Origin of the sequence: Rhizobium sp. 57MFTsu3.2 (assembly GCF_012932765.1) — a bacterium.
GTDB classification, from domain to species: domain Bacteria; phylum Pseudomonadota; class Alphaproteobacteria; order Rhizobiales; family Rhizobiaceae; genus Rhizobium; species Rhizobium altiplani.
The window spans coordinates 1-55894 of the sequence record NZ_JDWI01000017.1 but is presented as its reverse complement, the minus strand read 5'-3'; the positions used below and the strand labels follow the sequence as shown (position 1 = coordinate 55894).

Annotated in this window: 54 protein-coding genes, 1 tRNA gene and 8 pseudogenes; 26 read left to right on the top strand and 37 right to left on the bottom strand. The window is 57.6% G+C overall.

Going from position 1 to position 55894, the window contains the following annotated elements; genetic code table 11:
- Positions 1–272: 272 nt before the first annotated feature.
- From AF71_RS18310 to speB, 8 genes are all read right to left on the bottom strand, one after another.
- Positions 273–1022 (bottom strand): isoprenylcysteine carboxylmethyltransferase family protein, encoded by a 750-nt coding sequence (locus AF71_RS18310; RefSeq protein ID WP_169682445.1) that lies wholly within the window; start codon positions 1020–1022, stop codon positions 273–275.
- Positions 1023–1033: 11 nt separating this feature from the next.
- Complete coding sequence (cmoA, locus tag AF71_RS18305) at positions 1034–1795, bottom strand: carboxy-S-adenosyl-L-methionine synthase CmoA (protein ID WP_062370145.1); 762 nt, start codon at positions 1793–1795, stop codon at positions 1034–1036.
- A 707-nt stretch (positions 1796–2502) separates the two neighbouring features.
- Entirely contained in the window at positions 2503–2856 is a 354-nt protein-coding gene (locus AF71_RS18300; protein WP_169682443.1) for a response regulator, read from the bottom strand.
- Positions 2857–2903: 47 nt separating this feature from the next.
- Positions 2904–4541 (bottom strand): phosphoethanolamine--lipid A transferase, encoded by a 1638-nt coding sequence (locus tag AF71_RS18295; protein WP_169682440.1) that lies wholly within the window; start codon positions 4539–4541, stop codon positions 2904–2906.
- Between the two features lie 402 nt (positions 4542–4943).
- Positions 4944–5591: an amino acid ABC transporter permease gene (locus AF71_RS18290; RefSeq protein WP_169682438.1), complete on the bottom strand. Its 648-nt coding sequence runs from the start codon at positions 5589–5591 to the stop codon at positions 4944–4946.
- The gene (locus AF71_RS18285; RefSeq protein ID WP_169682437.1) at positions 5588–6256 is read right to left on the bottom strand and encodes an amino acid ABC transporter permease; all 669 of its coding nucleotides are present in this window, start codon (positions 6254–6256) and stop codon (positions 5588–5590) included. Before AF71_RS18285 ends, AF71_RS18290 begins: the two co-directional genes overlap by 4 nt.
- Positions 6257–6292: 36 nt before the next feature.
- Positions 6293–7078 carry a transporter substrate-binding domain-containing protein gene (locus AF71_RS18280; RefSeq protein WP_192303132.1) on the bottom strand — a complete coding sequence of 262 codons (786 nt, stop codon included), beginning with the start codon at positions 7076–7078 and terminating at the stop codon, positions 6293–6295.
- Positions 7079–7135: 57 nt separating this feature from the next.
- A complete protein-coding gene (gene speB / locus AF71_RS18275) occupies positions 7136–8197 on the bottom strand; it encodes an agmatinase (protein ID WP_113161497.1) in 1062 nt (353 codons plus the stop codon).
- Between the two features lie 300 nt (positions 8198–8497).
- On the opposite strand from speB, the gene AF71_RS18270 reads away from it, so the two are divergent.
- From AF71_RS18270 to AF71_RS18260, 3 genes are all read left to right on the top strand, one after another.
- Entirely contained in the window at positions 8498–9358 is an 861-nt protein-coding gene (locus AF71_RS18270) for a LysR substrate-binding domain-containing protein (RefSeq protein WP_169682431.1), read from the top strand.
- A gap of 109 nt (positions 9359–9467) precedes the next feature.
- Complete coding sequence (locus AF71_RS18265; protein ID WP_169682429.1) at positions 9468–9827, top strand: Rid family hydrolase; 360 nt, start codon at positions 9468–9470, stop codon at positions 9825–9827.
- Positions 9828–10489: 662 nt separating this feature from the next.
- Positions 10490–10963, top strand: coding sequence for a nucleoside deaminase (locus AF71_RS18260; RefSeq protein WP_169682428.1), 474 nt, complete (start codon positions 10490–10492; stop codon positions 10961–10963).
- A gap of 1 nt (position 10964) precedes the next feature.
- Here AF71_RS18260 and AF71_RS31790 read toward each other — a convergent pair.
- Positions 10965–11073, bottom strand: a pseudogene (locus AF71_RS31790) (DUF4440 domain-containing protein); the annotation flags it as partial.
- A gap of 247 nt (positions 11074–11320) precedes the next feature.
- Positions 11321–11977, bottom strand: a complete 657-nt coding sequence (locus AF71_RS18250) for an HAD-IA family hydrolase (RefSeq protein ID WP_169682425.1) — start codon at positions 11975–11977, stop codon at positions 11321–11323.
- Positions 11978–12329: 352 nt separating this feature from the next.
- On the opposite strand from AF71_RS18250, the gene AF71_RS18245 reads away from it, so the two are divergent.
- The 6 genes and pseudogenes from AF71_RS18245 (at position 12330) to arsH (ending at position 15850) form a co-directional block, all read left to right on the top strand.
- Complete coding sequence (locus tag AF71_RS18245; protein ID WP_169682423.1) at positions 12330–12689, top strand: metalloregulator ArsR/SmtB family transcription factor; 360 nt, start codon at positions 12330–12332, stop codon at positions 12687–12689.
- The gene (gene arsN2 / locus AF71_RS18240) at positions 12677–13120 is read left to right on the top strand and encodes an arsenic resistance N-acetyltransferase ArsN2 (RefSeq protein WP_169682421.1); all 444 of its coding nucleotides are present in this window, start codon (positions 12677–12679) and stop codon (positions 13118–13120) included. Before AF71_RS18245 ends, arsN2 begins: the two co-directional genes overlap by 13 nt.
- 15 nt (positions 13121–13135) lie before the next feature.
- Positions 13136–13663: an arsenate reductase ArsC gene (locus AF71_RS18235; RefSeq protein WP_169682419.1), complete on the top strand. Its 528-nt coding sequence runs from the start codon at positions 13136–13138 to the stop codon at positions 13661–13663.
- Between the two features lies 1 nt (position 13664).
- Positions 13665–14723, top strand: coding sequence for an ACR3 family arsenite efflux transporter (arsB, locus tag AF71_RS18230; RefSeq protein ID WP_169682416.1), 1059 nt, complete (start codon positions 13665–13667; stop codon positions 14721–14723).
- Positions 14720–15148: an arsenate reductase (glutaredoxin) gene (gene arsC, locus AF71_RS18225; protein ID WP_192303020.1), complete on the top strand. Its 429-nt coding sequence runs from the start codon at positions 14720–14722 to the stop codon at positions 15146–15148. The genes arsB and arsC overlap by 4 nt, the downstream gene beginning before the upstream one ends.
- A pseudogene (gene arsH, locus AF71_RS18220) lies at positions 15141–15850 on the top strand (arsenical resistance protein ArsH). Before arsC ends, arsH begins: the two are co-directional and overlap by 8 nt.
- Positions 15851–15853: 3 nt before the next feature.
- On the opposite strand, the gene AF71_RS18215 reads toward arsH, so the two are convergent.
- Positions 15854–16744, bottom strand: a complete 891-nt coding sequence (locus AF71_RS18215) for a sulfite exporter TauE/SafE family protein (protein WP_169682569.1) — start codon at positions 16742–16744, stop codon at positions 15854–15856.
- 274 nt (positions 16745–17018) lie between these two features.
- On the opposite strand from AF71_RS18215, the gene AF71_RS18210 reads away from it, so the two are divergent.
- Positions 17019–18038, top strand: a complete 1020-nt coding sequence (locus AF71_RS18210; RefSeq protein WP_169682412.1) for an alcohol dehydrogenase — start codon at positions 17019–17021, stop codon at positions 18036–18038.
- Between the two features lie 131 nt (positions 18039–18169).
- Here the strand turns inward: AF71_RS18210 and AF71_RS18205 are convergent, their stop codons facing one another.
- Both AF71_RS18205 and AF71_RS18200 read right to left on the bottom strand, forming a co-directional pair.
- The gene (locus AF71_RS18205; protein WP_169682410.1) at positions 18170–18646 is read right to left on the bottom strand and encodes a DUF995 domain-containing protein; all 477 of its coding nucleotides are present in this window, start codon (positions 18644–18646) and stop codon (positions 18170–18172) included.
- A gap of 243 nt (positions 18647–18889) precedes the next feature.
- Positions 18890–19978: a helix-turn-helix transcriptional regulator gene (locus tag AF71_RS18200; protein ID WP_169682407.1), complete on the bottom strand. Its 1089-nt coding sequence runs from the start codon at positions 19976–19978 to the stop codon at positions 18890–18892.
- A 441-nt stretch (positions 19979–20419) separates the two neighbouring features.
- Between AF71_RS18200 and AF71_RS18195 the strand changes: the two genes are divergently transcribed.
- Both AF71_RS18195 and AF71_RS18190 read left to right on the top strand, forming a co-directional pair.
- The gene (locus AF71_RS18195) at positions 20420–21361 is read left to right on the top strand and encodes an aldo/keto reductase (protein WP_169682405.1); all 942 of its coding nucleotides are present in this window, start codon (positions 20420–20422) and stop codon (positions 21359–21361) included.
- A 508-nt stretch (positions 21362–21869) separates the two neighbouring features.
- The gene (locus AF71_RS18190) at positions 21870–22073 is read left to right on the top strand and encodes a hypothetical protein (RefSeq protein WP_169682403.1); all 204 of its coding nucleotides are present in this window, start codon (positions 21870–21872) and stop codon (positions 22071–22073) included.
- A 197-nt stretch (positions 22074–22270) separates the two neighbouring features.
- On the opposite strand, the gene AF71_RS18185 is transcribed toward AF71_RS18190, so the two are convergent.
- The 4 genes and pseudogenes from AF71_RS18185 to msrB form a co-directional block, all read right to left on the bottom strand.
- On the bottom strand, positions 22271–23308 hold the full coding sequence (locus tag AF71_RS18185; RefSeq protein ID WP_169682400.1) for a hypothetical protein: 1038 nt from the start codon (positions 23306–23308) through the stop codon (positions 22271–22273).
- A 527-nt stretch (positions 23309–23835) separates the two neighbouring features.
- Positions 23836–24561: a peptide-methionine (S)-S-oxide reductase MsrA gene (gene msrA / locus AF71_RS18180; RefSeq protein ID WP_169682398.1), complete on the bottom strand. Its 726-nt coding sequence runs from the start codon at positions 24559–24561 to the stop codon at positions 23836–23838.
- Between the two features lie 14 nt (positions 24562–24575).
- Positions 24576–24918: pseudogene (locus AF71_RS18175) on the bottom strand (cytochrome c biogenesis protein DipZ); the annotation flags it as partial.
- A 239-nt stretch (positions 24919–25157) separates the two neighbouring features.
- Entirely contained in the window at positions 25158–25640 is a 483-nt protein-coding gene (msrB, locus tag AF71_RS18170) for a peptide-methionine (R)-S-oxide reductase MsrB (RefSeq protein ID WP_169682396.1), read from the bottom strand.
- 419 nt (positions 25641–26059) lie between these two features.
- Here msrB and AF71_RS18165 point away from each other — a divergent pair, with 419 nt between their 5' ends.
- Positions 26060–26728 (top strand): exonuclease domain-containing protein, encoded by a 669-nt coding sequence (locus AF71_RS18165; RefSeq protein ID WP_169682394.1) that lies wholly within the window; start codon positions 26060–26062, stop codon positions 26726–26728.
- On the opposite strand, the gene AF71_RS18160 is transcribed toward AF71_RS18165, so the two are convergent.
- Complete coding sequence (locus tag AF71_RS18160) at positions 26725–26961, bottom strand: hypothetical protein (RefSeq protein WP_025659606.1); 237 nt, start codon at positions 26959–26961, stop codon at positions 26725–26727. The two genes, AF71_RS18165 and AF71_RS18160, sit on opposite strands and share 4 nt — an antisense overlap.
- A 326-nt stretch (positions 26962–27287) precedes the next feature.
- Positions 27288–27653 (bottom strand): annotated as a pseudogene (locus AF71_RS32135) (LysR family transcriptional regulator); the annotation flags it as partial.
- Positions 27654–27769: 116 nt separating this feature from the next.
- On the opposite strand from AF71_RS32135, the gene AF71_RS18150 reads away from it, so the two are divergent.
- From AF71_RS18150 to AF71_RS18130, 5 genes are all read left to right on the top strand, one after another.
- The gene (locus AF71_RS18150) at positions 27770–28165 is read left to right on the top strand and encodes a hypothetical protein (protein WP_246733729.1); all 396 of its coding nucleotides are present in this window, start codon (positions 27770–27772) and stop codon (positions 28163–28165) included.
- Entirely contained in the window at positions 28166–28453 is a 288-nt protein-coding gene (locus tag AF71_RS18145) for a helix-turn-helix transcriptional regulator (RefSeq protein WP_169682391.1), read from the top strand.
- A 20-nt stretch (positions 28454–28473) separates the two neighbouring features.
- On the top strand, positions 28474–28632 hold the full coding sequence (locus AF71_RS18140; RefSeq protein WP_169682362.1) for a hypothetical protein: 159 nt from the start codon (positions 28474–28476) through the stop codon (positions 28630–28632).
- 156 nt (positions 28633–28788) lie between these two features.
- Positions 28789–29217 (top strand): VOC family protein, encoded by a 429-nt coding sequence (locus AF71_RS18135; RefSeq protein ID WP_169682389.1) that lies wholly within the window; start codon positions 28789–28791, stop codon positions 29215–29217.
- A gap of 309 nt (positions 29218–29526) precedes the next feature.
- Positions 29527–29736, top strand: a complete 210-nt coding sequence (locus AF71_RS18130; RefSeq protein WP_062368753.1) for a cold-shock protein — start codon at positions 29527–29529, stop codon at positions 29734–29736.
- Here AF71_RS18130 and AF71_RS18125 read toward each other — a convergent pair.
- On the bottom strand, positions 29669–29986 hold the full coding sequence (locus AF71_RS18125) for a hypothetical protein (RefSeq protein WP_169682359.1): 318 nt from the start codon (positions 29984–29986) through the stop codon (positions 29669–29671). The two genes, AF71_RS18130 and AF71_RS18125, sit on opposite strands and share 68 nt — an antisense overlap.
- Positions 29987–30177: 191 nt before the next feature.
- Between AF71_RS18125 and AF71_RS18120 the strand changes: the two genes are divergently transcribed.
- Together AF71_RS18120 and AF71_RS18115 are read left to right on the top strand one after the other, a co-directional pair.
- A complete protein-coding gene (locus tag AF71_RS18120) occupies positions 30178–30480 on the top strand; it encodes a UBP-type zinc finger domain-containing protein (RefSeq protein ID WP_169682387.1) in 303 nt (100 codons plus the stop codon).
- Between the two features lie 17 nt (positions 30481–30497).
- On the top strand, positions 30498–32219 hold the full coding sequence (locus tag AF71_RS18115; RefSeq protein WP_169682385.1) for an NAD(P)/FAD-dependent oxidoreductase: 1722 nt from the start codon (positions 30498–30500) through the stop codon (positions 32217–32219).
- Between the two features lie 527 nt (positions 32220–32746).
- Here the strand turns inward: AF71_RS18115 and AF71_RS18110 are convergent.
- The 6 genes and pseudogenes from AF71_RS18110 to AF71_RS18085 form a co-directional block, all read right to left on the bottom strand.
- Complete coding sequence (locus AF71_RS18110) at positions 32747–33889, bottom strand: TDT family transporter (RefSeq protein WP_246733727.1); 1143 nt, start codon at positions 33887–33889, stop codon at positions 32747–32749.
- A 71-nt stretch (positions 33890–33960) separates the two neighbouring features.
- Positions 33961–34409: pseudogene (locus AF71_RS18105) on the bottom strand (LysR family substrate-binding domain-containing protein); the annotation flags it as partial.
- A gap of 127 nt (positions 34410–34536) precedes the next feature.
- The gene (locus AF71_RS18100; protein ID WP_169682383.1) at positions 34537–35796 is read right to left on the bottom strand and encodes an adenylate/guanylate cyclase domain-containing protein; all 1260 of its coding nucleotides are present in this window, start codon (positions 35794–35796) and stop codon (positions 34537–34539) included.
- The gene (locus tag AF71_RS18095) at positions 35793–36182 is read right to left on the bottom strand and encodes a response regulator (protein ID WP_169682380.1); all 390 of its coding nucleotides are present in this window, start codon (positions 36180–36182) and stop codon (positions 35793–35795) included. The genes AF71_RS18100 and AF71_RS18095 overlap by 4 nt, the downstream gene beginning before the upstream one ends.
- A 22-nt stretch (positions 36183–36204) precedes the next feature.
- Positions 36205–38706, bottom strand: a complete 2502-nt coding sequence (locus AF71_RS18090; protein ID WP_246733726.1) for a GAF domain-containing protein — start codon at positions 38704–38706, stop codon at positions 36205–36207.
- Between the two features lie 236 nt (positions 38707–38942).
- The gene (locus tag AF71_RS18085; protein ID WP_210258306.1) at positions 38943–40325 is read right to left on the bottom strand and encodes a phenylacetate--CoA ligase family protein; all 1383 of its coding nucleotides are present in this window, start codon (positions 40323–40325) and stop codon (positions 38943–38945) included.
- Between the two features lie 351 nt (positions 40326–40676).
- On the opposite strand from AF71_RS18085, the gene AF71_RS18080 reads away from it, so the two are divergent.
- Positions 40677–40970, top strand: coding sequence for a hypothetical protein (locus AF71_RS18080; protein WP_169682376.1), 294 nt, complete (start codon positions 40677–40679; stop codon positions 40968–40970).
- 76 nt (positions 40971–41046) lie between these two features.
- Here AF71_RS18080 and AF71_RS18075 read toward each other — a convergent pair whose 3' ends face one another.
- Positions 41047–41721 (bottom strand): hypothetical protein, encoded by a 675-nt coding sequence (locus AF71_RS18075; protein ID WP_169682563.1) that lies wholly within the window; start codon positions 41719–41721, stop codon positions 41047–41049.
- A gap of 215 nt (positions 41722–41936) precedes the next feature.
- On the opposite strand from AF71_RS18075, the gene AF71_RS18070 reads away from it, so the two are divergent.
- Both AF71_RS18070 and AF71_RS18065 read left to right on the top strand, forming a co-directional pair.
- On the top strand, positions 41937–42143 hold the full coding sequence (locus AF71_RS18070) for a hypothetical protein (protein ID WP_169682374.1): 207 nt from the start codon (positions 41937–41939) through the stop codon (positions 42141–42143).
- 170 nt (positions 42144–42313) lie between these two features.
- Positions 42314–42735, top strand: a pseudogene (locus tag AF71_RS18065) (aldehyde dehydrogenase (NADP(+))); the annotation flags it as partial.
- A gap of 367 nt (positions 42736–43102) precedes the next feature.
- On the opposite strand, the gene AF71_RS18060 reads toward AF71_RS18065, so the two are convergent.
- From AF71_RS18060 to AF71_RS18045, 4 genes are all read right to left on the bottom strand, one after another.
- Complete coding sequence (locus tag AF71_RS18060; RefSeq protein WP_169682372.1) at positions 43103–43795, bottom strand: DUF599 family protein; 693 nt, start codon at positions 43793–43795, stop codon at positions 43103–43105.
- Between the two features lie 364 nt (positions 43796–44159).
- Positions 44160–45422: a type II toxin-antitoxin system HipA family toxin gene (locus tag AF71_RS18055; RefSeq protein WP_169682370.1), complete on the bottom strand. Its 1263-nt coding sequence runs from the start codon at positions 45420–45422 to the stop codon at positions 44160–44162.
- Complete coding sequence (locus AF71_RS18050) at positions 45419–45649, bottom strand: helix-turn-helix transcriptional regulator (protein ID WP_018859659.1); 231 nt, start codon at positions 45647–45649, stop codon at positions 45419–45421. Before AF71_RS18050 ends, AF71_RS18055 begins: the two co-directional genes overlap by 4 nt.
- 550 nt (positions 45650–46199) lie before the next feature.
- Complete coding sequence (locus AF71_RS18045; RefSeq protein ID WP_169682368.1) at positions 46200–46967, bottom strand: hypothetical protein; 768 nt, start codon at positions 46965–46967, stop codon at positions 46200–46202.
- Between the two features lie 845 nt (positions 46968–47812).
- Between AF71_RS18045 and AF71_RS18040 the strand changes: the two genes are divergently transcribed.
- A tRNA-Ile gene (locus AF71_RS18040) sits at positions 47813–47885 on the top strand.
- A gap of 568 nt (positions 47886–48453) precedes the next feature.
- On the opposite strand, the gene AF71_RS18035 is transcribed toward AF71_RS18040, so the two are convergent.
- The 5 genes from AF71_RS18035 to AF71_RS18015 form a co-directional block, all read right to left on the bottom strand.
- A complete protein-coding gene (locus AF71_RS18035; RefSeq protein WP_169682366.1) occupies positions 48454–49236 on the bottom strand; it encodes an ABC transporter permease in 783 nt (260 codons plus the stop codon).
- Complete coding sequence (locus AF71_RS18030) at positions 49233–50411, bottom strand: ABC transporter permease (protein WP_192303024.1); 1179 nt, start codon at positions 50409–50411, stop codon at positions 49233–49235. Before AF71_RS18030 ends, AF71_RS18035 begins: the two co-directional genes overlap by 4 nt.
- Positions 50408–51472 (bottom strand): ABC transporter ATP-binding protein, encoded by a 1065-nt coding sequence (locus AF71_RS18025; RefSeq protein WP_169682365.1) that lies wholly within the window; start codon positions 51470–51472, stop codon positions 50408–50410. The genes AF71_RS18030 and AF71_RS18025 overlap by 4 nt, the downstream gene beginning before the upstream one ends.
- Before the next feature lie 79 nt (positions 51473–51551).
- A complete protein-coding gene (locus AF71_RS18020; RefSeq protein WP_192303026.1) occupies positions 51552–52592 on the bottom strand; it encodes an ABC transporter substrate-binding protein in 1041 nt (346 codons plus the stop codon).
- 117 nt (positions 52593–52709) lie between these two features.
- A complete protein-coding gene (locus tag AF71_RS18015) occupies positions 52710–53258 on the bottom strand; it encodes a cupin domain-containing protein (RefSeq protein WP_018859639.1) in 549 nt (182 codons plus the stop codon).
- Positions 53259–53437: 179 nt separating this feature from the next.
- On the opposite strand from AF71_RS18015, the gene hisD reads away from it, so the two are divergent.
- The gene (gene hisD, locus AF71_RS18010; RefSeq protein WP_169682364.1) at positions 53438–54742 is read left to right on the top strand and encodes a histidinol dehydrogenase; all 1305 of its coding nucleotides are present in this window, start codon (positions 53438–53440) and stop codon (positions 54740–54742) included.
- Between the two features lie 165 nt (positions 54743–54907).
- On the opposite strand, the pseudogene AF71_RS31780 reads toward hisD, so the two are convergent.
- Positions 54908–55056 (bottom strand): annotated as a pseudogene (locus AF71_RS31780) (ATP-dependent DNA ligase); the annotation flags it as partial.
- Positions 55057–55126: 70 nt separating this feature from the next.
- Between AF71_RS31780 and AF71_RS18005 the strand changes: the two are divergent.
- A pseudogene (locus AF71_RS18005) lies at positions 55127–55273 on the top strand (DUF982 domain-containing protein); the annotation flags it as partial.
- Between the last annotated feature and the right edge of the window lie 621 nt (positions 55274–55894).

Here is a 55894-nt window from a genome sequence, read left to right as displayed (position 1 = left end):
CGTTCCTTCGCATTCCGGCTGCCCCTAAGCGCTCAGTTACCGTCACCCGGGGGGTACCATATGTGGAAGCCGTTCACGACAGAACGCCTGGCAGGCAGACAATGCTCGGCGTCGTCGGCTCGTCGGTGAAAACCGGCAGCCGGCCAGTCGATACGGTCTTCAAGATCGCCCAGTGCGAGGACACTCTCGCGCGCCTCCAAAACTCAAAACCGAACTCCAGAACCTTAGCCAGCCCTGCAGTTCGGCCCGAGGAAACTCACACGAAGAAGATTTCAGCGTGCGGCTTTCAGTTCGTCAAAGACACCCATTTTCTTCATCGAGCTCACCAGACCAGTAAGCACAATCACCGCAACGAAAAGCCCGACAAGTACCATCGCATAAGAGAGCTCCTGATCCGATATGGAATCTGCCGCCACCCTGTAGAACTCGGTAGCCAACAGCGCGATCAGCGTTGACGACATCGTCGAGTAGTCCTTGGCAATAACGCGCCTGATATTGAATGCCATTCCTTCCGTGGATGCCGAGAATGCACTCAGCTTGAGCCCCCACCTGGGGACGTCCCGGCAGTACGCGCTGTAGGCCTCCCCGAACTTGTCGGCCAAGAACTCCTCTTCCGCGTAAATGATGCACTGGTAGATAAACCCGAACAACAAGCATCCGACGGCAACGACCACTGGATTGCCGTGGAACAGGAAGAGCCCGGAGTAGATGAGCATGTTCCCAACGTACAACGGGTTGCGGCAAACACCGAACATGCCTTCCGTGACCAGGTCCTTGGCATAGACCCGCTTATTCAGGCCGCCACGCTTGATATAGGCATAACCGATCACGGTTGCGCGCAGTATCAAACCGGCGGATATGATGAGCAGTGCGGCGGCGTCTTTCCACTGTTCGAGCGTCGCGCTGCCCAGAACCGTTGCGGCCGGCGGCACAGCGACAAACAATGCGACGATGATGAGTGGAAACGCCTGGTTTCGATACTTGAAAAAGAAATTCCCGATCGACAGCATGAGATCCTTCATGGCTTCTTGTCTCACTTAACCGCGACGATGCCGCAGAAATTATACCAACGGAAGAACACTTCCGTGCTCTTGAAGCCCACCTCCTTGAGCAATTGGGTGTTCTCCTCGAGGCGGTAAGGGATGAGAACGTTTTCCAACGCCTCCCGCTTCTTTGATATTTCGATCGAGGAATACCCGTTACGCCGCTTGAAGTCGTAATAGTGGTCGATGAAGAGCCTGTTGAAGGTCGTGTCCTCGCTGGTCAACTTCTCGATCAGCAGCAAGCATCCGTGTTCGTTAAGACCGTCGTAGATCGTTTTCATGACCCGCTCGCGGAAGAGCGGACGTACAAATTGCAAAGTTAACAACATCGTCACGACGCTGGCGTTTTCCACGGAGAAGCCGCGGTGAAGGTCGCCTGTGACGAGCTCGATAGATCGGTTTGTTCCCGACTCCTCGATCTTCTCGGCAGCTTTTTTGAGCATCTCCGGGGCATTGTCGATACCGACGAAGTCCACGTGGTTGTCGACGACATGGTCGAGTGCGAGGAGCGTCGTGGCCGTCGAGCAACCAATGTCGTAGAGGTTGGACTGAGGCTGAGCAAAGTCCCGGGCCAACTCGCAAACCATCCGCTGCATCTCTCCGTAGAACGGGACCGAGCGGCTCACCATGTCATCGAAGACATTCGCGACGGTGGAGTTGAATGAGAAATCCTCAACAGCATTGCGTTCGTCGGCAAACACCTCGTCACGCGAATTTGTATGCAGCACAAGACGGCTAGACTTATCGGTCATGTCCGCTCCAAATGTATAGCAATGTCAAAAGGGCGTGCTTTTCCCCTGCACACCCGGCGCGCCGCGAATTTGTCACGGTATTCTGACGGCTACCTGAAAGCGACGCCATTGACACCGCTGGCGGAATGCAACGCCTGAAGGCGAGCAAGCACGCGAACGCCCAAAGAGCCGCGAGCACCACACGTACTAAGCTGGCACACCTAGGAATCGGGAGGCGACAATTGCCTGTGCCAGATAGGTTGCCCCCGAAACCATGGCGTGACCGCTCGCAAAACTTGCATTGCCGACCGCCAAAGACCGGTCACAACGTCGCCACGGGCCTATAACGTCAGGCTGTTGCTGGATAGCCAGTCGCCTGCAAGCAAAACAGGAAGGGACAGGGCTTCGACCGGTCGGCGTGAAACCACAGAAAGACCGACCGTGCCCATGGTAATGCACTGAACAACCGCCACTCCACAGAGGCGTCCCCATCGCCGTCGTGATCCAGGAAGGTCCGAGAGGCAGGCCAACATCCTCCGCGCGTTTCGACGAAAGGAGGAAAGTCTGATCCCAAGCCCGCTGTCGTCCTCACCGACTTCAAGCAAGAAATGGAAGAGACCTGCGGTAGCCAACAGCGGCAAAGCAAAGGACATTGACCGATCGGCAACTGCCGAGTTCACTCGCGCGCGCTTTGCCAAACGGCCATTTCATTGCGTGATACGCCCGCCTCATCGCCTGATCTTCTTCATTCGTGCGGAGAGTTCGTCTAGGTCGAAAGGTTTGACGAGGAAATCGTCCGCCCCACCCTCAATTCCCGCCAGTCGATCGCTGTATTGGTCCTGCGCCGTCATGATGATAACCGGGGTCTTGTCACCTTCCCTTCGGATAGCTCGCAGGAGGGATAGGCCATTGCCGTCCGGCAGCCACAGGTCCAGAAGCACCAGGTCATACTTCTTCGATGTCAGTCGACAGGCAGCGTCCTTCAGGTTCACACACCAGTCAACGCAATGCCCATCAGCCACGATATGAGACGATACCGCGTCCCCGATGTCGATGTTGTCCTCGACGACAAGCACATTCACCCGATCGCGCTCCTATCTGTTGTGTTGCTGTCGCGTGGAAACGATGTTCACGAATTTCGACTTCTGCACTTTGCGAATACGTCGAGCCGCTTGTCGTAAACCGACGTCTCCACGTTCATCATACCGAGCACGCTGTGGAACAGGTTGTCGTGAGACGTCGTGCCAAGTGCCTCTCTTCGGAGGCAATCCGTGTCCAGATCCATCGACTTACTGAAGTCGTTGTCAAACCACGTTAGGAACGGCACGTGCGTCTGCTGCGAGGGAGCAAACATGTACGGTGTTCCATGAAGGTAGAGCCCCTTCTCGCCGAGGGACTCCCCATGATCGGACATGTAGATCAGGCCCGTCGCCATCTTGCCCGAACGGGACTTGAGGCGGTCGATGACGGTCGCGATGAAGTCGTCCGTATAGAGGATCGAATTGTCATAGGCATTGACGATCTTCCCGGTCGAACACTTGCCAAGCTCAGGGGTACGGCAGTCGGGAACGAACCTACCTTGATGTTCGGGATATCGTAGATAGTAAGCGGGTCCGTGGCTGCCCAGCTGATGGAGTACCAGAACGCTATCGCCTTTGACATGGTCCAACCAGCCATCAAGCTTGTCCAGGAAGATGCCGTCCAGGCACTCGCCTCCCTGGCAGAATCGCGGATCTTTCGAATTCGCCAAGTCGAGGTATTGGACACGATCAGCAACGCCCTTACTGCCCGTATTGTTGTCGAACCAGGCAACGCCAATTCCTGCATGAGCCAGCACGTCTAGAAGTGATTCATTCGCCATAGCCTTTGCGTGGGTGAAATCCGCACGAGTGAACCGCGAAAACATGCAGGGAATAGAGGTCGCGGTAGCCGTGCCGCAGCTGGTTGTATTTGGAAAATAGATGACATTTGCGGCCTTGAGGCGCGGATTGGTTTCGCGGGGATATCCACCAAGCGAAAAATTCTCCGCGCGCGCAGTCTCGCCGGCGACAATTATCGTAACCCGCGGCTTGTTGATCGGCGGTTCTGACGGTTTGACTGTGGCGTCTGCTCCGACGGTCTGAACAACGAGTGCTGCCTCTTTCCCGGCGCTCATGAAGTAGCGGGCGGTGCTGACAATCGGCGCGACGGGATTGACGCTCTTTGCGATGTCTCGCCGTTGTCTGACGGCAGCGGTATACTCCCGCGAGTAGGTCACGCCACAGATTCCGAAGATCGCGAGTGAGGCGAGGATTGCTGTCAGGTTCCAGAAAACCTTTCTCATGAACGGGCGGTGATCAACCTTCGCCCAGACGATCACAAGAGATGGCAGGATCCCGAAGATGGCAACGTGAACAATGAATTCGGACGTGATCAGGTGTTGCGCTTCCGCAGGCGTTGTCTCCATCGCGTTGCGGATCATGTCACTGTCGAAAAGCGCCCCAAACGTGTCAGTGAAATGGGACGCCAAGGCGGCGACGAGGATCAGGAAGATCAAAACCGGCTTGACGAGGTACTTGGTCGAAAATGGAGTAATTACGGCGACGAACAGGGCCAGCATCGCGAGGTACAACGCCCATAGCGAACCGCTTCCGCTTCCGAGATAGTCGGTTGCCTTCCGCCAGAACGTGTTGTTGCAGAATAGGAGGATGTAGCCGCTTGCCAGTATGCAGAGCGGGACGCTTCCGATCCTCGGCCGCAGCGAGCTCATATGTCCGGGCATTTTCATCAGCTTCACCACTCCACTGCAAGCGCGCGTTTTGGAGAGGGTTGCTGACAGTAACCTGAAGCGGAGAAGATGACGGAGATCCGATTGTCGCGGCTGCCATCACGGGAGCCCTTTGCGTCGCTCAACGGCAATGTCGCCAAGGGGATGAAACGGACGCAGATGGCGTGTACCAGAAATTGGCTGACGGCGACGCCTCCGCCCATGTTGGACGCCGTCATAAATGTCTTGCGATGCGTTCGATTAGGCGAGGAGCCGCGATCGCCAAAATGCTGCCTGAGTTGAGCGCGGAGGCAAAGTCAAGGCCGGCAAAATAGAGGCCGGCAGGAAGCCCAGCTAACGGATGGTCCCAATCTATGGCTGGTGCGATACAGGAAATCCGTAAGGTCTCTCCCTAAGCCGTTATCAACGAATTGGGGCGTCTCTCTCGAGCTTTCGCGCGTACTCGGTCAACGGATAGCACAGGGCAAAGAAGATTGCAGCAACGAGGCCGTAAACCTTGAAGGGCTCGAACGTGGCGTTGTTGATCGCATTTGCTGTCCTCATCAGTTCCTCAAAGCCGAGAATGGACGTCAAGGCGGTGCTCTTGATCAGCTGCACCAGAAACCCGACGGTCGGCGCGCGAGTTATCCGGAAAGCCTGTGGCAGGATGATAAGCCGAAGTTCCTGCAGGCGGTGCAGACCAAGGCTTGCGCCCGCGTCCCACTGGCCACGCGGAAGTGCCTCAACACCGCTGCGCCATATCTCGGCCAGATAGGCACTGGCATAAAGCGTCAGCCCGCACACGGCAGCCGTCCAAGGCTCAATCCGGAATCCCAACATGGGCAATCCAAAGAACATCAGGAAAAGCTGCATGAGCAGAGGTGTTCCCTGGAAAAGCGCTATGTAGCCTGACGCGAACCGCCGTGGCCAAAAGGATTGCGATATCCGAGCAAAGAGGATTGCCATGCCGACCGTTGCCCCGCCGACAAAGGCGGCGATCGACAAGAGAACCGTCCAACGAGTCGCGAAGGCAAGATTGCGCAAAATATCCCAGAACGTGAACTCGATCATGATATTCCCGCCCCAAGAAACCGACGACCGCCAGCGATCAGCAACCGCCTGAGGCTTGCCGACATGGCAAGATAGATCATCGTTACGACCAGATAAGTCTCAAATGAACGAAACGTGCGGGCCTGCAAAAGATCGGCCTCCTGCGCCAGTTCCCGAACGGAAATCTGTGAGACCACGGCTGATTCCAGCATCATGATGACGATCTGGCTTGTCAGGGCCGGGAAGATTACCTTTAGCGCCTGGGGCAGGACGACTTTGAAAAACACGTGTCTCGGCTTCAGCCCCAGCGCCAGGGCCGCTTCGCTTTGCCCTTTCGGGATCGCATCGAGGCCCGCGCCTATGACCTCGGTCGTATAGGCCGCCATGTTGAGGGTCATGGCGAGTATTGCCGCTGTTACAGGATCGAGATGGATTCCAATGCTTGGAAGGCCAAAGAAGATGAAGAACAGCTGGACAAGAAACGGCGTGTTTCGGATCACTTCAACATAGATGCCAACTGCCCGTCGCAACCAGCCGAACCGACCTCTTCGCGCAGCAGCACCGAAGACACTGAGCACCGTCCCGAAGACGGTGGTGCAGGCAATCAGGAAAAGCGTCATGCCCGCACCATATGCGAGCGCTCCCGCACCGCCCCAGAGCCAGTCGAACCCAAGGCTATAGGACATCGCCAATCCTTTCACGGCGGAGAGCACTCATTTCGATCAATCCTTGAGATTTTCAGGGTTGAGTGGCGTCTTCAACCAGGCCTTCGAGCTTGCGTCGAGTTTCCCCTCGGAGATCATCTTGGCAACGACGTCATTGACGGAGCTCTTGAGACCCTCCTCGCCCTTGCGGAGGGCGATGTGCGAAGGCGACGTCAAGAGCTGGAACTTTTGCTCGGGTTTCAACGCGTCCTGGCGTGCCAGGACCTGCGCTCCAACATCGTTTCCGACCACCATCAACTCGGTCTGACCAGAAATGAAGGCCTGTATGACGGAATTGTAGTTTTCGAAGCGCTGGATCGTTGCCGATGCCGGTGCTGCAGCCGTCAACGAGGTGTCTTCGAGCGTGCCGCGGTTAACCGCAATTGTCTTGTCGGCGAGGTCATCCTTGCCTTTGATCGAGACAGCTGCCGGGCCTATGACCGCGATGTAGTACGGGGCGTAGGCAGCAGCAAAATCGATGACCTCGGCACGCTCCTTGGAAAAGCCGACGCTCATCAGAATATCGACGCGCTTGTCGTTCAGATAGGCAATTCGGTTTTGTCCGGTGACGCTTACGAGGTTGAGCTTCACACCAAGATTGTCGGCAATGCTCTGGGCGACATCGACATCATATCCCTTGAGGCTCATGTCGGCGCTGGCCGACGAGAATGGAGGGAAATCAGAGAAAATGCCGACACTGATTTGGCCGGCGGCCTTGATGTCGGCGAGGTCGTCGGCATGTGCCGACAGTCCGACCAGAGTGAATGCGGCAGCAGCAGCGATGGCTCTTCCTAGTTTGCTCATATTCATTTTATGTTCCCTTTTTCTTGGTTCTGGATTTTGAAGACAGGTCCGACTGTTTCAGGCGGCCCGCTTGCGTGCGGACGGACTGAACATGGCAAGGCAAAGCAGTTCGAACAGCACCTGTGCGGCTATCTGGGCAGTATTGGTAGTCGCGTCATACTGCGGTGCGACCTCCACCACGTCGCCGCCGACGAGATTAACGCCTCGGAACCCGCGCAGCATGGCGAGAACTTCTCTCGGAAGCAGTCCACCAACCTCCGGTGTTCCAGTTCCCGGCGCAAAGGCGGGATCCAGGCTGTCGACATCAAAACTGATATATGTCGGGCCGGAACCGACAACCTCGAGGGCGCGCGCGATGACGGCCTTGATGCCCATCTCCGCGACTTCCTCGGCGTGTATAACCGTCATGCCCGAAGCGAAAGAGAATTCCCAGAGGTATTCGGCTCCTCCTCGAATGCCGATCTGGATCGTTCTCTTGGGATCGAGGACACCGGCGAGGACAGCCTCCCGGAACGGGGCGCCGTGATGGAACTTCGAGCCCTCATATGGCCCGGCCGTATCACAATGGGCATCGATGTGGATCATTCCAACGGGAGTACGGCTTGCAAATCCCTTGAGGATCGCGCCGGAAATGGAATGGTCACCCCCCACGGACAAGGGGATCACTCCGGTATTGGCGACCATGCGGTAGCAGGCCTCGATGTCCGCGTGGCAACCGGCGAGATCAAAGCGGCTTCTCATCGGAACGTCACCGACATCAGCGACCTTGAGCTTGCCCATCGGCGCGACCCGAAGAACATGCTCGTAGGGTCCGACACGTTCGATCGCCCGGACAGCCCTCGGGCCCAACCGTGATCCGGCTCGATTGGTTACGCCAAGGTCCATTGGCACGCCGATAAGAGCTACATCGAGGGCCTCCAAAACCTCCGGCCTGATGCCGTTCTCGATGAAGGACGCGCCAAGGAAGGTCGCCGGATCGGCAAACGGCCATTTGCGGCTGTCGCCATCCTTGAAGACGCTTGCAGCAACTTCGCGAAAATGTGGATCCTGCATTTCACCGCCGGCGGCATTGCCGAAGCGACGGCGTAGGTCCTCCAGAAAATCCTGGTCAATCGTCAAGATAAGCTCCCCCGTTTGATCCGAGATGCCATCATTCGCCGAGCCAAAAGGCTTTACAACCTTGATATTTCGTGAGGGCCTATAACGATTTCTGATACTCAAGTCGCTCCCATTGCAGCATTCAGCAGCGTGTCCGTTCAGAAAACCTTATAAGCTGGACGTGGGGGGCGATTATGACATTACAGACGACGGCAAAGCTTCTGGCCGTTGCGCATGAACTTCAGATCGTACAATGTCCACGCTTAGCCGAAGACGGAGACCGTCGCACGGCTGGTTTAACGCAGACGAAGAACCCGCCTAATGCTTGATCTCGATTCATATTTGTTGCGGGCGTTCCTGACGGTCGCCGAAATCGGCACGGTCAACGGCGCTGCTGCCAAATTGCACCGAACTCAAGCGGCAGTGAGCATGCAGATCCGCAAGCTCGAGGAGCTCGTCGGAGTAACGCTCTTTTCCCGGTCGTCCAAGGGACTTGAGCTCACCGCTCACGGCCAGATCATGGTGGCCTACGCCCGAGAGATCGTGGTCCTTTCCGACGAGGTCGGCCGTCGGCTCACCGGAAAGATACTTCAAGGGCGCATCCGTCTCGGAGTCGTCGAGGACTTCGCCGCCAGTCGACTGATAAATATCCTTCGTGACTTCAGGGCTCAGAACCCCAAGGTCGACATCGACATAATCGTCGAGCCCAACCGGCGTCTGGCAGAGATGTTTGAAGAAGGGAAACTCGATATCGTTGTTTGCGATATCACCGTCCTCAATCGGAAACCCATCCTGATCTGGACCGAGTATCTCACCTGGGTCGTCAGATCGGATTTCGTGGTCGACGCAAGCAGGCCGCTCCCGGTGATCATGTTTGATGAGAGCTGCCCCTGGAATGTCCGCACCATCGCGACGTTGTCGCAGCGGAACATAAAATGGAAGACGGCATGCGTTGCTTCAACGTTGGTCGCGATGGCAACGGCGGTAAGGGTCGGCATTGGTGTCGGTCCTATGCTTGAAGCCACTATCCCCGAGGGATGCCGTGCGCTGGACAAGGCCGCCGACCTACCTGGCGCAGTGCGGATCGAGATTGGATTCTATGCCCAGTCCGAGGCATCCGAGGGCGTCCGTTATCTTGTCGAGTTCGTGTCACGGCACACCGCCATGGCGGACCGCCCATAACGACCCGTTATAGCCGCGAAAAATAAAACAGCCTGTTCAACTGGCGCGATGGCTGCAATCTGACCTTCGGCAGCAACCGGCATGCCAAGTGAAACAAGGATACCGGCCGATGGCTATCGAGCACTCGTCCGTGGACGAGGAGTCGCCACTCCAAACAGTCCATATTATCGGCCAGATCGCCAGCTCCGCCGCGGGGGACAGCGTAAGTGCGCAGACGACCGAAATTCTTCATCGCATTGATGCCCTTCTCAAAGAGGCGGGCACCGATAGGGACGAACTGATTCAAGCAAATATCTGGCTTCGGGATCTCATGGGTTTTGACGAAATGAATGCCGTTTGGGAAGGATGGGTAGCTGCCGGCACGACACCTCGGAGAACCACTTTTGAAGATAGGACACTGCCGCGCTTGTGCGATATCCGGGTAGACGTGATCGCTTGGCGGAAAACCGATGAGTTTGCCTCGCCGTGAGGCGGAGCCTGGGGTCCCTGGATTGCTCTGGCCGCCATCATTTTGGTAGCTGCATTTGCATGGATCCAGAGGGGTGGCACTGCAACCGACCCAACTTCAACAGCATCCACAACGCCCCCGATTTCTCGATCTTTTCCGAAGCCAGTGATTCCCGTAACCCCGCCGGCCGCCGCTCCGGCAAATCCGTCAACCGGTACTCAGCCGTAACGGCGCGACGATGGGATGGCCGCTTGGAACCATCGTGGCAGTATGCTCGAGACCTTGATTTCACCTAAACCGTCGTCATTTTCCTCTGCAAGGTGTGCCTTGGATGGCGGTGACTTTGCCATCAGGCGATTAAAGTGAAAGCTCAAGAAAACAATTCAACCCGATATGACAATGGGCAAAGGAATACGCGGTTGAAGAGAGCTTGACGTGATGGGGCATCACGTCGGCATGTCTTTGACTATCGGGGCGGGAGCGGAAACCAAAATCATCGACAACATGCGGCCTAGGCAACCTCTCAAGGAGAGCATGGTGGCTATCGGCACTCGTTACCCGCCCACGGTGTCGCCCATCCAAGCGCGGAACGCCAAATTATCCGCCAGGATCATTAGCAGCATCTTGGAAATCCCTTCGATTCAAGTCAAATTCAAGCCGCTCTAGTGTTTGGGGAGGTTTCGATGGAAAACCACGAGCCATTTTTGCACGAGGCAATTGCACTTTCGAAATCCGCGGTGGAACACGGCGACGAACCGTTTGGGTCGCTGCTGGTCAAGGACGGCGACATAATCCTGCGCGCTGAAAACAGTGTCTATACCGGCCACGACATGACCAACCACGCCGAGATGAATTTGGTTAAGCTGGCGGCGAAGCACTACGATACTGCTTTTCTCGATCACTGCACGATTTACACCAGCACGGAGCCTTGCGCGATGTGCTCGGGGGCAATTTATTGGTCGGGTATCGGGCGCATGGTGTTTGCGTGCTCGGAAACGCGGCTTGGCGAGATCGCTGGGATCGGGTTGAACGTGCCGAGCCGGTCGATTTTGCAAACCGGCGCGCGCGTCGTCACCGTGGTTGGTCCGACGAACCTTCAAGACGAAGCCGCAAAAGTACATCAGGAATTCTGGCCGAAGCATCTTGGCAGGGCATAGCCAGATCAACGTTTGTCCCCTCCGTCTTCGTACCCGTCATATGTACCAGCCCGCTCCAAGGCTACGTCGACGCCGATTGTCAGCTTTGCATCCTGGACCTCGCCGCCGATCGCTGGACACGCACCGCACGCCAGTCGTCTCACAGCATATGCTGCCGTTCGAAATCTTCACCGGAGCCAATATTTGACAGCTAAAGAATCTGCGATCAACGCGTTTCGGCGTCCAATGGCCTGAAGGTCGCTCCCGGGGAGCGAAACGCCTTAAGATCGACCCAGATCCCGAGCCAACGTTTGTCTAAGTGATCGCTGGCCGAACCCGGTAACAGCCTATGGTCCGCGCTCCCCGCGGTCATTGCACTCAGCGCTGGGTCCGCGCAACTGCCAGTGACGCTCCCACCACCAGGGCACGCAGACCCAAGTAGTCAGGCACGGCCGGCCGGTTCTGGAGGGTCGCACTGTTGGTGTGGGTAATAACAACAACAGAGGCACCAGCAGCCTCCGCGGCATGTATCCCCGCGTCAGCATCCTCGAAGACCAGGCATCGCGTGGGAGAAACGGAAAGAAGTTCGGCGCCGGCAAGAAACGGGTCGGGCTTCGGTTTTCCTCGAATTACATTCTCCGCGGCAATGATGGCCATCGGTTGCGGCAAGCCGGCGGCTGCAATACGCCTCAATGCGAGCTCCTTCGGAGCAGAGGTCACTACCGCCCATTTCCCACTTGGAAGCGATGTCAGGAACTCGAGCGCTCCGGGGATTGGAACAACGCCGTCGAGATCCGCGAGCTCGCGTTCTGTGATTTCGGCGGCGGCCCTTTTCGGATCAATTCCCGAAGCCCTCAGGTCAACCATCGTGTCCTCCACCCGCCGACCATGATAGGGCGGTGTCGGAATTCCGTTGTCCCTTGCCCAGCCTCCCCAGACGCGCTCTGACGCAGCACTGGAATCGAGGATCGTTCCGTCCATGTCGAACAGGAACGCGTCAAAGGATTGGGTTTCGAGCGGATTGTACGATAACATTCTTTCTCTTCTGCCTGATGAACGAGTAATTGAAAGGAATGTGCCGTCCAGGCGCGGTTCCCATTGACGTGCGGACTGGAGTGTTGGGCGTTGCCGTTGCCGGCGCCGCGCTATTCACCGGACGGTGACGCCTGCTCGGATCCTTTTCTCAGACGCCTGGACCGCATAGTGCTGATCGTCTAACCCGTCAATGACCAAGGCGCTTTAAGGCCCTCAAACTCGGTGGCAGAGCTCGGCAGATCACGCTTGGCGAGACACTAGTTGCGACGCCATTTCGTCGATGAACGTATCGGTACGCCGCGTGTCCGCAGGTAGCAGTTGACACTAAAAATACATCCGTTATTCTGGATATATGGAATCGAAATTGGCAATTGCGGCGCTTGCCGCCCTGGCGCAGACGACAAGACTAGAAACCTTCCGCTTGCTTGTGAAGTCCGAGCCGGACGGCATTCCGGCCGGGGAATTGGCGCGAATGGTGGATGTCCCCCAGAACACCATGTCTGCCCATCTTGCGACCCTTTCGAGGGCGGGCATCGTCAAGAGCGAGCGACGCAGCAGGTCCATCATCTACCGGGCGGATCTGGAAGGTTTCCGCGAACTCACGCTCTTTCTGCTCAAGGACTGCTGCGGCGGAAATGCAGAGCTGTGCGCTCCGCTGATCGCCGACCTCACACCCTGCTGTTTGCCGGAGACCGGGCCGTGCGTGAACTGAAACTCGATCCGATCAGTGTTTCTGACGAGCTGACGACCGGTCTTGCGGCAGCTGGGCTACCGATCGACGACATCGGCGAACCGGGGCGATCATTCTTCCGGCTCGCTGACACCGAGAACCAGATCATTGGCTACTCCGGGATCGAAGCGGCCTCGCACGATGCTGTTCTCCTGCGGTCTATGGTGATCCTACCGGCGTTCAGGTCACAGGGATATGGCCGCCGCCTCGCGGCAATGACGATCACGCGAACGCCAAACGGATCCGCCGTCTATCTCGCGACCACCAACGCTGCACGGTTTTTCGAGCACCTCGGCTTTACGGCTATTGGCCGCGATCAAGTTCCCCAAGCGATCCTTTCCACCCGCCAGCTCTCGGGGCTCTGTCCCGCGTCGGCGACGATCATGAAACTGACCAGGCGGCCTGCGACCTAACCACGGAACACGACCATGACCGACAAGACTTACAACGTGCTCTTCCTGTGCACGGGCAATTCCGCACGCTCGATCCTCGCTGAGTCCATACTCAACAAGGAAGGCGCTGGTCGCTTCAGGGCATTCTCCGCCGGCAGCCAGCCCAAGGGCGAAGTCAACCCGCATGCGCTCAAGGAGCTGGACGCCCTCGGCTATCCCTCGACGGGTTTCTCATCGAAAAGCTGGGACGTCTTCGCTAAACCCGGAGCACCCGAGATGGATTTCATCTTCACGGTCTGCGACAGCGCCGCTGGAGAAGCCTGCCCGGTCTGGATCGGTCACCCGATGACCGCGCACTGGGGCGTCGCGGACCCTGCCGCCGTGGTCGGAAGCGAGGTCGACATCCAACGCGCCTTCGCGCAGGCCGCGCGCTTCCTCAAGAACCGCATTACCGCCTTCATCAACCTGCCGCTGGCTTCCATCGACCGCATGGCGCTCGAACAGCATGTCCGGCAGATCGGTTCGCTCGAAGGCGCGTCCGTCAAACCCGCAAAGGCCGAGTGATATGTCCACGTTCGAACGATATCTGACCGTCTGGGTCTTCCTCTGCATCGTGGTTGGAATCGCGCTCGGCCATGTCATGCCTGGCGTGTTCCATGGCATCGGTGCGGCCGAAGTCGCCAAGGTAAACATCCCGGTCGCGATATTAATCTGGCTGATGGTCATCCCGATGCTGCTGAAGATCGATTTCGGTTCTCTGGCGAAGGTCGGCAGCTATTGGCGCGGGATCGGGGTCACCCTCTTCGTCAACTGGGCCGTCAAGCCATTCTCGATGGCACTTCTCGGTTGGCTGTTCGTCGGATGGCTTTTCCGCCCACTGCTCCCGGCCGACCAGATTGACTCATACATTGCTGGTCTGATCATTCTGGCGGCTGCGCCGTGCACCGCCATGGTGTTCGTGTGGTCGAACCTCACGAAGGGCGAACCCCACTTCACCCTGTCACAGGTAGCCCTCAATGACGCCATCATGATCGTCGCTTTCGCACCGATCGTCGGACTGCTATTGGGCCTTTCGGCGATCACGGTCCCCTGGGATACTCTGGCGATATCGGTGGTCCTCTATATCCTCATCCCGGTCGCCATCTCCCAGATCGTTCGTAAGCGCCTGACTGCTGATGGCACGACGCGATCCCTGGACAGTTTGCTGGCAAGGCTGCAACCCCTTTCGCTTCTCTCCCTCCTTGCCACCTTGATCCTGCTCTTCGGGTTCCAGGGCGAGCAAATCATAGCGCAGCCCGCCGTCATCGGCTTGCTCGCGGTGCCGATCCTGATCCAGGTCTACTTCAACTCGGGACTGGCCTACCTGCTGAACCGGATATCGGGCGAACAGCATTGCGTCGCCGGTCCGTCTGCGCTCATCGGAGCCAGCAATTTCTTCGAGCTTGCGGTCGCGGCCGCCATCAGCCTGTTCGGCTTCCAGTCCGGAGCCGCGCTCGCGACTGTTGTCGGGGTCCTCATCGAGGTCCCCGTGATGTTGTCGGTGGTCTGGATCGTGAACCGCACCAAGGGCTGGTACGAGGCCGCACCCGCCGTATCCCGAAACACCATCACAGAAAGGACATGACCATGGACGTCACGATCTACCACAATCCCGCATGCGGGACGTCGCGGAACACGCTTGAGATGATCCGCAATGCGGGCATCGAGCCGCGTGTAGTCGAATACCTCAAGACGCCGCCGTCACGAGCCGAACTGGTGAAAATGATCGCAGACGCGGGCCTCACCGTGCGTCAGGCGATCCGCGAGAAAGGAACGCCCTACGAAGAACTTGGTCTCGACAATCCTTCGTTGACCAACGACCAATTGCTCGACGCCATGCTCAAGGACCCGATCTTGATCAACCGTCCGTTCGTCGTCACGCCGCTCGGCACGAGGTTGAGCCGGCCGTCTGAAGCTGTGCTCGATATCCTGCCGGACACTCACAAAGGTGCCTTCACCAAGGAAGACGGCGAGAAGGTTCTCGACGAGAAGGGAAAGCGCGTTGTCTGAGGAATTCCCCGCTCTCGAGGAGCGGCATCTCCCCCAGCCTGACCTCGAAGCGCTCCGCCCGCGGTTCTCGACACACAAGCCGCGCATCCTGATCCTCTATGGATCGCTCCGTGAGGTTTCCTACAGCAGGTTTCTCGCTCACGAGGCGCGCCGTCTGCTGGAGCGACTGGGTTGCGAGGTTCGGGTGTTCGATCCCAAGGGCCTCCCCCTGCCAGATGAAGCTCCCGTCAGCCATCCCAAGGTGCAGGAACTTCGTGAACTTTCCGAATGGTCCGAAGGCCAGGTATGGGTCAGCCCCGAGCGCCATGGCGCGATGACTGGCGTCATGAAGTCCCAGATCGACTTGATTCCCCTTGCCGTCGGGTCGGTGCGGCCAACGCAGGGAAAGACGCTCGCGGTAATGCAGGTATCTGGCGGCTCGCAGTCATTCAATGCCGTCGGCCAGCTTCGCATCCTCGGCCGCTGGATGCGGATGATCACGATCCCCAACCAGTCCTCGGTCGCCAAGGCCTATCAGGAGTTCGACGCCGACGGACGGATGAAGCCGTCGTCCTACTACGACCGTGTTGTCGACGTCTGCGAGGAACTCGTAAAGTTCACCTTGCTCACCCGCGACGCCTCGTCCTACCTCACGGATCGCTACAGCGAGCGAAGGAAGACGCTGCCAAGCTCGAACAGAGAGTGCAGTTGAAGTCGATCTGACGGCTACCTGTGCCGCCAGACCTTGACGGCGGAGAGAAGCAGGATGACAGCGAGCGCGGGCAGAAGAACCGCGTTCGGAACGATCCCCAGCAGCAAGCCGCCGATGAACGTGCCGACGATCGATCCCGCCGCCATGACCATCACGAACATTTTGTTGCGTCCCAGTACCGAAAAGCTCTGATCACGGCTGTATCGCGTGAAGCCAACGAGCATTGTCGGCAGGCTGACGGAGAGCGACAGCGATCCGGCCAGCTTGATGTCCGCACCGAACAAAAGCACGAGCGTCGGGATCAGCAGTTCGCCGCCCGCTACTCCGAGAAGGGACGCCACGAGACCAATCACGAAGCCTGCAACGACGCCCGCGACTAGCTGGGCACCACCCGTTAGAAGCGGCTCGCCTGCAGTGGCATTGTGACCGACGATCAGGACCAGAGCGATGGCGACCAGAAGCGCGGCGATGATCTTGTAGAGGGTCTCGGACTTGAGGCGCGTCGCCCATCCGGCCCCGAACCATGCGCCCGCCAAGCTTCCGGCCAGCAGATTTACCACGATCGGCCAGTGGGAACCGATTTCGCTGAACGGTACCGTCGCCGCGCGGAACGGAAGCGCCGACGCCACGACAACCAGGCTCATCGCCTTGTTGAGGATGACGGCCTCCAGGGCCGCAAAGTTGAAAGCTCCGATCAGAAGAGGAAGCCTGAACTCCGCGCCTCCGAGTCCAATTAGACCGCCAAGTGCGCCGATTGCCGCCCCACCAGTGAAGGCAGCCGGTTTGCTACGGGATGATGGCACATCGGCAGGAGCGTCCATCTTCATTATGTCTCGAGAACAATTACGATGAAAACCCTTATGCTTACAGGCAAGATACCCTGCAAGTGATGTTCGGCGAAACAGGTTCCATTGGCCGACGGCGCAGGTGAAGGTAGCGTTGATTAGTCCTGGACAGGCGCGTATTGCTGACCTGCAATAGTTGCATTGTCTCGGCTAGGAACGACAGCGTTCATTGGTCACCGTCACCTCGTTGCTCCCTCGTCCTTATACTTTGCGCCAGTCACCAGATTGAAGAGGCTGTCGATCGCGCTAGATGCCGCCACGCGGACCAAGGCCTGTTGCTGTGGCGACGTCGCGACACGTGGAACTTGGCAAAACGAAATCTGAGGAGGGTTCAATGCCGAGCATGCGCTGTGTTGAAGTAAAAGCCGCAAATCAATCATTGCAAATGGTCGAACGCGAGATTCCGACCCCGACCGCTGGCCAGGTCTTGATCAGGGTTCAGGCATGCGGAGTATGCCACAGTGACAGTTTCACCGTGATGGGAGCGTTTCCCGGCATCGCCTACCCACGCGTGCCTGGTCACGAGGTGGTCGGCGTGATCGATAAGGTCGGTGAGCGCGTGCCCAACTGGAAGCCCGGTCAACGGGTGGGTGTTGGTTGGCACGGCGGCCATTGTGGGCATTGCCCGTCCTGTCGGCGCGGCGATTTCGTAACCTGCCAGAACGCACAAATTCCCGGCATCAGTTACGACGGCGGCTATGCAGAGTATATGATCGCACCATTTGAAGCCCTAGCCGCAATCCCTGATGAGCTCGATGCAGCCGAGGCCGCTCCACTGCTATGCGCCGGGATCACGACCTACAACGCGTTGCGCAACAGCGGTGTTCGGGCAGGCGACACGGTTGCCGTGCTCGGCATCGGCGGACTCGGTCATCTCGGCGTACAATTCGCCGCGAAAATGGGTTGCCGCACGGTCGCTATCGCGCGGGGAGCCGACAAGGAGCCATTGGCGCGTGAGCTCGGTGCTCATCGCTATCTCGACAGCACCACCCAAGACGTTGCGGCCGAATTGGGAAAGCTGGGCGGAGCCCGCGTGATCCTGTCGACCGTCACCAATTCGAAGGCGATGAGCGAGGTGCTTGGTGGGCTGGCGGTCAATGGCAAGATGATCGTGCTTGGCGCGTCATCCGAGCCAATCGAAGTCTCGCCATTCCTGTTAATTGGCGGACGTCGCGGAATTCAGGGATGGCCATCCGGGACGTCGAGCGACTCGGAAGACACCCTGGCATTCAGCGCTCTCGCCAACGTTCGTCCGATGATCGAAACGATGCCGCTGGAGCGGGCGGCAGAGGCTTATGAGCGGATGATGAGTGGAGCGGCACGCTTCCGGATGGTGATCACGACCGGTAGATGACCCAGTTCCGGGAAGCTGCGTTACCCATTCATGGAGCGGAATGAGGAGACTTAGGACATTCGCCAGACTCCCTTGTTTTCGGGAGTCCAGCGCACGCGTCCGAAAAAGACAGGGAGCGAAGGTCCGGTTTACTACTGCTTTGCCAGCTTTACCTTCAAGGCCTCGATCTTCGGGGTGATCGTGTCGCCGCTGGACAGCTTCGGCGTGAACTTCGTCCAGCTTCCGCCCTTGCTCGGCTCCGCGCGGTATAGAACCTTCGGCTTCGCGGTATCGCGCGCCCAGAGCTGACATTCGTCGGAATGGTTCGTTCCCCATGCTCCGGCCCACTGATCCGAGACACAAAGCTTCCCGTCCGCTGTCGACCAAGTGCCTGCGGCATGGGATGGTCCGTTTCCGGTATAACCCAGCATCTTGCCGTCGGCGCCAAGGTACCAGGAGATCGGTTCTTTCTCGCCCTTGTGGCCTTTCTCGGTGAAATTATATGTCTTCCCGGAGAACATTTCCCTGATCTCGGCCGCCGGAATTGGCGCGGCGCCTTTGGGCGCAGCCTGAGCGAGGGCCATGGTGGGGACGGCAGCAAGCACTGCCAAGGCAATGATCGGTCTCATGATAACCTCCAGTTGTCAGCAGAAGCAAAACCGCGTTCGACCTGGACCGACAAACGGCGCCACGAGGCGCGCGGAACGGCCACAGCTCGAACGGGCCAGCACGGGCATTCCTGTCCAAATCGGTGGCCGGACACCTTCCGGCGAAATCCCTCGTCAACGCCGCAAGGGCACCCCTCCAGCCACCACAGCGCAGGCTATCAAAAGCTGGGTTGGCGCGCATATATCATTTGATAGACGAACGCTTCAGTCGCCGCACTTGGCGAGTCCGAAAATCAGCCGAGCGAGCTCAGCCTGCCGCTTCGAACCCGTCTTGTCGAAGACCGAGTGAAGCTGGGTTCGTATCGTGCCCACGGAGACTGCGCGGGCCTTCGCCACTTCGTCGACGCTCTTGCCGAGGCCGATCTCGCGGGCGACGGACGCTTCAGCAGGAGTGAGGTCGTAGAGCCCAGCAAGAATGCCTTCGTCGACCGTTGCCTCCTTCGACAGGGGCGTGATGGCCATCAGCAGATCGGCTGCATTGAAGATGTCGTTCGCGGCTCCGGCTATCGGAAGCGCGTGGACGACCATTGCAAGCTGATCCTCCTGTTCGGCGATCGGGAAGGAGCCGCCGTATTTGGTGACGCCCGCTTCGAGCAGCGACTCCCAGCGGGCGTCGGCTGTCTTCTGGTCGATGACCAGCCGATGTCGACAGTCGCGCATGGTACTCGGGATCAGGCGTTGGAAACTCTGATTGGCTACGACCAGCCGACCGTTCTTGAGGGCACCAGCCCAAATGCCAAGCGCTTCCATTGCGTCGACTGTCGACTTGATCTGCTCGAACTTCAGCCGCGACGCCAGGAGAGCGGCGCGAGCAAGGTGTGGCCTTATCTCCGTCAGCGATGCGGTGACCTTGCTCGGGAGCGGGCCCTCCTCGAAACTGCGATGGATCGAGAGCTTGATGATATCTCCAGAAGGTGAAGTTATGCCCGTTCCGGCATGCCAGAAGCATCCATGCGGTCGCATGAAGCCCTGATAGTACTCGCTCGCCATCATTTCCTCGTAGGTCATGATGTCCGTGTCCATCAGGAATCGCGGTTCCGAGAACCTGCGGGTTCGCTCCTCGCTCAGGAGATATGGATTCTTTGCGCCCCAGTTCTCTGCGATGTAGACCTTCATCTTCGGAACGGCGGAGTCGTTCCCGATCCAACGGACATCACCTTCCGGCGGGACGCCCATCAGAACACCGTCGTGGGCATGGCTGCGGCGTGCCAGTTGATCGAGCAGTCCGCGACCCTTCCACAGCTCGGGAATGACTGCTGCTTCGTAGATCGATGCGATGAAATCGTGGTCCATCGGCGCCTCCGGTGCGACATTATCACAACGGTCAGCGCCCGGAAGCAACATGGTCGACGAGCAGCTACCTTCGATGGAGGTAGCCTCCCCGCGTGTGTGGGTTCAACGCGCTTGATACGGCCATCAACTCGACGAACAGCGATCGTAGTCTGTCGTCATGGCCCCGACCTAAGGCAATCGCCGCCGTGGGTCGCCGGATGCAGCGGACGGCACGTAAAGACACCCCTTTGAACGCATTGTAGGATCTGCACAAGGACGGTCTTCGCTACTGCATTCACTATCAGCTTCCGGAAACGAAGCGGACGACGTCCAATATCGCCTTTCCGGAGTTGAAGATCGCCTATTCCTTGACGGCTACTACTTCGGGCTCTACACCCGCTTCAACATTCCAAAGTTTGGGACCGAGGTGGTCAACCAGCGCTATCCTCGGATCAATCGTCAATGAAGTTTCGCCAACTTGGCGCCTCGCCGCTCAGACTGTCAGAAATCGGGTATGGCGCCAGCCGCATTGGCGACCTCGGCAGTGTTCTGGATTGCGAGGCTGTTCTGGAAGCGGTCTGGGATTGCGGGATCCGCTATTTTGACACAGCTCCCGGATACGGGCTGGGGCTTTCCGAACGGCGGCTCGGCGACTTCCTCAGAACACATGAACGGTCGTCCTACGTCCTGTCTACCAAGGTCGGCAAGATCCTGACGCCGGTCGGCGGGCGTCCCTCGAATGTGATGCCTTTCGACATCGCGTACGATTACTCCTACGAAGGCGTGATGCGCTCCTTCGAGTTCAGCATGGCCAGGTTGGGATTGTCATCAATCGACATTCTACTGGCTGATGATCTCGAGGCCCCTACCCTTGGTCGCGCGGACTATCGACGGCACCTTGCCAAGTTCCTTGAAAGTGGTGTCAAGGCGCTGGACGAACTAAAGGCGAATGGAGACATTGCCGCCTTCGGCATCGGCGTGAACGATGTCGGCGTATGCCTTGACATAATGCAGCGGTCCAAGCTCGACTGCATCATGCTCACGGGCCGCTACACGTTGATCGATCGGACCGCCGGAACTCGCCTCTTGGGACTGTGCCAGCGAACAGCAACGCCCCTGATCGTTGCAGGGATTCTGAACGGGGGAACGCTTCTTGAGGAGAATGCAGAGCGTGACGTCTCGGATCCTCTAGCGCCTTTTGCGAAGACAGCGCAGGAAATTGCCCGGGAGTCAGGCGTCAGCTTGGCAAGCGCCGCCCTGCAATTTCCTCTTGCGAATTCATCAGTCGCTTCCGCTTTGCTTGGAACCACCGATGCCCAACGTATCAAGGGCTTGGTGGCGGGGATCAAGGAGCCGATCGCTGATCACGTCTGGTCAAGATTCAATTCTGTGGCCCTCAACTAGGCAGGCCGGCGTCCAAATGGATGCTTGTGGCGATGGTCGCAATCGCGGCCCTGATATATCCGCGACATCTAATTGATTTAATTGCGTCTTTTGCGTTCATCTCGAATTATCATAACGCTCACCGAGCTTTTCGCAGCCAGCTGGAACTTTTCCCGCCGCCATCAGTTTTCCCCACCGTAGCAAATCCCAACACGCTACAAGGATCAATGCATCGCCCAAATGCTGGTCCACAGTAGGCCCGGCGGGACCCCTCCCTGCCGGGCTTTCGCTTTCTCATCACAGGGAACCTAAAGCAGGCTCAGCAGTTCTGGGAATGCGATGACCATTCAGCCGGTCAGCGCAAGCTGGAATCCAGTCCCAACTAGTGACCAGCCCAATGAAAGGCTCGGCGCATGATGTGTCGGGCCTTTTCCATTTCAGATGTGTCCCGGGGCGCCGGGATGTTGCGCTTTGAGCTCTTCACATCGCGATTGTATCCTGAGGTCTTTGGCAATTTGGGGCGATACCAATGAAGCGCATGTTTCTTCTGGCCGCGGTCCTGGCTTCAGTCACTGCCCTTGCCGTCAGTCGCAGTGCAGTGCCCCAAAAGAGTTTGCACGCAACTGTGCCGTGCGATGAGTTCCGGGCTGCGGATAGCGTGCCCATCGAAGAGAAGATCAAAGGCAAGCATGAAGACATTGCCGACATGCAGCTTCCCTCCCCGACCACATAGTGGGTTCTGCAGTTTGCCGAAGTGGGGTGCATTTCCTCGTCGGAGTCCAGTGCTTCACCGTTCAGAACGGTGGTGGGTCGCCGAGTAGGCTAGACGCCTGGCCAGGTTACTGGCCTCATGGGCTGAAAATATAGGCACAAGGGTGCCCGGTGGGCGATAAGGCATCTCTCGTGGTAAGCATCTTTTGCAAACCTGGCTTACGGCCGCGGGCATTTGCAAATGAGGGTAGAAACGCGCACCGAACATGACGGGTCTTTCACAGGTGTCCACTGCGACAGTTCTGTAGAAAAGGTGGCATTCAGGAAGTCCCGAATGTCATCCTGAACAGGACTGACGTCGCGTGGAATGCTGAAGCAATTCCTCCCAATTTGACCGGATGTGAAGCCCAGATGGTCAAACGTCGTCCAGCCTCCGGCCTTTTGGAGAAGAGTGTCTCCCTTAAACGCTGGCGAAAGGACGGCGGTTTCAATCTTCCTCAACCTGGCGGGATCCTCGTTGCAAAACCAGTTTGGATTGTCTTCCTGCCAACTCTCCACCGTGCAATTGGCCCCGGCGTATACGCTCGCAATGGTATTGCCGGATGCGTCGGCCTCATTGACATCAATTATCTTGAGAAGATCCGGCCAAGTGGCCTCCAAGCCCGTATCGAAAACTCGAACCATCTTGAGCGTTCCGTTGCGAAACTCTCCCTTCAGGTCAACTCCATCGGCAGCCAACTCGTCAACGATGGATAGAAAATCTGGGCGTGGAAGCCCGTTAACTGAAAGGAGGCTTACGTTCTCTTTCACCCCGCGGATATGTTCGAACTTTTTACTCCTGAGCGCCCGTATGATCCGAAGCGTAGATTCTGCACCGCGTCTTTTGACGCCTCCGACGGCGACAGCATAGGCACCCGAGGAGCGACCGGCGAAATAGTCCCATCCCTCTTGGTTCGCGCCATTCTCCATCAGCAGGTCAATCAAACGATCATCAGCCTGCGTCAGCAAAGCTTCCTTCAAAAAGCTCCGCTTGAACCGCCCGTCAGCATATCCATTTCCGTCAACATTCCCGCGACGTAAGATCGTGCGAGCGACAAGATAATCGTTCTTCCCGATTGCCGCCATCAAAGCGCGACCATCGTCAGTAACAGGATCTGCGACCGCAAGCTTTGGTAATCCGCAATCAAGAAAGAAGGACAAAGCGATTGCGATGAAATGCGGCCATCGTCGCGTAATATGTCGACGAGCGACAATCATGTCCCACCTTGAACTAGCCTCTCTCCCCGCTGTCGCCTGCTCAGCTGTAGATTGCCTCTATGGAAACTGCCGCGGGATTGATCGGGATTCTGGATTGTGCGGACAAATCTACACCAAGGCTACGCCCTAGGAAATGCTACAAAACTTCGTATTCGTCGGCCTGGGTGTTGCCGAGAGCTCGCAACCAGTTTCATCCGGGCACCGAGCACTGCGTTCGGCGGCGTACTTTTCATTTGTTGAAATTCCCACGGATGCTCAGCGCGCGGCCTCGCAGCTTCAGAGTGGCCGCCTATAAGCGTCGAATATTTCGCACGAACTGAACGAAGCTATCGATTTCTTCTTCCGTTGAGTGGCATCTTTGAAAGGATTCCGGCACAACAGATCGCGGGGATAGAACTCGCGGAGTTCGAGGCATCACTGGACGACGCGAAAGACGCTGCGGCCTTGAAATTCATGGTGGATGCCGTTTTGCCATTGCTGACTGCCTCCGGCATCCGCGCTCCGTAAAGCTCGGCTAGCCCGCGCCGTCAATTGCCACCGGCTGCGACCAGAACCGGATCGCGCCGGAAGTCCTCAGGAAATAGCCGCTTGAGGTTCTCGATCTTTGGAAGATCGTTGATCACGATATACGGGTAGGTCGGATTGTTCGTCAGAAAATTCTGATGATAGGCCTCTGCCGGATAGAAGCTCTTGCCTGGCTCGATCTTGGTGACGATCGCAGCATCATAGACGCGGGCATGGTTCAACTGGTCGATGTAGGCTTTGGCGACCTTGGTCTGCGCGTCGGTCTGCGGGAAGAACGCCGAGCGATACTGGGTGCCCGTATCCGGCCCCTGGCGATTGAGTTGCGTTGGGTCGTGCGCTACCGAAAAGTAGATCTGTAGCAGATGGCCGTAGCTGACCTTACTTGGATCAAAGACGACCTCCACGGATTCAGCATGCCCCGTCGAGCCCGTGCTGACCGTCTCGTACTGTGCCGAGGACTGCGGGCCACCGGCGTAGCCCGAGGTCGCGCTCACGACCCCTTTCACATGCTGGAAAACGCCCTGGACGCCCCAGAAGCAGCCTGCGGCGAGAACGGCGGTTTCGGACGCGGCGCTGACCGGCTCGTCCTCGACCGGCGCCGGGATCACCGTTGCCTCCTCCGTGGCCGACGCCGGCAGTACCAAACAGGCGCCGACACTCGAAAACACCGCCGCGCCGAGAATAATGAGACGCAGAGAACTTCCTGCTTTCTTGTCAGAAATGTGCATCGTAGCGATCTCCTCTAGCCAAATGTAAACGCATAAGCTTGGACACCTGGATCCAAGAACCGAATTTTAAACGTGTGGTCCGCGACCGATCCGGCTTCGCGCACGGGTCGATAGAGCCGCTGACCTGTCACCGTACCGTTTCCTTCCGAGTCGATATCGACACCATGGCTGTCACCCGGACGCTTGCCGTCGATCATCACCTGGAACCGAACTGGTTTTCCGTCCGCTCCCGGCCCGAGAACCAGATGCAGGTCTCGGGCGTGGAAGCGGTAATAGATGCTGCCGTTCATATCGTTCAGCCCGGTCTTCTGCACCGACGGTCCAATTTCCAGTCCGGCCCCATTCATTCAGCCGCGGTAGTAAGGCGGCCGTACTCATTGGCCCGCACCGCCCAACCGCCACCAACCGCAGCAAGTGTTGCCACGGCCGCCAAGGTCGCTGCCATGCCAACGAGCATTGGATGTGCTGCGAAGGAAGGGCTGGCCTACGCGCGCGAAAACGAAAGGCAATACCGGCAATATACAGGGACTGACAATCGTCAGCGCACCGCCGAGATAGGCAAGGATGAAAAGGAGCATAAGTCTATCTCGCAAGCATCAGGCCGGGTGAAAAGTCATGGCAACGCCGTTCATGCAGTATCGCAGCCCGGTCGGCTTTGGACCGTCGTCGAAGACGTGGCCGAGATGGCCGCCACAACGGCTGCAGTGAACCTCGGTACGCACAATGCTCCCTGAACTGTCCTGGCTAGTCGATACCGCCCCCTTGAGCGGTGCCCAGAAGCTTGGCCAGCCGGTGCCGCTTTCGAACTTCGTGGTCGAGGAGAAGGCGTTCTGATCGCAGCCCGCACAGGCGAAATTGCCCTTGCGGTGTTCGTTCAACAGTGGGCTGGTGAAGGGATACTCGGTCCCCTCCTGCCTCAGCACCGAGTACTGGTCGGCCGTGAGAATCTTTCTCCACTCTGCATCGGAATGTGAGACAGGGAAGAATTGCGCTGCGACTGCCTCTCCCTCATCCCAGCCAAAGCGCGATGCCACGACAGAGAGCCCCGCACTAAGAAACAACAGACGTCTGGTAAACATATTCGCTTCTCCTCACCTGACGTGACACACTAGGTCCGCTTGCTTGGAGCAATATATTCCACTGAATATACTACTTACCGGAACTACGTGAGAAAGCCCGACCTTGTTACACACATGATGGTGAAAACACCGAAACGTGAAGGCCACCTAGTCCTCGGCTGCGGATTAGGCAATCGCCGCCAGGAAGCTCGCGAGTGGCGGCGGCGTCATATGTCGTAATGAGTGTCGTCATATCCGTAAGGCGCTGGCTCTGTCGACGCTTCTCCGGCGCCACTTGTCGAAGGCCCGCAGTGGAATCTTGACCACGGCAAAAACATGATCAGCGCTGTCTGACGCATGGCTGCCTGTCAGGGCAGTTGGTCTCCGCAGACTTTTTCTGTAAGTATTGGCCGCCCTCGAAATGTTTCCCAGGATACAGAATGCTTCGCCTCTCCGAGCTAGCCAAAGGTGATTTCCTAGCTTTGGATATCGAAGGCGACGGTAACAAAAACCAGCGGCCCGTAGAGATTTCCGTTTGCGAGTTTAGTCACGGTGCGTTCGTGCGAGAGCACCATTGGCTGATCAATCCCGAGCGCCCGATTAGCTATTTCGCGAGAGTGAAGCACGGGATAGGAGACCGAAAGGTGCGATCTGCCCCGAAATTCACGGAAGTCAAAGAGGAGATTGCGAACTTGCTGGCCGGAAGGCTCGTTGTCGCCCACGATATGACTGGCGACTTGCTTATGCTCGGCGAAGGTGACCCATCGATTATCGAATATCCAGGACGGATAGTTTGTACCTACCGTATGGCAAAGCACGCCCTTCCCGCGCGCCAGCCCGTGACGCCTGGCGTCACAAGTCTGAGTGCATGGCTAGGCATCGACCGAGAAATGCCAGACGGCCTAAGGCGGAAAACAGTCCATTCGAGCTCGCTCGACGCGTGGAGGACGGGAAAGATATTTGTTGCGCTGGCAGGCAAGTTGCCCCCTGACGACGGGACACAGGAGATGCTCTGCCGGCAATTTTCGCTCAGCGTCAAATCACTTGAGGCAATCCGGTCGAAGTTGGCAAAGCGCGCGATGTCGGCTTCGAGTGCCCAAATTACCTAGTGGATGGCCAGCGAGGTTGGAGCGTTAACTCTCGTCGAATACAGTCCGACGTAGGTGCCGATCAGCATCGCTGCGATGTCCTCAGCATTACGATAGCCGTCGTTGTAAAATTCTATCGCCGCGCTGGATAGCACGTTCGACGCCCTCTCATCAGGGCTTTCTTCGTAGTAAAGAAACCACGCCCGAACGGCTTTGGACATCGTTCTGAAATCGAGCTCGCCGCTTCGCTGCATTGCACCCTCCTTGATTGGCCAAAGGCTTTCTTCGCAGTGCACTTTCTATGGCGTCAGGAGAGCAGAAGCCATTGACGACGAGATCGCGCGCAGTGCGGTCAAACTCCCTCGGCCGCACCTTCCCTCCAGTCTCATCTTTGAGCACGTCCATAATAAGGCGGCCACTGATACCGCAATTAACCTTCAAGTCCTAACAGACCAATCGGACTTGTCCGCGACAGCTCAGAGCTGCAAGAACACAGTCGTCGAAGTCGCGGAAGGTGCCTTACCGCCCTGCCCTTGCCAGCGACCGTGCGATGTCGACGATATCATCAGGGCCAGCGGTAGATGTGGACATGGGGAAACTTGCGGGCGATCTTGGCAAGGAAGGTCGGCAGCATGCCCATGGTGGCCGGATAGATGCTGCCGATCCTGATCTGGCGGATACGACTGCCGCCGGCTGCCCGGGTCAGTTCCGTGGTCAGGTCGATGTCGCTCAGGATCCGCACACAGCGATAGTAAAAGGTCTCCCCTGCCCTGGTCAGTTCCACCCGTCTCGTCGAGCGGATGAACACCGGACAGCCAAGCTCCCTTTCCAGCGACATCACATGATTGCTTAAGGCCGGCTGGGCAATGTGCATCCTGGCTGCCGCCCGGCCGAAGTGCAGTTCCTCGGCCACCGCTTTGAAGTAGGAGAGTTGGCGTAGTTTCAAAGGTTTCACAGCCTCGCACAGGTAGCTGGCAGTTTTGGAGGTAGTCATTCAACCCACTTTGATGGGTTGAATAATTTCTAGAAATGCATTATTTGAACCATTAAAAGGGTCAATTAATGCGCCTAACGCTCCAAACCCATTTTGATGACGAGTGGCATCACGCCGCGACCCTAGAATTCAAGGACGACGCGGCCGGCTTCCAGGGCGCGTCGATCGTCGATTACGATCTCGATTATTTCGTCACGATGGCGTCGGCGGAATTCGCGACCGGCAAAACGGTCCGCGACCATCGTGCCTTGTCAGTCCGTTATCCCGTTGACCTCGAAAATCGATACAGCCGCAGCTGGCCACCCTTCCTCTTGGATCTTATGCCCCAGGGGCACGCAAGGCGAAAGCTGGCCGATCACCTCAGCCTTGCTGGGGGTTCGCGCGCTTCCGATCTGCCCCTGCAGCTGTCTAGCGATGGCGGACAGCGGTCTGGCGGCGTGTCAATGATGGCGAAGGACCGCTAAATGGCTCGATGGAAGAAGCCGACGAAAGAGGAGATTCTTGAAAACCGGAGAACACTTGCGAAGCGTGCTCGAACTGGGGACCTGAGGCTGCCCGGTGCTGTGGCGGAGATCCGCAAAGGGTTCGGCATGACGCAGGAGGAATTTGCCAAGATGCTGTCGCTTACTAGGCGACAAGTTGCGGAGATCGAAGCCGGCTCCGCGAACCCCACGCTCGAAACGTTGGAAAAGATTGGCCGCGTGTTCGGATTTGGCGTTGGGTTTGTTCCAAAGCAACCGGGGCCAACTTGATAATCACGCAGCGCGCTCAAGTGATATTGGTTCAATTGACGGCTTACGGCACGCGCGGCGGCGGCAGGAGCCTGAATACCTACGATGCGGCCAGTAACGGCAACTTCGATGACGACCAGCCGCTGATCGACACCTCCGATCACTTTCCGATTTTCACCGCTTGGACCACCGGCCCCTGATCGTCTGCCACCCTTGGGGATTTATGAATCGTGCAACGCTGCGCTCGAGCGGCAACGACAATAAGGGGATGTCGACTTCCACCGAAATCACGGCGAAACATGGAACCGAAACCGCACCCTGCCGTTTCGTTATCTTGCCGAATTGGAGGCGTCGAAATGGACACTGCCCAACTTCATCGCGGCCGACTAATCGATCACATCCAATTGGTCGTCGCCGATCTTTCGGCAAGCCGCGCCTTTTACCTCCCACTGTTAGAGGTGCTCGAAATTCCAATTGGTGGTGAGGCCGATGACTATTTCTGGGCTGACGAACTCTTCATTTCATCCCGAGACAGCGACGCTGCCCTCGGGGAGCTGACTGGGCGGCATCATTTGGCCTTTCAGGCAAAGGATCGTGCCACTGTCGACGCATTCCACAGCGCGGGCATCGCCAACGGCGGTAGCGACAACGGTAAACCGGGCGAACGATCATATCACCCAGGATACTACGCCGCCTTCCTGCTTGACCCAGACGGGAACAACATAGAGGCGGTGTATCACGGACCGGCCAACCGCAGCGCTCGGTCAGTCGTAGTTGACTTCTGACGACGGTGGTTGGCGGCGAGGACGAAAACGACGGGCAATGCATAGCTGCGCTGCGGTAACTGGCGTTGCGAGACGCGGATTCCATCGATAGATGGACGACTCAAGCAAGCGGCCTGCCACGCAGTTGGTTTTTGTCGCTAGCAAACATACGGGCGCTCCCCAATCGGGTTGAGCGCCCGTAATGTTTTGTCCATGTTCCCTCGTCTTCGGATATTTCCGTTGGGCCAACTCCCCCAAACTAAACCGTGCATCTTGCCAAACGGGCCTTCGTGACTATTTTGCCAATCGCAAATCAACCGAGGACTTACATTGGCTACTGGTACAGTGAAATGGTTCAACTCTGAAAAGGGCTATGGTTTCATCGCCCCCGATAATGGCTCTCCCGATGTGTTCGTGCACATCTCGGCGGTAGAGCGTTCCGGGCTTTCAGGCCTTAAGGATGGTCAGAAAGTCAGTTACGAACCGAAGCAGGATCGGCGTTCTGGTAAAACAGCGGCTGAAGATCTCCGCGCACTTTAATATTGAAGGCTGCCGCGCGAGACGCGGCAGCCGAAACAACAACAGTAAAATCTGTCCGCGAGCAACGACTTTCAACCACACGTTTGTCAAGGCGGCGTTCAATAATGAGGCAGCTGAGGCAACCAGGGGCGTTCACCGCTTCGCGCTCCGTCGCGACTTTACCCCGGTTTGCCATGTGCTGAACTGCCAATCGCGTGGCCAAGGCTTTACCCGCAAAGCCAACGTGGGTTTGCCCATAATCTTCACCCAAAAGCGCTCGTCTTTCGCAATTTCTGCATTCTTACGTTTCAAATGGGTAGCACACGGTCGAGTGAGGCAGTCTAACCCGTCTCGGTTCGATGGACGGCAAGTGAAGCGGTCACCATAACCCTTGCGTATGACTGTCCAAAGTAGCGTTCTCAGGTATGTTACCTGAGATCCAACGATAGGATAGGATTTCAAATGACGCGTTGCAGCCATCAGAACTCCGTTCGATCCGTCAGGCCCCAGACTATGGGGTGTGAAGAATGCCTGGCAACCGGGCAAGCTTGGGTCCACTTGCGACTATGCCGTGAATGCGGACACGTTGGATGCTGCGATCAATCAATCGGCAAGCATGCGACGGCGCATTTTCGGAGCACGGGCCATCCCATCATCGAAGGCTACGATCCACCGGAAGGCTGGGGTTGGTGCTACGTGGATGAGACAATGATTGACCTTCCTGATCAGACCCCTCAGGTCGGACCGATTCCGCAGTTTTATTAAGACAGGAGGTTGAGTGCATGGACGTCCACTCTCGCCAAGCCCAGCTGTTTCCCGTCCTGACCCCGTTGCAGATAGAAGTAGCCAAAAGATTCGCCAGCGGAGAGCCAAAGACGTTTGGTCCTGGAGAACAGGTCTCATCGATTGGTGACCGGCAAGTCCCGGCTTGGCTGGTTCTTTCTGGGCGGCTTGATGTCTTCGGGAAAATTGGCTCCCACTCGGAGACCGCAATCGTGTCGCATGGGGTGGGCCACTTCTCAGGCGAACTCAATCAATTGTCGGGGCGGCCTGCTATGGCGGCTTCACGGGCTGGCCACCATGGTTGCGTCGCCATCCCCTTTGACGCCACGCACGTCAAGGCGCTCATCATCGGCTCGGCCGAGGTCGGCGAAATCATCATGCGGGCCTACATTCTTCGACGCGTGGCGCTCATCGACACCGGGAATTCCGGCACCGTGCTGATTGGACACGATGGAAACTCGGATTTGCGTGCCCTTCAAATCTTCCTCTCTCGGAGCGGATACCCCTACGTTGTGGTCGATGCCTCCAGCGATGGCGAGGGTCACGATCTGGTGGAGCGCCTGGGTATCCAGACCAGCGATCTACCGGTCATGGTCTGCCCAAACGGGACTGTCCTGAAAAAGCCCACCGACGCGGAGGTAGCATGCTGTCTGGGGATTACACCGGAGCTGGACCCGGAGATGGTGTACGACACTGCGATCGTCGGGGCGGGTCCCTCAGGACTGGCTGCGGCGGTCTATGCCGCCTCTGAAGGCCTGAGCGTTATCGTCCTGGACGAACGTTCTGCAGGAGGACAAGCAGGTAGTTCTTCCCGCATCGAAAACTACCTGGGCTTTCCGACCGGTATCTCGGGCCAAGCCCTGGCCGGTCGAGCACTCAATCAGGCCCTGAAGTTCGGCGCCGAAGTTGCCCTGCCCTTGAGAATTTCTGAGATGTCACCGCCCGTTCCCGGGAGTCGGCGCGGTGGTCTAATCAATCTCCGCACGACCGACCGGCGAGCAATAATGGCGAGAACGGTCGTGGTTGCATCTGGAGCACGATATCGCAGACCAAGTATCTCGAATGTCTCAGACTTCGAGGGTGCCGGGGTGTCGTACTGGGCAACGCCCATCGAAGCAAAGTGGTGTGAGAACCGGGATATTGTCGTCGTCGGTGGGGGCAACTCTGCTGGTCAGGCAATCGCCTATTTGGCCCCCAAGGTCAGCCGTCTCCATCTGGTGATACGAAGGGACCTCGCGGATACGATGTCGACCTACCTGATTGAGCGGATTGCCGCCCTCCCGAATGTCGTGATGCACGTCGGATGCGAGGTAACCTCCTTATCGGGGGATGCGTCGCTTCTGGCAGTGAAGATCAGAAACTTGAAGTCCGCAAGAGAGACGGAATTCGAAGTCCGCCAGCTCTTCATGTTCATTGGTGCTGATCCTAACACCGGCTGGCTATGCCCGCACATTACTACGGACCGCGCCGGATTCATCGTAACGGGAGCTGCTTTCGATCCCTTCGTCGAACAAGAGGTGGGCCGCGCAGCTCTGGCCCTCGAAACCAGCATACCGAACATTTTTGCCATTGGAGATGTAAGAGCGGGCTCCACCAAGCGGGTAGCAGCAGCTGTGGGCGAAGGCGCGGCGGTAGTCAGCCAGATTCACACAGCTTTGGGGTATCGAGATCGCGACCGCAATCCACCTGCGTTCCTTGAGCCTTCACCCCCGCCGAACTGAGCCTGAGCCTCGGAAAATTCCAGCTCCCGCTGACCCAAGATCGGGGTGCACCTTCACGGACCGACACCTAGAGCTCGCGCGTGTTATGCACGAAGCAACTCGAATGCTTGCAAGGGCGAGAGCCCCGAAAGCGCACGCCATAAGAGTGACCATGCGTAACTTACTCCGCGCGGAGACAAATTTCAGTCCGGTATAGCTATCAGCACTGTTATGACCACGGCGGTTAAGGCGGCAAATATGACTGCAAATGTGAGATTGCGTCCTAGAGACCTGACAATCGCGTGAAGCGCGTTTGGAGAGGCCGCACCCTTCGCTGAGGGATCAGAGATGCCAGACACAGTGTGCATTCCGACCGAACTATCACCACTTTTTTGGTGAGGCGTTTTGGCCATGCTTGGTCTCCACCGGCTGACGGTCTCTTAGGCAATACTAGCAACCACAGCGCTAAAACCCAACAAGGTTCTGGCTTCGCTATCCCTCAACGCTCGTGCGGTTGCTTCCGACTTACCTAGGCAATCTTTCCGTGACTATGCCTCCATCAAGTCGGGTTGAGGCACTTGCCACCAGTGTGTCCACGCGAATTGACCGAACCGTGCAATCACGTAGACGACAACTGCGGTCGCAATCAGCAATTCGAAGACCGCCAGCCCGTGGGTTTGGTCGATTAGTTTCTGTCGGATTTGCCAGACCTCTAGCTGATCGGCCGTTTTGAAAAGCGCCGTCGCCCCGATGACCAAGGGGAAAGTGTAAGCCGAAAACCCGGGCGAGAACGGGAGCGCAAGCAATCGTACGAACGCGACATACACAATGGCAGTCATCAGCACCGAGATTCCCATCAGCAGAATAACTGGCAATGGTTGTGGGTCGTCGACCAACGACAAATATCCTGTCAGCGACAGGCTGGCCGGGGCCGCGAGGACCGCAAGCGTCGGCATCGCTGTAACCGCAACGTTCTCCGCAAAGATGAACCGGTAAAACATTACCGGCAGCATCAGCGCGTAGATAACCATTCCGAAGTACAATGCAGTAACCGCCAACAAGAACAAAGGTCCTTCGTGCGGGCCTCGATAGGACACGGCGGCGACAATGACGCCGACCGGGGGAATAAACCAACTTGGCACCATATGCGGCAGTTCGAACCGAACCGCCATTCTGTTTCTGGCAAACAANGCCAAGAAGACAACATGCATGCANAGCCCGAACAACCATAGCAACGCCCCGGCCAGATGACTGGACTGCCAGAGACTTATCGAGACAAGCATCCACGCCATTGCATAGGTAGCGACTACACCGCCCACCACGGGATTGGCGAGGTCGCGGGAAAGCGTTTTCGGGTGAAGGACGAACCGCACGCTCAGCAGGATGAGCAGAAACGCAGCAATCACGGCACCGGTTTCGGCAAGCCCAACGCCAGGAAGCAGATTTTCCCACGACAAGCCAAGGCTCGCGATGCCAAGCGCCAGCCCTGCTACCGGCGTTGGAAAGCTACTTATTCGTTCTGACAGGTTCTTGAATCCATTTGCCGGCATTGTTTTGCCGCCACTCTTGGTTGGCTTAGCCTGAGCGCAGCAATCGTAACGGTCGAGCCTATACTCTGCAATGGCGATGAAGTCCGCTGTGCGGCCAAGAGCGTACATTGCAACTAAAATGACGTTAGCGGTAATAGCCAACCGTCATGGCACGATTTTGCTACAGATGATCACCTCTTCGCCAAAGTCGAACGGTGTCTTGTAGTCGCAGGTCACGAGCGTCCTCCTGCCCTTGCCAGCGACCGTGCGATGTCGATGATGTCATCGCGGCCAGCGGTTGGGTCCTCTTCACATGAGGAGGAGATCGCGCCGCGATTACCCATGTAAACGACAGGTTCTGCCGGTTGAAGGCGATGATCTTCTGAGTGCGCAGATCGTCGATCGTGATCTCGTCCCTGGCTGCCAGCGGATTGGCATGGCCGACCGCCAGGTAATAGCGCTCATGCGCAAGCGAGACGAAGCGCAAGGAGCCGATGTTTTCCACCGGGCGGATGAAGCCTAGATTGAGTTGGCCGGTCTCCAGGCCGCGGATGATCTCGCCGGTATTGCCCGACGCGATGTGGATGCGGACATCGGGATACTTGCGGGCGATCTTGGCAAGGAAGGTCGGCAGCATGCCCATGGTGGCGGGGTAGATGCTGCCGATCCTGATCTGGCGGATGCGACTGCCGCCGGCTGCCCGAGGCCTTTCGTGGACCGTTCAGTTCGACGGCGGCCTGCTTGCTATTGGAAATTCACTATTGCTAGAGCCCGTTGGGGAAATTGGTGGCATGTGAAGGGCTCGACGATTAGTGGACATTTTTGAGGTTGATGGTCGTGCTGAATTCGCCGTTCATCAGCCGCTTCAGGTGAAAGACAGCAAGCGGGTCCTCGGGGTTGCGAGCAACCAGGGCAGCGAATGAAGCTACGGCACGAGGATCGCCGGTTTCCAATTCTTCGAAGGCAACCATGTACGCCTGCGTTGCGTCGGCGGCATAACTTTCGGCCTCAAGCGGCTCGAACGCGCGGATCGCCTCCACCCTGCCTCTGAGCAGGAGGTCGCCAACAGGGCGGCCGCAGAATCCCTGCATGCTTGCCGCGAGGCTAGCACTCACGCAGATACGCGTGCCAAGCGCCTTGTTCGCCGATTCCAAGCGTGCGGCAACGTTGATGGTGTCACCATAGGCGCTGTATTCGAAGAACTTTCCTCCACCGAAGTTGCCGACCACTGCCGTGCCGGAATGGGCACCGATCCGAGTATGACCAAGGGTTATTCCCTTGCTGCACCAGTGTTCACGGAAAGACCGTGCGAAGGCGTCAAGAGCGAATGAGCAGGAGATCGCGCGACTGGCATGGTTCGGTTGTTCGACAGGTGCGCCGAACAGCACATGGATTGCGTCGCCAATAATCTTGGCGACGGTACCGTCATGGGCGAACACTATGTCGGTCATACCAACGATGTAATCGTTGAGGAGTTGCCCGAGTACGTTCGGCTCGATCGTTTCCACCAGCGTGGTGAACCCCGTCAGATCGGTAAAGAGCGACGCAACATCCCTCCGCCTTCCACCAAGATCAAGAGAATCGGCGCTGCGGGCCAGGCTTTCAGCGAGATTCGGCGAAAAATAACGGGAAAGCGATGCACGCGCCGCCTCAGCCGCTGATTGCTTGCGCTGCGCCTCACGCAACGCCTCGATGTGGTGGATCGTCTTGACGATCGTCGCCTCTAAGTCGGGAAAATCGATCGGCTTCGTTACGAAATCATATGCGCCGCGGTTCATCGCGATCCGGATATTGGCCATATCGCTGTAGGCGGAAACGATTATCGTGGACAAATCCTCGTCCCTCTGCTGAAGCTTCGCCAGCAGGGAAAGACCATCCATGCGCGGCATGTTGATGTCGCTCAGAACGATATCCACATCGTTGTTGGCCGCAAGCATGGCCAACGCATCGATGCCGTCGCGGGCAAACAAGAAACGCAGCGTGCCGGCGAGAATCTCCTTCCGGAATTTCTGGACGAGAAGCATCTCCAGGTCCGGCTCGTCATCCACAACGAGTATGCTTGTACTCATGCGGCCCGCCCAATTCGCATGTCGATTTCTTCTCGTAATACGGCAAAGTCGATCGGTTTGGTCAACAGCGCTTCTGCGCCGTCTTGGATGGCCCTTCGCTTGGTCTCGGGATCGCCGTAGGCGGTGATCATGATTACCGGCACGTCAGGCCGCAAGCTCCTCGCCTTGGGCAGCAATTCGAGCCCGCTCATCCCCGGCATGTTGACATCGGACAATATGAGAATGAGCGTCACGTCGGCCGCATTTGCGATCCGTTCGAGTGCTGAAGCCGCCGAACGAGCAAACTCCATCAAGAAGCGACCTGCGCGCAGGTCATGGCGGAATTGCTGCTTGAAAAGCAATTCGATGTCAGGTTCGTCATCGACCACCAGTATAAGGAGGCTCATGATTTGCCCTCCGGTATTGCAATCACTGCCGCGATCGCGGCAACCGGATGCGAAACTCGGTATATCGACCAGGCTCCGTCTCCATTTCGATCGAACCGGCATGTTGCTTGACGATGATATCGTGGCTGAGCGAAAGGCCGAGGCCCGTCCCCTCGCCAGCAGGCTTGGTCGTGAAAAAAGGATCGAATATCCGCTCGTGCAGCTCCGCCGGAATGCCAAGGCCATTGTCGCGGATTGTAATCTCGACGCTGTCGCCGAGATTTTTGGTCGTCGCGGCAAGCGTCGGCTCATAGCTGTCCCCGCGCTCTGAGGCGGCGCGTTTGCTGGTCGCATAGAAGCCGTTGGAGATCAGATTGAGAAGCACGCGCGTAATCTCCTGCGGATAAAGATCAACCTCCCCGGCTGTGGGATCGAGCGATTTCTCCAGTGTGATGTTGAAACCCTGCTTTTCGGCTCGAGCACCATGATAGGCGAGACCGAGACTCTCCTCGACAATGGTGTTGATATCGGCTGGTCGGCGCTCGCCTGCACCCTGACGTGAGTGCAAGAGCATGTTCTTGACGATCGAATCGGCCCGCTTGCCGTGCTCGATGATCCTTTCGAGATTGCCCTTGAGCATCGCTGTGCGCTCGTCGATCTCGGCGCGCGTCGCGTCGTCGGCTACCATGCTGTCGAACACCTGCCGAAGCTCATCGAGCAATTCGACCGACAGCGCCGAGAAATTGTTGACGAAGTTCAGCGGGTTCTTAATCTCGTGCGCGATGCCGGCGGTGAGTTGTCCGAGCGAGGCGAGCTTCTCCGTCTGGATCAACCTGTCCTGCGCGGTTTTGAGTTCCTCGAGCGACCGCGACAGTTCCTCCGTTCTCGCCTGCACCTCCTTGAAGAGACGCACGTTTTCGATGGCGATAACGGCCTGGTCGGCGAAGGTCGATGCCAACTCGATCTGCTTGTCGGTGAAGCGCCGTACGATTGAGCGGGTCAATGCGAGCACTCCGATCGGACTTCCTTCCCGCAAGAGCGGCACCCCAAGGACGGTGCGAAACCCGCCAAGCCTCTGGGCCTCGGGCATTGCGTACTCTGGATCGTCAAGGACATCGGCAACCTGGACCGGTCGGACCTCGGAGAGAGTTCGACCAACGATGCTCCCGCGCCCCGGTTCCAGCGGGAGGGCTCGAAAATAGTGGTCGAATTCCTGCGAAAATCCAAAACCCGCGACAGGGTAGTGGGCATCTCCCATCGGTCGAGTCAACGTAGCAATATCTGCCTCGCAAAGACGTGCAGCGGACGCTACCAGAGTATCGAGGACTGCCTGCAGATCGAATGCGGAGCGGCTGATGACCTTCAGAACGTCAGCTGTCGCGGTCTGCTGCGCCAGCGCCTCGGATAGGTCTGCCGTTCGAGCCTTCACTTCCTCGAACAACCGCACGTTCTCGATCGCAATGACCGCCTGGTCGGCAAAGGTCTGGACAACCTCGATCTGCCTTTTGGTAAACGGCCTGACTTCCGTCCGACGAATGGCGATGCCGCCAATTGCTTCGCCCTGCCGCAGCAAAGGAACTGCCAGAATTGTCCGATGGCCCATGCGGACTGCCATGCTGTAACCGTCCGGGAATTCGTCGGGCACGGCCGTCAAATCAGGCACATGGACGGGCTTTCGATCAACCACGGCTCGCCCGGTCGCCCAGCCCCGTGATACTGGCCAACCAGGGAAGTCGATTGGAATTGGGCCATGGTGTGCTTGCAGGTGGAGCATGTCTCCCTGTTTCAGGAATATCGCCGCGTCGTGAGCCTCGCACAGCCGCTCGGCGGATTCGACAAGGGTGTCAAGGACGGTCTGGAGGTCAAAAGCGGACCGACTGATGACCTTGAGAACATCCGCCGTTGCCGTTTGCTGTTGCAGTGATTCTTTAAGCTCGAGGTTCCGCTCTTCCAAATCCGTAAACAGCCGAGCATTCTCGATCGCTATCCCTGCCTGGTTTGCGAAGGTCTTGAGAAGTGCGATCTGGCGATCAGGAAAAAATCCAGGATCGGGCCGTGCGACGACAATGGTTCCGATCGGGGCATCCTCGCGCATGATCGGTACAGCCACCAGGCTTCTATAGTTCGAGGATTGAGCGCCCATGACGATATGGGCCGTGTATTCGGGATCGACGCGCCAGTCCTCTATCTGCTCCACCGATCGGCTGAGGATCGAACGCCCCGCGGTACTGCCTCGATGCGGCGGGGCTGGAGGCACAGCTGCTTCGGGTTCCAGCCCGTTATGCGCCACGAAATGCAACAATTCGCCATCATAGCGAAACACGTGGCAATATTGAGCACCGCAAAGTCGGGCGGCACGCTGCGCGATCGTGTCGAACACCGCCTTTACAGCGGTGGGCGAAGTCGAGATGGCGCGCAGTATCTCGCTTGTTGCCGTCTGTTGTTCGAGCGCCTCGGCAAGCTCGCGCTTCAACACTTCGACCCGCTGCCTAGCGATGACGCTTGTTTCCTCTGTGTTGCACCCCTCCAATGTACTGTCCCCCATGATCCTGCCGAGCGTGCACCGTTTTCCACTACGGCTTTCGCCCGACATCCAATCCCCACGGTGCCTGCAAGAAGGCGAGAATACTCCATCTAATTAATTGTGACGAGGTTCCTGCGCGAACTCTACTGCCGACTTCGTGACGTCTGCCTTCGGCGCTTTGCGGTCCATGACCCCTGGCGTCACGTATGCCTAGCCTCAGCAGTCATGGTGCCACCTTGGATCGAGGCAGCCTGGGATCACGTATCTGATATGGTAGGCGTGACGACCAGCTTCTCCTTTGCGCCCGCGCCTGAGCGCATGATCACATCCACTGTCCTGATAAGGAGCTTGCCAGCGCGCGCGCCCACCTTTGCCAGTTCTGCGTCAACGGAGCGGCGGATACTCTCCCCAACGACGTCAGGATCGGTCTCTGGGAAAAGCGATATCGTGATCTCCAGTCCGTCTGGCAGCTGGGCGAATTGATATTGTCGTACACCTGGGGTCGCTGTCAGAGGTGAGCGGAGCCGATGAGCGTGGACCTCGACCATACCGCCGTCTACGCTCCCAAAACGAAGCATCTCTTCCGCTCTACCGTCAATGGAAGCGATCCGCCAGAACGGGAGCCCACACCGGCACGGTTCAGTCGCAAGAGTGACGACATCGGAAATTTCGTAGCGCACTAAAGGCAGAACGCGGTTGGTCAAACTTGTGACGAGCAATTTCGCGCCGCGGGTTCCATTTGGAACTGGGCGACCATTCGCGTCGACCACCTCAAACACAAAAGCGTCCTCTGCCAAGTGCAGTCCATTGGCCAATTCACACTCATGTCCCATGGCCCCCGCCTCGGTGCAGGTGTAGCTGTTTGCAATCACGGCTCCCCATGCTTTGGCGGCAAGTCTTCGCACGTCTTCTGTCAGAGTTTCGGCGCTCGTCCGGATCAGTCGCGGTTTGATATGCAAACGACCCGCGAGTTGCTCGTTGGCCAACACCTTTACATACGAGGGATACGTCGAGATCACTTGCGGCTGGTAGGTGTTGAGGCCGCTAACCACTTCCGACAGCGGCATTAACACATTGAGCCGCGGCGCTGACGGGCGCAAGGCGCGTATCTCCGCTCCTATTCGGTGTGAAATATGCACGGGAGAGGACGCGAATATTCCCATACTGTTCGTATCCTCGTCGATACCAACCATTTTTTGAAAGCGCAGCGTGTTTGCGATCGCCGACAGCCATCCTTCTTGGTCGAACACCGCGAATCCTCTCTCGCCGCTCGTTCCTCCGGTCGCAGCCACACGGTACTCTCCGAACATCGCCGCGCCCGGGTGTTCGCCAGAGAGATGATCGTCGACAGCGCCCCTGCTCAATCGCGGATCGGTTACGATCCGGTCAAAGTTTTGCATCAACGCGCGCTTGGTGAGAATGGGGTACTCCCCGAAGGCTGTCCTGCGGGCAACGAGATCGCCGAGCGTTTCACGGTAGTAAGGAGAGGCTTGGACGGCGTGTCGTAGTATCGACTGAAGTCTTTCTCGTTGAAAGGCGCGAAGCTTGTCTCGAGACCATTCGTTACGGCTGAGGATTTCAGCGAGATGTCGCCGAAGAAGATCGCCATTCAATGTCTGCGAGACTTGTGTTGCAGGCATCCGCAACATCCTTGTGAGGACACGTGCGTGTCAGGCTGATGCATACAGCGGGCGGCCGCCTCGTCTCTTCACTAGCGCCAACTCGGGCAAGTCTAAGCATCCGGTCCCGTGTTGAAATGCATCTTATTCCACGAAGCCTTCGCAAGGAATCCCTTATAGTGCGACCTGAGGGCCGCTAGTCCCTCAACTCCCTGTTAATTCCCCCTCTTGGATGGCCCATCTCAAATGAGCCTTCTTTTTGAGAGCTGGCTGCTTGGCTGATCTGCGTTAATGGGCGTCGGATTTGACAAAACCGTCATGCAACTTCGCGCGACCACGGGCCTTTATCGGTGGTCAACAGAGTACGTTTCCATGCCCAAAAAACAAGAGAGCATAAGCCCTACCCCAATTATTTCAGGTGACTACGCTACGCCGGAGCAAGCCGTTACCAGCGCGCTGCTTGGGAGTATCGCCGCCGAACAGGCGGCCCCGGAGCAATCTACGTCGGAATGGGGCGCGGTCCTTCTTGCACGGGACTTCGACACCGATGACGTGGGCAAAGTGTTCGCAGACGCTGTGATGCTTCCGATGATCCTGTGGTCAGCCGGAATGTCATTGGCATTCTCATGGCGCCCTTTGCTCTCGATGACAGAGCAAATGATGTAGACGGCGGAGGGGTTGACCTTTCCCGCATCAAGGGCGGTCGAGGCTGAATGGCATCGACCGCCTTCCTCATGGGCGTTTATTCGTCAGGAGTTGTCTCTTCAGACTGCTCCAGCGACGCTCGGATTTGATCGATCTTTCCGTCTTCCTCGCCAACTCCAAGGATGGTCTTGGCCCGCTCGAGAACACCGGGGCTTACTTCGCCGCTCTTCGTTGCTGACGCCAGTGCGTCCTCCAGAGCCTGGTCGCCGAGAACTGGATCGTCGACAGAGGGTTCGGTGCCGTTGTCGATCTCGTATTGGGCATAGGCCATAGCGTAGGCTGCGATCGCGGTCATACGGGGATCGGATGTGTGCATGTAGGCCTTGTAACTCCGATTGAGGGAGTTCAGACCAGCTAGCTGTGCCGAGGTATTTTTTTCGCGCGTGGCAACAGTCTCCTTGCTGCCCTTTGTTGATTGCGCCTTGCTACCGGCATCACCTGACTTTCCTTTGAGGCCGCCCTGCGACTTCGTGTTCCCGGTCTGGCTATGGCCGCCGGCTTTGCTATTGCTGTTGCCGCCGCCGTGGTTGCCGCTGTTACCCTGGCCGCCGCCGTTACCGCCCCCATTGCCGCCGCCGTTCCCGCCGCCATTTCCACCACCATTCCCTCCACTCTTCGCAAAGGCGCTCGTATCGAAACCGGCAAACCCAATGGGGCTAGCAGCAACAGCGACGGAAAACGCCGCAACAGATGCTAAAGTCAAAATACGCATTGCTTTCTCCAAATTGCATTCTTGCGTCGATGCTATTGAAAATAGAGAAAATGGCCAACGACACATCGGGCTGAAGTCTGGACCCGCTCCCGGACTTAGGTCCCACACCAACCCTACGAGCCGAACGTGACTTGGTCGCGGCACGGACTGAAGTCTGATCATCGGAACAGGTTTGTCCGCCGCTTGTTGATCCAGAAATATTACAGGGAAGCCGTATGCCGAAGGATAGCGAGAACAACGATCTGGACCTGCGCACCACTCCTCGCCGATATCGTAACCGCGGTTGGGTCTGGCTTTTGATTGCGATCCTCGTGCTGCTTCTGGTCCTGGCCTATGGAGTGTCAGAACTCAGAAGCGCTCTCGGGATTTCCTATGCTCACTCCACATCACACACGGAGGTCACAAACAACGCGCAGGCATAGACCAGCAATGAGATTGCCGGTTGTATCTGAACATGCGCATCGAGCCAGGAATAGCGGTTGGAGCAATTCCGTCGTCGTACAGTGCGACGGCGCGCGGCCCCTTCCAGCAAACAGCCGCACCAACATCCGAAACAGTCGCATTCCCAAAGCGGTACCCTCGATCCGCAATTGCGGCAGCGCTCTTCGAGACAACGGCGTCGGGCTTCCTCGCACATGAGGAACTTCAAAACGAAGTATTCAGCGCCGCGGGCATCGTCGTGCATTGCCGGGACTTCACGGATATCGAGACGGTCATCGACGCACTGGAGGGGCAGTTGACGGTCGCGCTGTTCGTCAATCACGATGATGAAGCCGATGCTCGTCGTCTTGTTCCGAAGCTTGAAATGCTCGCGGGGCGCCTGTTCGTGAACGGGTTCGGGACCGGCGTCGAAGTTTCTCCGGCGATGGTCCATGGCGGCCCCGACCCGGCGACAGCAGACGGCAGATCCACTTCCGTGGGCACTCTCGCGATCTACCGTTTTTTCGGCCTGTCTCTTATCAGGATTTCTCGACCGGACTGCTTCCGCCAGCACTCAGGAACCTGAAAGCGTAAGGTGACCTGGCTCGATCTAAGCGCCCATCTTTCAATCGATGGAAAAGCGCTTCGGAAATAGGCAGTGTGTGAACCGCCCCGCCTCCTGCACGTTGTGAGGCAGGAGGAAACGGCGATGAATGTCCAGAATGAAGGCTCCAGCAGTAATGTTCGCGACGTGGCGCCGATCGGAGCGGCTCTAACCCCCGGGCTGGTATCGTTTTGGTCACCAAAACGGAAAAGGCTTTCCGCCGCTTCCAGGTCGCCCTTGAAGTCGGACCCATCGGCATCGTCTCCACCCAAAGCTTGACAGGCTGCGCGGGGTGAAGAGAAGCTCCGTTCGCGCTCTCCCACTATTGCCCTCCGTCGGCCGTGACCCGCCACAAAGTCAATCCAGCAGCTTGCGGATCGCCATGATCCCTTTCGCCGTATCCGACCAAGATTGGCGCCAAATCAGCAGGCCCACGCCGAGTACCGTCGCCATCAGAAACGGGAGCGGACCCAGGAACCAGAAGGCCGCCGCTACAGTGAAGTAGTACGACCTCACGCCGACGCTAAATGATCGGAGCGCCGGGTTCAGGACCAGCGTGAGCGCCTCGGTCCAGGCCGCGATGTCGCGCTCTTCTTGTCGCGACGGGCTGGCGCCGATTGCGGCCAGACAGTAGTTCAGCTGCCTCACCGCCCAGATGAAATCCGATAGTCCTCTGAGGAGTGTGGCGATAATCAGCAAAACCTTGGTTTGGAAGAGCCATGCGGGGTCCTTGGCCGCGAACATAGCGATCAGGCCGTCACCGTTTCCGTAGTTGGGCTCCATGAACAAAGAGCCGCTGAGGCCCACGATCACGATCAGGTTTGCTGAGCCGAAGAAGGACGCGGAATTGATCGTGTGGCCCAGGATCGCGGCGTCGCCGATGAAATTGTTGTCGCGGGTCAGCGTCTCGCGCATCCACGCGGCTCGGACCCGCACCATATCCACGGACAAGCTATCGTTGGGCCGTGGCCACCCGAGCGCCAATAGCGGCTCAATCGCAATCCACACCACGATGAAGAATACAAGCGACGCGATGTTGAGCGTGTCCATTCGGCCCCCAGCCAGACTTTTTCGCACACTATCGCGGGCGTTGACGTCCTCCAAGAGGGGCCGACGTTTGAACCGCTGTCCGCTAGGGCTGCTCGCGCATCCCCGGCGTAGCCTCCCGCTGATCGGCATCAATCATGTCGGTGGCAACAAGGAACGCGTCCGTGTGCTCGCGAGCTGCCTCTCTGAGCATGGCCAGCTTCGGGACGTCGTCACCCTTTTCACCTTGACAAAGCCCTCGCGCGACGCTGCTCTGCAGCTACGCCTGGTTTTAGGAGGTTTCACCGCAAGCCGGCCGCACGCGCTGCGACCGGGGTCACAACTCAATATTTGGGTTATGCCTGCGGAGATGGTTGGCGCTGTTGAGTTAGATGCTCAGGGCCACGAGTTTGGCACGGTCTGCGATCGAATCGGCTACGTGATCTAACGTCGCAGCATTTGTGGCAAGTGGAGACATCTTTTCTGACAATCGGGGAATCGCGTCCCCTGTGGCATCTGATAGTTCTTTCACCCGACGGCGTACTAAGAGTAAGCCGACACCTGTCTCCTTCGAGAAAGCCTGCCAACCAGCGGCGTCCATTTCCGAAAGCGTTGCGCGTTTGCCGATTCGCATAGCCATCTTCGGAGAAAGGTCTGGATAGGCCACCGTGGATAGCAGATCGTACAGCGGAGCCATTCGCGGTCCACGATCATCATAAAGGATCGAGAAATTCTTGCCGTGGGCATCCGCATTTCCGACAATGAGATTGAAAATCGCAGCATCCAAAAGCTTTGCGATGTCCGGACCCGGCCGCTCAGATACCCGCCGCAATAACTCAAAACAATCCCTAAAGGTCGGCCCGCCCTCGCTTGCATACTTAGTTTCAGGTGGCACACCGAGTGCTTGGCAAAAGTCTTCCTGATGGATACGGCGAACCACACCGTCGGCATCGCAGTAGCGATCGTATCGCTCGACCAAAAGGAAAGGGCGACCATTCGCGGACCTCGGTTCGACGGGAGCAACGTCGAGCCCGATTGCGGCAGCAAGCCTCATCACGAAGGCTTCATTCTCGCTGGTCCCCGGAAAGCGCGCGATTGGTGGTTTCAAGATGTGCGTAGTCGCCTGGCCTGGAAGCGGTAGGGCGACTTGGCCATCGACTAGAACAACTGGAACTTTTGATTGGGCGCCCGCAAGCGATAGCCTCAAGCCTTCCTGGCCGGCCAATAGCGGCCGTGTCGGAAGTACGTCCAATATCCGAACGATTCCTGCCTCATCCAGAGGTGCCGTTTGCTGATCCGCAATCGGTTCTGCCCCGATGGGTTCCTGATCTTCAGGCAAAAGCTGAAGCGCGCCGGCGACGTCGCCGCCCAAGCGATCAAGAAGCGCGAAGTCGTTGGCAGGTGAAACACCCAACGCCTGCGCCGCAACAAGACGCTGGCTTTCTTCTGGCAGCAGGCCGCCGAAAAATGGCCGGCATTCACGGCGAGAAAAACATTGTGGACGCTTCGGAAGTGAGGCCGACAGTGGAGGCGTCTTTTCGTCATCAAGCCAAGCTTCAGCGTATGCGAAGCCGATATCGCCATACTTATCTTGGGTGAATTGCCCGACAATGCGACCACCCCACCAGACATTGAGAACCCTAACCGTCATTTTCTACGTTCACCGGGGGCTAGAATATCAATCGAACAACCCAGCGTTTGCAGAACCTGCAAAACCTTTCCTATCTGAGCTGTCGGCTTGCCGGCTTCGAGGTCCACGATGAACCTTAGGCCAACTCCAGAGACCCCGGCAAGCTCGTCCTGTCGCAAGTTTTGCTCCTTGCGTGCGCTGCGTACTAGGGCGCCGATATCGGCTGGACTTCTGACTTGTTTTGCCATCTTTATTTCCCGATCGGGAAAATAACAGCACATCAGCCGCCCTGTCGAGTACAATTTTCCCGATCGGGAAAATCATGAGCGCCCGATGATCTGTGTTTGGAAAAATTTCCCGATCGGGAAATTCAGATGGAGCCGATGCGGTGCCGGGAAACCTCGGCCGATTGGGAGTTATGGCCCCGCTGATTGGGAATGGCAGCGGTTCCTATCCTACTGAAAGTCTTGCAGACTAAATCACAACATCGGATTCCGATCCAGCTTCGATGGCGAAAACGTCCTATCGCACGTCGGGCGCCCTCCGCTAGGCGTGACAACAGTTTGTCGCCAAATCGACCTGCTGAGTCCTCCGGTCGATGCACGACAACAGTCGCACCAAAGGATCCGAGGACATGTCCTTCAAAAGGCCGACATGAACTGGTGATCGCAAACATCTACGCTCTCGGCATCGAGAAATGGTGCGGCTCGTTCCCGGTGACCTCCGGCCTGCTGCGTGTCGGGCTATCGCCCCGCGCCCCAGTCGGCCACGCGGCTCGCGACCGCCTCGAGATCCCCACTACGGTCCCGACGCGCATGGCCAGCAGGCCGGGACCCAGTGTTTCATTGGCTTGCCGTGCTTCTCGGCATAGATCTCGCCCATCCTTTTCCTGAATACCTCCGTCGCCTTGCTGGCTCCCTGGATCGGTTTCCACCCGTCCGTGGTAGAGAACACGAAGGGCCCATGATTCTCTGACTGGCGCCTCTTGATGCGGTCGAGCAGTTGTATCACCGGCACGGAGAGCATCACGAGTTCGTCGCGGTCGGATTTGAAGCGCACCGCGGGGATCGTCCACGTGCGCTTCTCAAGATCGAATTCACACCACTGCACCAAGCGGACGTCCCGGTTACGCTGGCCGGTCAGCATGAGCGCTTTGAAGTACTCGCCCCAGGGATAGGCGGTTGTCTCGGCGCGGGCCCAGTAGGCTCGGACCTCATCGGCGTCGTGTTTTCTATGCCGCTTGTTCTTCTGGAGCTTCATCTCCTCGTTAGTGAGCTTGGTCAGCGGCGACTCCATGACGCCAAGCTCGGCCCGGCGCTTAGGCGCGATCACCCACTCGAAGAACCTCTTCAGCAAGCCGAATGCCTCGTAGGCGCTGGCCGCAGCGGGGCGGTCGCGGATCGCTTCGATCACCCGCTGCACCTCGACACCGGTGACCTCCCGGAGCGGCTTGTCGATCCAGGGATTTCGCTGCGGATCGAGGAACTCGCGCGTGAGTGTCCCTTGATCCTTTTTGGCGTTGCGGTTGCGCTTCCGCTCAGGCGGCCACGCCACGTAGTCGCTCATGGCTTGTCGGAAGGTCGCTCGGCCCAGCCTTTCCGCTTCGAGTCGGACACGGAGCTTTTCCGCGGCCGGATCGACGCCTGCCCTATTCATCTCCTTCCATGGAGAACTAATTCACGGGCCTCCTTCACCGACATCTTGTGGGCATTTCCCACAACTCGACGAGTGGTGTTCCCTGCGCCGCCGAACCGGCCCAGCATCGTCCAAGAGCGATGGCCCTTCGAGCCTATGCGCAACTCGAGGTCCGGAACGTCAGGGTCTCGGCGGTATTCCGCGGCGCTCGTCTTTCTGGGCGGCCTCCTTCTGCTATTCCTGCGATCGCCTGCCATCGGACCATCCTTTCCTAGCTTTAAGGCGGGGCAGCCGGCGGCTGCCGGTCGCGCCCCGCAACGCTAATGAAACCCCTACTTCTAATTAAGTCAATAATATCACATAGTTATGGTGCGCCCGACAGTTAAATACTGCTCCTGCACGCGATTGAACGGTTCCTTGCAGGGGATCCGGCGTGCGCTTTTCAGGGTCGGTGCGCTGGGGCGCTCGTCTTCCGATTTCGGCGTGGGCACTTGCCGGGTTTCGGCTGAGCCGTTGTGGTCATCCGCCGAGGGCTATCCCGGCAAGTTGGGCGGGCACGGCTTGACCCGGTCGCGACTTCCGGCCGCAGGACAGACCAGCTTTCCCAACTGGCGTCTCTCCGGGCGCAGTAGGAACGGCGCGGTGTGGGTCCAACTGGGTCAGTAGATATGACAGCATGACGAGGAATCTGGCTGAACGAGACTGACGGGAGATGATCGCAGAGAACTTGCAGACGACAGGCGTTCCAAAAAGTTGCGGCGTTCCTGACGGCGACTGCCGGCCGCTGGCGCGGAGCGTGCTGGCGGCTCATAACCGCTTGGTTGGGGGTTCGAGTCCCTCCGGGCCGCGCGGAGACAAATTTCAGTCCAGTATAGCTATCAGCACCGTTAAGACCACGGCGGTCAAGGCGGCAAATATGACTGCAAATGTGAGATTGCGTCCTAGAGACCTGACAATCGCATGAAGGGCGTTTGGAGAGGTCGCACCCTTCGCTGAGGAAGCAGAGATGCCAGACGCGGTGTGCATTCCGACCGGACTATCACCACTTTTTTGGTCGGGCATTTTGGCCATGCTTGGTCTCCACCAGGTGACGGTCTCTCAGGCAATACTAGCAACCACCGCGCTAAAACCCAACAGGTTCTGGCTTCACTATGGCCCCGGTGCCGTTCACGATCACCCGAGGCGATGGAAGGCCTGTTCGAGAAGCAAGTGGAGACCAGCGCTGCGCTGGATGCCCTGATTGCTGATCTGACGGCGCGTCGCTCCCAACTTTAGGAACCGAGATGAGCCATCTCTTTGCTGTCTCAGCCGTCGCTCTGGCCTTCTCCCGCTCCGCCGGGGTGCGCGGGATCAGAAAGACATCTCCGTGGGTCTCAGTGTCTTGGTCAATGATGACTAGGCAGAAGCTTGCACCTGCTCAGGCGTTCTGTGCCCTCCTCCCAATGTTCACCAGCAAGGCGATGATGACGGTGCCTGCGATGAAGACGAATGCTGCGGCAGCGATGGCCGGACTGATATTCTCCCTGATTGTAGAGAACATCTGACGGGCAAGGGTGCGTTGGTTAGGTCCGGCCACGAACAATGTCAGGACGACCTCGTCCAATGACGTTGCAAACGCAAAAACGGCACCGGAAACGATCCCCGGCATTGCCAGGGGAAGAGTCACGGTTCGCAATACCACGTGGGGCGCTGCTCCCATGCTCGCCGCAGCGTGCTCCAAGCGATGATCGATCCCCTGCAGAGATGCCGTCACGTTGACCACGACAAACGGTATAGCGAGAACCGAATGAGCAATGATGACGCCGAGATACGTATTGGCGAGACCGTACTGGGCGAACATAAGCTGCATCCCTACCCCCAGCACAACCGCTGGGACGACCATGGGCAGCAAGAAGACAGTACGGATGAACCCAAATAGTAACGAAATCTTCTTTCCGCGAAGACCCAGAGAGCCAATTGTCCCGAGAATAGTAGCAAGGACCGTCGTTCCAGCACCGATTACCAGGCTATTGAAGATCGAACGGCGCCAGGCGTCTGCCGTGAGAAGTTCGTGAAACCACCGGAGAGAGAAGCTTGGGATCGGGTAGTTGAGGAACACGCTGTTGGTAAAGGCCAACGGCAAGATTGCGATCAAGGGAGCCATCAGAAAGAAAACGACGGCTGCTCCGAAGACTAGCTTTGCGATGGTCAACGGCTTCATGTCCGAGCCTCCTCAGAAGAAAGCCGCAGATAGACGATATAGAGCAGGATCGTCGCTATCAGGAGTACTAGGCCGAGTGCGCCTGCCATGCCCCAGTTCGCAGCACCCGTCGCATAGTAGGCAATAACCGAACTTATCATTTGATCCTTGGCACCGCCGATAAGCGCGGGCGTAATGTAGTAACCAAGTGCACTCATGAAGACGAGCAGCGATCCCGAAACAACGCCGCGAAGCGAGAGGGGAAGAAGCACAAGGTAGAAGGAGCGGACCGGATTTGCCCCGAGCGATGCGGCCGCAGGCATCAGATTCTTGGGAATACTGATCAGCACACTGAAGATTGGCAGCACCATGAACGGCAATAGCACGTGGGTCATGGCGATCACGACCCCTACCCTGTTGAAGATCAAAGGGATAGGCCCGCTAGTCAAACCAACTGCTTGAAGTGTGGAGTTGATTAGTCCGTTGTCCTGAAGCAGGATGAACCAAGACGCTGTTCGAACTAGAAGCGATGTCCATAGTGGCAACAGGACCGCGCCCAGCAACAACTGCCTGGTCCACCCTGTGACTGAGGATGCGACCATTGCGAACGGCATGCCCAGCAGAATGCAGCAAATCGTGACAGTAGCGGCGGTAGTGAGCGTCCGGATCAAGGTATCCCGGTTGGCGGACGTTCCTGCTGGAGCACTCGTGATCGATCCATTTACGTCCCGGGTCAAATCCACGGCGGCGAGCAGGTTGCGGTCCGTTATTGGAGAACTCGCTGCGTCTTGGATAGCAATCCAGAATGCAGGATCACTCCAGCGATTGTCGATCGTCGTAAGGTCGCTAATGTTGGGGTCGGATGAAACGGCGGATTTTGTTTTACTCATCAGGGTGCGGAAGCCTGATTTGGCGCTGTTCAATCGCCGAACGAGATCACCAAAAAGCTCGTCGTCCTTGATGCCCCGGATGTCGGCTGCAAAAGCCTTTTGAGCATCAGCGGGAGGAGCGCTCGCCCTGTCCCACCCCTTTAATGCAGAGGCGACCGTTGGCAGAGCACGAGATGCGACGGGGTCGGATACTGCCGACTTCATCATGGTCGCGAGCGGCGCGACGAAGAAGAAGACGAGAAAGAGTGCCAGCGGCGCTACCAACAATAACGATGCGGCTTGTTTCCAGAGCCAAGTGTCCTTCATGCCACGATCCAGCATTGTTCTGGAGAGAAGGAAGCGACAACTTCATCGCCAACGCTCAATGGCGAGGATTTACGGTTCGCCTTGACGATCAAGTCTTTCCCTTGGTTGCGAATGCGAACCTGCAGATGGTCGCCATGATAGACAATATCGGCGACCGTGGCGCTCAGGCGATTGCTGGCTGGCACATCGGAATTGATCTCGACACGCTCAGGTCGAACCGAAACCTTGACCGGTTTGCCCACGTCGGCAATCGTCGAGGTTCGGACCTCGATATTTGCGCCGCTTTCGAGATGGACACCTAAGACACCATTTCCGGCACTCTTGACCTTGCCCGTTAGAAGGTTCGTTTCCCCGATGAATTCAGCAACGAACTGCGTCTGTGGGTTATCGTAAATTTGTGCGGGCGTTCCGATCTGTTCGATTTTCCCGTGATTGAAGATCGCAATCCGGTCGGACATGGTCAACGCCTCCGTCTGATCGTGAGTGACAAAGACGATCGTCAAACCGAGCCTTCGGTGGATGTCACGGATGTCGAGCTGCATTTGCTCGCGAAGCTTTTTGTCAAGAGCACCGAGGGGCTCGTCCATCAAGACGACTTCAGGTTCGAATACCAACGAACGTGCCAGGGCCACACGCTGTTGCTGTCCCCCGGACAGCTGGATCGGTTTCCGATCCTGAAACGCGCCCAACTGCACCATATCGAGCGCCTTCCCGACCCTCTCCACGATCTCAGATCTGGAGACACCCCTCATTTTCAAGGGAAACGAGACATTTTCTGCAACGGTCATGTGGGGAAACAGAGCGTAGTTTTGAAAAACAACGCCCATATTGCGCTTGTAAGGCGGCAGGCCGTCGACACGCTTCCCGCCAACAGATATCGCGCCGCTGGTCGGCTTCTCGAAGCCCGCAAGCATCATGAGCAAAGTCGTTTTGCCCGAGCCAGAGGGGCCCAGCATGCTGACAAACTCGCCCTTTGCAATCGCGAGGTCGAGATTGTCGACGACAGTCATGATCCCGAACGATTTGTTGACTTTTTCGAATTGAATGAAGGCGTTTGTCATGTAAGCCGACTCTTCTCTAACGCGAACTGCTGAAACAGCCGTTCGACAAGGGGCCTCCGAGGAGGCCCCGCACCAATAGTTACTGACCGAGCCAAGCGTTGAATCGCTGGGTCAGTTCCTCAGAGTTATCCGTCCAGAAGTCGACATCCAAGGGAATTGCGCCCTTAAGATTTTCTTCCGAGGTCGGGGATTCTTTCTGGTATTTCTCCGGCACGAGCTTGGAGGCGCCAAGATTTGGCAGGCCGTAAGCAATGTATTCGGGCAACTTGGCCTGGTTTTCGGCTTTGCTTGCGTAGGCAATGAAGTCCATGCCCGCGTCCTTGTTGGGAGCATCCTTCAGAATGACCCAGCTATCGATAGCGTAAACGCTGCCTGGGAACACGAAGCCGAAATGCTTGCCTTCGGAGCGGTTGATGCCGGTGATACGACCATTGTAGGCTGCTGTCATAACGACTTGGCCGGAAGACAGGAGCTGGAGGGGTTGCGCACCTGCATCCCACCAGACGATGTCTTTCTTCAGCTCGTCGAGCTTCTTGAACGCACGGTCGACTCCGCCTTCGGCGCTGAGGACCTTATAGACCTCATTAGCCGGAACGCCGTCCGCCATCAGTGCGAATTCGAGCGCATATTTCGGCCCCTTGCGAAAACCACGCTTGCCTGGGAATTTTTTGGTATCCCAAAAGTCCGCCCACGTCTGAGGTGCTTCCTTAAGCTTGTCAGCGTCGTAAGAAAGACCAGTTGACCAAACAATGTTACCAACACCGCAATCACTGACGGCTGCTGGCAGGAAGGACTCCTTACCTCCAAGCTTCTGCCAGTCGATCTTTTCGTAGATGCCGTCCGCGCAACCAAGAGCCAATTCCTCGGACTCTACTTCGACAACGTCCCAGTTCGGCGTTCCAGCCTTAACCTTGGCCTGGAGAACACCGTACCCGCCATCCCAGCTCTCATCGAGAACCGGTTTGCCGGACTCCTTTGCATATGGTTCGAAGAAAATTTTGCGCTGTGCGTCTTGGAAATTTCCACCCCAGGACACAACTGTGAGATCACGAGCTTGGGCGGCGAGGACGCCAGTCACCAATACTGTTGACGCAATGAGCGAGACTTTCAGGAGTTTCATCGGCGTTCCCTTTTGTTGGTTTGAACCTCGAACAGGAAACCACGTTTTGCCACTTTTGGAAGTGAGCGTTGGGGGCTTGGTGACTATTCTCACCGCTGGTGATCGCTGCTTAGAGGGTTAATACGTGGGCGGGGTGATGGCGCTCAGAATTTCACTCTCCCCATCGTGGACATTCCTGAATCGATGTGGAAGACGGCTGTCAAAATAGTAACCATCGCCCGGGCGCAAAATTTTCTGCTGTCCGCCCACGGTAACCTCAACTGCTCCCGACAGGAGCATGCCTGCTTCCTGGGCCGCATGGGTGAACGCTTCGCCAGAATCTGCCCCGACCGCGTAACGCTCGTGGAGCATTAGAAGCTGCCTATTGGGATGATCGAGGCCAATCACTCGATATGAGATCGTATCGACCTTGCCAATTTCTACGAGATCTTGGGACGTGTAGAATGGGGTATACGGTAGGCTAGACTGCAAATCTGAGAAGAAACCCGGCAGCGTGGTACCCAGCGCGTCCAAGACGGCACTCAGCGTGTCGATCGAGGGGCTCATCCGATCCCGCTCAATGAGGGATATCGTCGAGTGTGAGATCCCCGAACGTGCTGCAAGTTCTCTAACACCCAAATCGCGACGACGACGTAGCTCTCTGAGCTTCACCCCAATTTTTGGCATGCGATTTCCCTTTAGAATATGCGCCTTCGCTAGCATGGCATTGGTGAGCACGCACGCCTATCCACAATGCGTGCAGTCCGCGAGCCGCGGTGAAAATACTGAACACCTGTCTAGTGGGCAATTGTCTGAGTGGCTTCAGTACGGGATGCTTCGTTCCAGCACGCACATAGGAGAACCTCATGACATCGCGGCTCGACGCCCTGAAAGGCAAATTTACACGGATCAAGGAACCGAAGCGCGACGCAGTTTCCGACACTGCTTCGATTGAAAAGACGGTTAAGGAGATCATCGCTAGCGTACGTGAGCGGGGCGACGCCGCGGTGCGTGAATACTCGGTGGCGTTCGACAAGGCCGACGTCGCGAACTTCGAGGTTACCGAGGAAGAGAAGCTGAAGGCCATCGCCGATCTCGACCCGCAAACCCGCGAAGACACTGAGTTCGCCATTGCAAACGTCCGCCGGTTCGCGGAAGCTCAACTCGGAACCATCCTGCCACTCGAAATCGAAAGCCTGCCGGGCCTACACCTTGGCCACCGCGTCATTCCCATCGAGATCGTGGGCTGCTATGTTCCGGGGGGTCGTTACCCCCTCCTCTCGGCACCGGTCATGACCATTGTCCCGGCCAAGGTCGCTGGTTGTGACCAGGTGATCGCATGCCTTCCGCCGAATGCTCATCCCGCAATGATCGCAGGCTGCCATCTCGCTGGCGCAGACCGCATCTTCCGGGTCGGAGGAGCCCAAGCGATTGCGGCTATGGCATACGGTACGGAAACGATCCCCGCAGTCGACAAGATCGTTGGCCCGGGCAACGCCTTCGTCAATGAGGCGAAGCGCCAAGTATTCGGTCAGGTCGGAATCGATCAGCTCGCTGGCCCGAGTGAAATCTTCATCGTTGCCGATGAGACGGCCAATCCTGCAACCCTCGCAACTGACATGCTGGCCCAGGCAGAGCACGACGTACGCACCCGCGTCGGCCTTGTTACAACCGACCGCAAGCTGGCAGAAGAAACAATCAAGGAAGTAGAGAAGCAGCTTGAAACTCTCTCGACAGCTCCTGTCGCCAGCGTTGCCTGGAAGGATTATGGTGAGGTCACCGTTGTCGATGATGAAGAAACCATGATCGCCTACTCGGATTACATCGCGACGGAGCACCTTCAGGTCCATACCCGTGATCCACAAGCGACCGCTAAGAAGCTGCGCAACTACGGCTCCCTCTTCATTGGCGAATTGGCCAGCGTCGTCTACTCCGACAAGTGCTGTGGCACAAACCACACGTTGCCTACGATGGCTGCTGGCCGTTACACCGGTGGCCTCTGGGTTGGCTCCTATGTAAAGATCGCCACGCACCAGTGGCTGGATGAGCGCGGTGTTGCAGCAGTCGCCCCCGCGGCCGTTCGGCAGAGTGCCACAGAAAAGCTTGAGGGCCACCGCCGCGCAGCAGCGCTTCGCCTAAGTCCCCAGCAGCTTGCCGCAGCAACTAGGTAAACTGATTAGCGCTAATCGCGATAATCAAATTTTGCGGCAGTGGGAGGCCGCCCGGCAAACGAAACCGGGCGACCTTTTCTTCTGAGCGAGCGCCTCATTGAATCTTGTAGTAATCGAGCGCCGTCTTCGATGGCATGCGATACCGAGGCATACAGCAAGAAGCACTTAACCGAGAGAAATGTCGAAGGCGGCCACATTGTCTTGCACGTCCCGAAGCCCTTTATGGGAAGCGTGACGAAGCTTCCCGTCATCCGTCCAGGCTCGGTATCGATCTCTGCGATAAGTGTCGGTTTGACCCAGACCAGATTTTTACGGGTGCCGCTGTAAGCGACCGGAGGCGGCTTCCCATTTGATCCGATCCAGCATATTCCCGGCGACGGCGATAAATTTCACAGTGCGTTAATGCGATCGGTCGAAGCCCTTGAGTTTTACACCGATGCCGATACGGTCCGGGCCGCATTCGTCGATGCTGCCCATGAAGCAGGCATGCGCGTACTTCCCGACGACATGGCCGAGATGAAAAAGGGCTAGCTCACCCTACATCGTCCAGGTCGCAGCGATCTAGCGGGCGCGAAACGTTCAGGGATTGAAGTGATTAAGCTGTGGCTATCGTGTGAACAGGCAAGTGGATGATCGGCCGCCACCAGACGCTTGCCACGCATTGGTTGTCGGGATTAAAGGTGGCCTACCAGCCCTTTGGACCCTCGTCTCGCCCGCTGACGGCTCGCGTGCTTTTTCTGACTTCGTACTGAGGTTCGTGGGCGGAAAGCAGAGGACCCGCAGCAATCGATTGCGCACTAGGTTCCGATTGGAAGTACACGTAACCTTCCTGCCGGGGTGGATTCATATCCTTAGGCCCTCTTCGCACTGCTCCTGGCCATAACACCTGTCCGCTAATGAGCCGATCGCGGGCGAAACCCTCTTTGCGCCCCAATTCCGGCCGCACTTATCCCAGAAACTCGTGGCGGTTGCTTCCGACTTACCTGGGCAATCTTTCCGTGACTATACCTCCAGCAAGTCGGGTCGAGGCACTTGCCACCAGTGTGTCCACGCGAACTGACCGAACCGTGCAATCACGTAGACGACAACTGCGGTCGCAATCAGCAATTCGAAGACCGCCAGCCCGTGGGTTTGGTCGATTAGTTTCTGTCG

Bases quoted from the DNA above. Each gene is read 5' to 3' on its own strand.
- AF71_RS18310 (WP_169682445.1), bottom strand. From the start codon at position 1,022: ATGAAGGATCTCATGCTGTCGATCGGGAATTTCTTTTTCAAGTATCGA.
- cmoA (WP_062370145.1), bottom strand. From the start codon at position 1,795: ATGACCGATAAGTCTAGCCGTCTTGTGCTGCATACAAATTCGCGTGAC.
- AF71_RS18295 (WP_169682440.1), bottom strand. From the start codon at position 4,541: ATGAAAATGCCCGGACATATGAGCTCGCTGCGGCCGAGGATCGGAAGC.
- AF71_RS18290 (WP_169682438.1), bottom strand. From the start codon at position 5,591: ATGATCGAGTTCACGTTCTGGGATATTTTGCGCAATCTTGCCTTCGCG.
- AF71_RS18285 (WP_169682437.1), bottom strand. From the start codon at position 6,256: ATGTCCTATAGCCTTGGGTTCGACTGGCTCTGGGGCGGTGCGGGAGCG.
- AF71_RS18280 (WP_192303132.1), bottom strand. From the start codon at position 7,078: ATGAGCAAACTAGGAAGAGCCATCGCTGCTGCTGCCGCATTCACTCTG.
- AF71_RS18270 (WP_169682431.1), top strand. From the start codon at position 8,498: ATGCTTGATCTCGATTCATATTTGTTGCGGGCGTTCCTGACGGTCGCC.
- AF71_RS18265 (WP_169682429.1), top strand. From the start codon at position 9,468: ATGGCTATCGAGCACTCGTCCGTGGACGAGGAGTCGCCACTCCAAACA.
- AF71_RS18260 (WP_169682428.1), top strand. From the start codon at position 10,490: ATGGAAAACCACGAGCCATTTTTGCACGAGGCAATTGCACTTTCGAAA.
- AF71_RS18250 (WP_169682425.1), bottom strand. From the start codon at position 11,977: ATGTTATCGTACAATCCGCTCGAAACCCAATCCTTTGACGCGTTCCTG.
- AF71_RS18245 (WP_169682423.1), top strand. From the start codon at position 12,330: ATGGAATCGAAATTGGCAATTGCGGCGCTTGCCGCCCTGGCGCAGACG.
- AF71_RS18235 (WP_169682419.1), top strand. From the start codon at position 13,136: ATGACCGACAAGACTTACAACGTGCTCTTCCTGTGCACGGGCAATTCC.
- arsB (WP_169682416.1), top strand. From the start codon at position 13,665: ATGTCCACGTTCGAACGATATCTGACCGTCTGGGTCTTCCTCTGCATC.
- arsC (WP_192303020.1), top strand. From the start codon at position 14,720: ATGACCATGGACGTCACGATCTACCACAATCCCGCATGCGGGACGTCG.
- AF71_RS18210 (WP_169682412.1), top strand. From the start codon at position 17,019: ATGCCGAGCATGCGCTGTGTTGAAGTAAAAGCCGCAAATCAATCATTG.
- AF71_RS18205 (WP_169682410.1), bottom strand. From the start codon at position 18,646: ATGAGACCGATCATTGCCTTGGCAGTGCTTGCTGCCGTCCCCACCATG.
- AF71_RS18200 (WP_169682407.1), bottom strand. From the start codon at position 19,978: ATGGACCACGATTTCATCGCATCGATCTACGAAGCAGCAGTCATTCCC.
- AF71_RS18195 (WP_169682405.1), top strand. From the start codon at position 20,420: ATGAAGTTTCGCCAACTTGGCGCCTCGCCGCTCAGACTGTCAGAAATC.
- AF71_RS18190 (WP_169682403.1), top strand. From the start codon at position 21,870: ATGAAGCGCATGTTTCTTCTGGCCGCGGTCCTGGCTTCAGTCACTGCC.
- AF71_RS18185 (WP_169682400.1), bottom strand. From the start codon at position 23,308: ATGATTGTCGCTCGTCGACATATTACGCGACGATGGCCGCATTTCATC.
- msrA (WP_169682398.1), bottom strand. From the start codon at position 24,561: ATGCACATTTCTGACAAGAAAGCAGGAAGTTCTCTGCGTCTCATTATT.
- msrB (WP_169682396.1), bottom strand. From the start codon at position 25,640: ATGTTTACCAGACGTCTGTTGTTTCTTAGTGCGGGGCTCTCTGTCGTG.
- AF71_RS18165 (WP_169682394.1), top strand. From the start codon at position 26,060: ATGCTTCGCCTCTCCGAGCTAGCCAAAGGTGATTTCCTAGCTTTGGAT.
- AF71_RS18160 (WP_025659606.1), bottom strand. From the start codon at position 26,961: ATGCAGCGAAGCGGCGAGCTCGATTTCAGAACGATGTCCAAAGCCGTT.
- AF71_RS18150 (WP_246733729.1), top strand. From the start codon at position 27,770: ATGCGCCTAACGCTCCAAACCCATTTTGATGACGAGTGGCATCACGCC.
- AF71_RS18145 (WP_169682391.1), top strand. From the start codon at position 28,166: ATGGCTCGATGGAAGAAGCCGACGAAAGAGGAGATTCTTGAAAACCGG.
- AF71_RS18135 (WP_169682389.1), top strand. From the start codon at position 28,789: ATGGACACTGCCCAACTTCATCGCGGCCGACTAATCGATCACATCCAA.
- AF71_RS18120 (WP_169682387.1), top strand. From the start codon at position 30,178: ATGACGCGTTGCAGCCATCAGAACTCCGTTCGATCCGTCAGGCCCCAG.
- AF71_RS18115 (WP_169682385.1), top strand. From the start codon at position 30,498: ATGGACGTCCACTCTCGCCAAGCCCAGCTGTTTCCCGTCCTGACCCCG.
- AF71_RS18100 (WP_169682383.1), bottom strand. From the start codon at position 35,796: ATGAGTACAAGCATACTCGTTGTGGATGACGAGCCGGACCTGGAGATG.
- AF71_RS18095 (WP_169682380.1), bottom strand. From the start codon at position 36,182: ATGAGCCTCCTTATACTGGTGGTCGATGACGAACCTGACATCGAATTG.
- AF71_RS18090 (WP_246733726.1), bottom strand. From the start codon at position 38,706: ATGGGGGACAGTACATTGGAGGGGTGCAACACAGAGGAAACAAGCGTC.
- AF71_RS18085 (WP_210258306.1), bottom strand. From the start codon at position 40,325: ATGCCTGCAACACAAGTCTCGCAGACATTGAATGGCGATCTTCTTCGG.
- AF71_RS18080 (WP_169682376.1), top strand. From the start codon at position 40,677: ATGCCCAAAAAACAAGAGAGCATAAGCCCTACCCCAATTATTTCAGGT.
- AF71_RS18075 (WP_169682563.1), bottom strand. From the start codon at position 41,721: ATGCGTATTTTGACTTTAGCATCTGTTGCGGCGTTTTCCGTCGCTGTT.
- AF71_RS18070 (WP_169682374.1), top strand. From the start codon at position 41,937: ATGCCGAAGGATAGCGAGAACAACGATCTGGACCTGCGCACCACTCCT.
- AF71_RS18060 (WP_169682372.1), bottom strand. From the start codon at position 43,795: ATGGACACGCTCAACATCGCGTCGCTTGTATTCTTCATCGTGGTGTGG.
- AF71_RS18055 (WP_169682370.1), bottom strand. From the start codon at position 45,422: ATGACGGTTAGGGTTCTCAATGTCTGGTGGGGTGGTCGCATTGTCGGG.
- AF71_RS18050 (WP_018859659.1), bottom strand. From the start codon at position 45,649: ATGGCAAAACAAGTCAGAAGTCCAGCCGATATCGGCGCCCTAGTACGC.
- AF71_RS18045 (WP_169682368.1), bottom strand. From the start codon at position 46,967: ATGAGCGACTACGTGGCGTGGCCGCCTGAGCGGAAGCGCAACCGCAAC.
- AF71_RS18035 (WP_169682366.1), bottom strand. From the start codon at position 49,236: ATGAAGCCGTTGACCATCGCAAAGCTAGTCTTCGGAGCAGCCGTCGTT.
- AF71_RS18030 (WP_192303024.1), bottom strand. From the start codon at position 50,411: ATGAAGGACACTTGGCTCTGGAAACAAGCCGCATCGTTATTGTTGGTA.
- AF71_RS18025 (WP_169682365.1), bottom strand. From the start codon at position 51,472: ATGACAAACGCCTTCATTCAATTCGAAAAAGTCAACAAATCGTTCGGG.
- AF71_RS18020 (WP_192303026.1), bottom strand. From the start codon at position 52,592: ATGAAACTCCTGAAAGTCTCGCTCATTGCGTCAACAGTATTGGTGACT.
- AF71_RS18015 (WP_018859639.1), bottom strand. From the start codon at position 53,258: ATGCCAAAAATTGGGGTGAAGCTCAGAGAGCTACGTCGTCGTCGCGAT.
- hisD (WP_169682364.1), top strand. From the start codon at position 53,438: ATGACATCGCGGCTCGACGCCCTGAAAGGCAAATTTACACGGATCAAG.